Annotated in this window: 54 protein-coding genes (2 of these 54 running past the window's edge); 28 read left to right on the top strand and 26 right to left on the bottom strand. The window is 66.4% G+C overall.

Features of this window, described 5'->3' with window-relative positions:
- Both RW112_RS08025 and RW112_RS08020 read right to left on the bottom strand, forming a co-directional pair.
- Window positions 1–843, bottom strand: partial view of a quercetin 2,3-dioxygenase gene (locus tag RW112_RS08025; protein ID WP_317781241.1) — the 5' portion only. 228 nt of this gene lie to the left of the window's left edge; only the first 843 of its 1,071 coding nucleotides appear in the window; it begins with the start codon at window positions 841–843; its stop codon lies off the left edge, out of view.
- Between the two features lie 131 nt (window positions 844–974).
- Window positions 975–1,445, bottom strand: a complete 471-nt coding sequence (locus tag RW112_RS08020; RefSeq protein ID WP_317781240.1) for a DUF1772 domain-containing protein — start codon at window positions 1,443–1,445, stop codon at window positions 975–977.
- A gap of 127 nt (window positions 1,446–1,572) precedes the next feature.
- On the opposite strand from RW112_RS08020, the gene RW112_RS08015 reads away from it, so the two are divergent.
- Entirely contained in the window at window positions 1,573–2,550 is a 978-nt protein-coding gene (locus RW112_RS08015; RefSeq protein WP_317781239.1) for an AraC family transcriptional regulator, read from the top strand.
- A gap of 48 nt (window positions 2,551–2,598) precedes the next feature.
- On the opposite strand, the gene RW112_RS08010 is transcribed toward RW112_RS08015, so the two are convergent.
- Together RW112_RS08010 and RW112_RS08005 are read right to left on the bottom strand one after the other, a co-directional pair.
- Window positions 2,599–4,314 carry an HNH endonuclease signature motif containing protein gene (locus RW112_RS08010; protein WP_317781238.1) on the bottom strand — a complete coding sequence of 572 codons (1,716 nt, stop codon included), beginning with the start codon at window positions 4,312–4,314 and terminating at the stop codon, window positions 2,599–2,601.
- 65 nt (window positions 4,315–4,379) lie between these two features.
- A complete protein-coding gene (locus RW112_RS08005; protein WP_317781237.1) occupies window positions 4,380–4,784 on the bottom strand; it encodes a cupin domain-containing protein in 405 nt (134 codons plus the stop codon).
- Window positions 4,785–5,080: 296 nt separating this feature from the next.
- Between RW112_RS08005 and RW112_RS08000 the strand changes: the two genes are divergently transcribed.
- Window positions 5,081–6,112 (top strand): zinc-binding dehydrogenase, encoded by a 1,032-nt coding sequence (locus RW112_RS08000; protein ID WP_317781236.1) that lies wholly within the window; start codon window positions 5,081–5,083, stop codon window positions 6,110–6,112.
- A 72-nt stretch (window positions 6,113–6,184) separates the two neighbouring features.
- Complete coding sequence (locus RW112_RS07995) at window positions 6,185–7,228, top strand: NAD(P)-dependent alcohol dehydrogenase (protein ID WP_317781235.1); 1,044 nt, start codon at window positions 6,185–6,187, stop codon at window positions 7,226–7,228.
- A gap of 91 nt (window positions 7,229–7,319) precedes the next feature.
- On the opposite strand, the gene RW112_RS07990 is transcribed toward RW112_RS07995, so the two are convergent.
- Window positions 7,320–10,418 carry an alpha-amylase family glycosyl hydrolase gene (locus RW112_RS07990; RefSeq protein WP_411709880.1) on the bottom strand — a complete coding sequence of 1,033 codons (3,099 nt, stop codon included), beginning with the start codon at window positions 10,416–10,418 and terminating at the stop codon, window positions 7,320–7,322.
- Window positions 10,419–10,604: 186 nt separating this feature from the next.
- Here RW112_RS07990 and RW112_RS07985 point away from each other — a divergent pair, with 186 nt between their 5' ends.
- Window positions 10,605–11,444 carry a putative protein N(5)-glutamine methyltransferase gene (locus RW112_RS07985; protein ID WP_317781234.1) on the top strand — a complete coding sequence of 280 codons (840 nt, stop codon included), beginning with the start codon at window positions 10,605–10,607 and terminating at the stop codon, window positions 11,442–11,444.
- Here the strand turns inward: RW112_RS07985 and RW112_RS07980 are convergent.
- From RW112_RS07980 to RW112_RS07950, 7 genes are all read right to left on the bottom strand, one after another.
- Window positions 11,441–12,496 (bottom strand): glycosyltransferase family 4 protein, encoded by a 1,056-nt coding sequence (locus RW112_RS07980; RefSeq protein ID WP_317781233.1) that lies wholly within the window; start codon window positions 12,494–12,496, stop codon window positions 11,441–11,443. The two genes, RW112_RS07985 and RW112_RS07980, sit on opposite strands and share 4 nt — an antisense overlap.
- A gap of 13 nt (window positions 12,497–12,509) precedes the next feature.
- Window positions 12,510–14,669 (bottom strand): glycogen debranching N-terminal domain-containing protein, encoded by a 2,160-nt coding sequence (locus RW112_RS07975; protein ID WP_317781232.1) that lies wholly within the window; start codon window positions 14,667–14,669, stop codon window positions 12,510–12,512.
- Window positions 14,670–14,933: 264 nt separating this feature from the next.
- Window positions 14,934–15,449: a hypothetical protein gene (locus RW112_RS07970; protein ID WP_317781231.1), complete on the bottom strand. Its 516-nt coding sequence runs from the start codon at window positions 15,447–15,449 to the stop codon at window positions 14,934–14,936.
- A 115-nt stretch (window positions 15,450–15,564) separates the two neighbouring features.
- Entirely contained in the window at window positions 15,565–15,828 is a 264-nt protein-coding gene (locus RW112_RS07965; RefSeq protein WP_011690132.1) for a GlsB/YeaQ/YmgE family stress response membrane protein, read from the bottom strand.
- Window positions 15,829–15,961: 133 nt separating this feature from the next.
- Window positions 15,962–16,792 (bottom strand): aldo/keto reductase, encoded by an 831-nt coding sequence (locus RW112_RS07960; RefSeq protein ID WP_317781230.1) that lies wholly within the window; start codon window positions 16,790–16,792, stop codon window positions 15,962–15,964.
- Window positions 16,793–16,916: 124 nt separating this feature from the next.
- A complete protein-coding gene (locus tag RW112_RS07955) occupies window positions 16,917–17,888 on the bottom strand; it encodes an aldo/keto reductase (RefSeq protein WP_317781229.1) in 972 nt (323 codons plus the stop codon).
- Window positions 17,889–17,906: 18 nt separating this feature from the next.
- Window positions 17,907–18,752 carry an aldo/keto reductase gene (locus tag RW112_RS07950; protein ID WP_317781228.1) on the bottom strand — a complete coding sequence of 282 codons (846 nt, stop codon included), beginning with the start codon at window positions 18,750–18,752 and terminating at the stop codon, window positions 17,907–17,909.
- Between the two features lie 213 nt (window positions 18,753–18,965).
- Here RW112_RS07950 and RW112_RS07945 point away from each other — a divergent pair, with 213 nt between their 5' ends.
- Together RW112_RS07945 and RW112_RS07940 are read left to right on the top strand one after the other, a co-directional pair.
- The gene (locus RW112_RS07945) at window positions 18,966–19,862 is read left to right on the top strand and encodes a helix-turn-helix transcriptional regulator (protein ID WP_317781227.1); all 897 of its coding nucleotides are present in this window, start codon (window positions 18,966–18,968) and stop codon (window positions 19,860–19,862) included.
- An 86-nt stretch (window positions 19,863–19,948) separates the two neighbouring features.
- The gene (locus RW112_RS07940) at window positions 19,949–20,146 is read left to right on the top strand and encodes a hypothetical protein (protein WP_317781226.1); all 198 of its coding nucleotides are present in this window, start codon (window positions 19,949–19,951) and stop codon (window positions 20,144–20,146) included.
- 11 nt (window positions 20,147–20,157) lie between these two features.
- Here RW112_RS07940 and RW112_RS07935 read toward each other — a convergent pair whose 3' ends face one another.
- Window positions 20,158–20,367 (bottom strand): dodecin, encoded by a 210-nt coding sequence (locus tag RW112_RS07935; protein ID WP_011690139.1) that lies wholly within the window; start codon window positions 20,365–20,367, stop codon window positions 20,158–20,160.
- A gap of 77 nt (window positions 20,368–20,444) precedes the next feature.
- Window positions 20,445–21,341, bottom strand: coding sequence for an SGNH/GDSL hydrolase family protein (locus RW112_RS07930; RefSeq protein WP_317781590.1), 897 nt, complete (start codon window positions 21,339–21,341; stop codon window positions 20,445–20,447).
- Window positions 21,342–21,518: 177 nt separating this feature from the next.
- On the opposite strand from RW112_RS07930, the gene RW112_RS07925 reads away from it, so the two are divergent.
- Window positions 21,519–21,776 (top strand): metal-sensitive transcriptional regulator, encoded by a 258-nt coding sequence (locus RW112_RS07925; RefSeq protein ID WP_055801628.1) that lies wholly within the window; start codon window positions 21,519–21,521, stop codon window positions 21,774–21,776.
- A gap of 62 nt (window positions 21,777–21,838) precedes the next feature.
- Here RW112_RS07925 and RW112_RS07920 read toward each other — a convergent pair whose 3' ends face one another.
- Window positions 21,839–22,549 (bottom strand): FadR/GntR family transcriptional regulator, encoded by a 711-nt coding sequence (locus RW112_RS07920; RefSeq protein WP_305943202.1) that lies wholly within the window; start codon window positions 22,547–22,549, stop codon window positions 21,839–21,841.
- A gap of 152 nt (window positions 22,550–22,701) precedes the next feature.
- Here RW112_RS07920 and RW112_RS07915 point away from each other — a divergent pair, with 152 nt between their 5' ends.
- The 7 genes from RW112_RS07915 to RW112_RS07885 all read left to right on the top strand — a co-directional run bounded on the left by RW112_RS07915 (window position 22,702) and on the right by RW112_RS07885 (window position 29,876).
- Complete coding sequence (locus tag RW112_RS07915) at window positions 22,702–24,198, top strand: four-carbon acid sugar kinase family protein (protein ID WP_317781225.1); 1,497 nt, start codon at window positions 22,702–22,704, stop codon at window positions 24,196–24,198.
- 38 nt (window positions 24,199–24,236) lie between these two features.
- Window positions 24,237–25,136, top strand: a complete 900-nt coding sequence (locus tag RW112_RS07910) for an NAD(P)-dependent oxidoreductase (RefSeq protein ID WP_317781224.1) — start codon at window positions 24,237–24,239, stop codon at window positions 25,134–25,136.
- Between the two features lie 176 nt (window positions 25,137–25,312).
- Complete coding sequence (locus RW112_RS07905) at window positions 25,313–26,731, top strand: GntP family transporter (protein ID WP_317781222.1); 1,419 nt, start codon at window positions 25,313–25,315, stop codon at window positions 26,729–26,731.
- Window positions 26,731–27,633 carry a class II fructose-bisphosphate aldolase gene (locus tag RW112_RS07900; protein WP_317781221.1) on the top strand — a complete coding sequence of 301 codons (903 nt, stop codon included), beginning with the start codon at window positions 26,731–26,733 and terminating at the stop codon, window positions 27,631–27,633. The genes RW112_RS07905 and RW112_RS07900 overlap by 1 nt, the downstream gene beginning before the upstream one ends.
- An 89-nt stretch (window positions 27,634–27,722) precedes the next feature.
- Window positions 27,723–28,115 carry a DUF1304 domain-containing protein gene (locus RW112_RS07895; RefSeq protein WP_317781220.1) on the top strand — a complete coding sequence of 131 codons (393 nt, stop codon included), beginning with the start codon at window positions 27,723–27,725 and terminating at the stop codon, window positions 28,113–28,115.
- 85 nt (window positions 28,116–28,200) lie between these two features.
- Window positions 28,201–29,523 carry an acyltransferase gene (locus RW112_RS07890; RefSeq protein ID WP_317781219.1) on the top strand — a complete coding sequence of 441 codons (1,323 nt, stop codon included), beginning with the start codon at window positions 28,201–28,203 and terminating at the stop codon, window positions 29,521–29,523.
- Window positions 29,520–29,876, top strand: coding sequence for a GNAT family N-acetyltransferase (locus tag RW112_RS07885; RefSeq protein WP_317781218.1), 357 nt, complete (start codon window positions 29,520–29,522; stop codon window positions 29,874–29,876). The genes RW112_RS07890 and RW112_RS07885 overlap by 4 nt, the downstream gene beginning before the upstream one ends.
- Window positions 29,877–29,925: 49 nt before the next feature.
- Here the strand turns inward: RW112_RS07885 and RW112_RS07880 are convergent, their stop codons facing one another.
- Window positions 29,926–30,663 carry a GAF and ANTAR domain-containing protein gene (locus RW112_RS07880; protein ID WP_317781217.1) on the bottom strand — a complete coding sequence of 246 codons (738 nt, stop codon included), beginning with the start codon at window positions 30,661–30,663 and terminating at the stop codon, window positions 29,926–29,928.
- 130 nt (window positions 30,664–30,793) lie between these two features.
- On the opposite strand from RW112_RS07880, the gene RW112_RS07875 reads away from it, so the two are divergent.
- The 9 genes from RW112_RS07875 to RW112_RS07835 all read left to right on the top strand — a co-directional run bounded on the left by RW112_RS07875 (window position 30,794) and on the right by RW112_RS07835 (window position 40,943).
- Window positions 30,794–31,477 carry a hypothetical protein gene (locus RW112_RS07875; protein ID WP_317781216.1) on the top strand — a complete coding sequence of 228 codons (684 nt, stop codon included), beginning with the start codon at window positions 30,794–30,796 and terminating at the stop codon, window positions 31,475–31,477.
- 182 nt (window positions 31,478–31,659) lie between these two features.
- Window positions 31,660–33,645 carry a glycosyltransferase gene (locus RW112_RS07870; protein WP_317781215.1) on the top strand — a complete coding sequence of 662 codons (1,986 nt, stop codon included), beginning with the start codon at window positions 31,660–31,662 and terminating at the stop codon, window positions 33,643–33,645.
- A complete protein-coding gene (locus tag RW112_RS07865) occupies window positions 33,642–33,971 on the top strand; it encodes an STAS domain-containing protein (protein WP_317781214.1) in 330 nt (109 codons plus the stop codon). The genes RW112_RS07870 and RW112_RS07865 overlap by 4 nt, the downstream gene beginning before the upstream one ends.
- Window positions 33,971–34,402, top strand: coding sequence for an ATP-binding protein (locus RW112_RS07860; protein WP_317781213.1), 432 nt, complete (start codon window positions 33,971–33,973; stop codon window positions 34,400–34,402). The genes RW112_RS07865 and RW112_RS07860 overlap by 1 nt, the downstream gene beginning before the upstream one ends.
- A gap of 195 nt (window positions 34,403–34,597) precedes the next feature.
- On the top strand, window positions 34,598–36,187 hold the full coding sequence (locus RW112_RS07855; protein ID WP_411709879.1) for a pyridoxal phosphate-dependent decarboxylase family protein: 1,590 nt from the start codon (window positions 34,598–34,600) through the stop codon (window positions 36,185–36,187).
- On the top strand, window positions 36,184–37,533 hold the full coding sequence (locus RW112_RS07850; protein ID WP_317781212.1) for a lysine N(6)-hydroxylase/L-ornithine N(5)-oxygenase family protein: 1,350 nt from the start codon (window positions 36,184–36,186) through the stop codon (window positions 37,531–37,533). The genes RW112_RS07855 and RW112_RS07850 overlap by 4 nt, the downstream gene beginning before the upstream one ends.
- Window positions 37,530–38,138, top strand: a complete 609-nt coding sequence (locus RW112_RS07845) for a GNAT family N-acetyltransferase (RefSeq protein WP_317781211.1) — start codon at window positions 37,530–37,532, stop codon at window positions 38,136–38,138. Before RW112_RS07850 ends, RW112_RS07845 begins: the two co-directional genes overlap by 4 nt.
- Window positions 38,135–40,018, top strand: a complete 1,884-nt coding sequence (locus RW112_RS07840) for an IucA/IucC family siderophore biosynthesis protein (protein WP_317781210.1) — start codon at window positions 38,135–38,137, stop codon at window positions 40,016–40,018. Before RW112_RS07845 ends, RW112_RS07840 begins: the two co-directional genes overlap by 4 nt.
- 118 nt (window positions 40,019–40,136) lie before the next feature.
- Window positions 40,137–40,943, top strand: a complete 807-nt coding sequence (locus tag RW112_RS07835; protein WP_317781209.1) for an SDR family oxidoreductase — start codon at window positions 40,137–40,139, stop codon at window positions 40,941–40,943.
- Here RW112_RS07835 and RW112_RS07830 read toward each other — a convergent pair.
- Window positions 40,879–41,961 carry an FUSC family protein gene (locus tag RW112_RS07830; RefSeq protein ID WP_317781208.1) on the bottom strand — a complete coding sequence of 361 codons (1,083 nt, stop codon included), beginning with the start codon at window positions 41,959–41,961 and terminating at the stop codon, window positions 40,879–40,881. The genes RW112_RS07835 and RW112_RS07830 overlap by 65 nt on opposite strands.
- A gap of 160 nt (window positions 41,962–42,121) precedes the next feature.
- Window positions 42,122–43,714: an MFS transporter gene (locus tag RW112_RS07825; RefSeq protein WP_317781207.1), complete on the bottom strand. Its 1,593-nt coding sequence runs from the start codon at window positions 43,712–43,714 to the stop codon at window positions 42,122–42,124.
- A gap of 578 nt (window positions 43,715–44,292) precedes the next feature.
- Between RW112_RS07825 and RW112_RS07820 the strand changes: the two genes are divergently transcribed.
- Together RW112_RS07820 and RW112_RS07815 are read left to right on the top strand one after the other, a co-directional pair.
- Window positions 44,293–44,514 (top strand): hypothetical protein, encoded by a 222-nt coding sequence (locus RW112_RS07820; protein WP_317781206.1) that lies wholly within the window; start codon window positions 44,293–44,295, stop codon window positions 44,512–44,514.
- A gap of 74 nt (window positions 44,515–44,588) precedes the next feature.
- Window positions 44,589–44,843, top strand: a complete 255-nt coding sequence (locus RW112_RS07815; RefSeq protein ID WP_317781205.1) for a hypothetical protein — start codon at window positions 44,589–44,591, stop codon at window positions 44,841–44,843.
- Between the two features lie 122 nt (window positions 44,844–44,965).
- Here RW112_RS07815 and RW112_RS07810 read toward each other — a convergent pair whose 3' ends face one another.
- Entirely contained in the window at window positions 44,966–47,560 is a 2,595-nt protein-coding gene (locus RW112_RS07810) for an ATP-dependent DNA ligase (RefSeq protein ID WP_317781204.1), read from the bottom strand.
- Window positions 47,561–47,600: 40 nt separating this feature from the next.
- Here RW112_RS07810 and RW112_RS07805 point away from each other — a divergent pair, with 40 nt between their 5' ends.
- Complete coding sequence (locus tag RW112_RS07805; protein ID WP_317781203.1) at window positions 47,601–48,680, top strand: Ku protein; 1,080 nt, start codon at window positions 47,601–47,603, stop codon at window positions 48,678–48,680.
- A 26-nt stretch (window positions 48,681–48,706) separates the two neighbouring features.
- Here RW112_RS07805 and RW112_RS07800 read toward each other — a convergent pair whose 3' ends face one another.
- Both RW112_RS07800 and RW112_RS07795 read right to left on the bottom strand, forming a co-directional pair.
- A complete protein-coding gene (locus tag RW112_RS07800; RefSeq protein ID WP_317781202.1) occupies window positions 48,707–48,973 on the bottom strand; it encodes a Rho termination factor N-terminal domain-containing protein in 267 nt (88 codons plus the stop codon).
- Between the two features lie 2 nt (window positions 48,974–48,975).
- Complete coding sequence (locus RW112_RS07795; RefSeq protein ID WP_317781201.1) at window positions 48,976–49,608, bottom strand: SRPBCC family protein; 633 nt, start codon at window positions 49,606–49,608, stop codon at window positions 48,976–48,978.
- A gap of 389 nt (window positions 49,609–49,997) precedes the next feature.
- On the opposite strand from RW112_RS07795, the gene RW112_RS07790 reads away from it, so the two are divergent.
- Window positions 49,998–50,990: an IS481 family transposase gene (locus tag RW112_RS07790; protein ID WP_317781200.1), complete on the top strand. Its 993-nt coding sequence runs from the start codon at window positions 49,998–50,000 to the stop codon at window positions 50,988–50,990.
- Window positions 50,991–51,002: 12 nt separating this feature from the next.
- On the opposite strand, the gene RW112_RS07785 is transcribed toward RW112_RS07790, so the two are convergent.
- From RW112_RS07785 to RW112_RS07765, 5 genes are all read right to left on the bottom strand, one after another.
- A complete protein-coding gene (locus RW112_RS07785) occupies window positions 51,003–51,281 on the bottom strand; it encodes an HPr family phosphocarrier protein (RefSeq protein ID WP_028270626.1) in 279 nt (92 codons plus the stop codon).
- 56 nt (window positions 51,282–51,337) lie between these two features.
- Window positions 51,338–53,398 (bottom strand): fructose-specific PTS transporter subunit EIIC, encoded by a 2,061-nt coding sequence (locus RW112_RS07780; RefSeq protein ID WP_317781198.1) that lies wholly within the window; start codon window positions 53,396–53,398, stop codon window positions 51,338–51,340.
- A gap of 2 nt (window positions 53,399–53,400) precedes the next feature.
- A complete protein-coding gene (locus tag RW112_RS07775) occupies window positions 53,401–54,384 on the bottom strand; it encodes a hexose kinase (protein ID WP_317781197.1) in 984 nt (327 codons plus the stop codon).
- Window positions 54,381–55,190, bottom strand: coding sequence for a DeoR/GlpR family DNA-binding transcription regulator (locus RW112_RS07770; RefSeq protein ID WP_317781195.1), 810 nt, complete (start codon window positions 55,188–55,190; stop codon window positions 54,381–54,383). The genes RW112_RS07775 and RW112_RS07770 overlap by 4 nt, the downstream gene beginning before the upstream one ends.
- A 328-nt stretch (window positions 55,191–55,518) precedes the next feature.
- Window positions 55,519–55,776 (bottom strand): DUF6458 family protein, encoded by a 258-nt coding sequence (locus RW112_RS07765; protein WP_305943231.1) that lies wholly within the window; start codon window positions 55,774–55,776, stop codon window positions 55,519–55,521.
- 259 nt (window positions 55,777–56,035) lie between these two features.
- On the opposite strand from RW112_RS07765, the gene RW112_RS07760 reads away from it, so the two are divergent.
- A protein-coding gene (locus tag RW112_RS07760) for a beta-ketoacyl-[acyl-carrier-protein] synthase family protein (protein WP_317781194.1) crosses the window boundary here: on the top strand, window positions 56,036–56,887 show its 5' portion. It continues 369 nt past the right edge of the window; only the first 852 of its 1,221 coding nucleotides appear in the window; its start codon is at window positions 56,036–56,038; the stop codon falls past the right edge of the window.

Below are 56,887 nucleotides of genomic sequence, written 5' to 3'. Positions count from 1 at the left end.
GATGGTGCCGGCCGGGGCATGCAGGAAGTCACCCTTGGTAAGCAGGACCTCGCGGCCGTTGGCGTAGAGCCACATCCGGCCTTCCGTGCACAGGAAGTTTTCGGTGTGCTGTTCGTGGAAATGCAGCGGGATGTACGGGGATTTGGCCCCCTTGGTGTGCACTGCGAAGTAGTTGGAGCCGGTGTTCGCCGGGCGGGAGAGGTAGGTGAACATGGTCTGGTAGCTGACCATCCGCTCACCTTCGCCGGCACTGAGGAAGTACGGGCTCTGGGCCGCAGGAAGTCCCGCGTCCTGCTGGAAGGAGGGCGCCACCCGTTCCACGTCCGGGAAAGTGATGCCGAATTCGGCGCCGACTTCCGCCTGCTCCTGGGCGCTGCGCTTGTGGCCGGGGCGAACGGGCGGCACGTGTGAATCGATGGGGGTGCCGACGCGTTCGTAGTAGGCCTCGGCGCCGCCGGGGGTCATCCAGTTCAGGAAGCGGGTGTAGTGGCTGGCCATGCGGTAGGCGTGCGGGGTTCCGGGCGGGATGACCACGGAATCGCCAGGGGTGAGGATGCGGCTTTCACCAGGCAGCCAGACGTGCAGGATGCCGTCGAAAACGTACAGGGTCTTGTGCTCCACCTTGTGGCTCACGAACGGTGATTCGGCCCCCATGCCGCCGGAGATGTAGGCGGCGCTGAAGATGCCCCCGGTGTCCGCCGCGCGGGCAATGACGGTGACCAGCTGCCCGTTGATTTCATACCGGGCGCCCTCGCCGGAAGCCATGTAGTAGGGGACAGCCTCGCCGGGCAGCGCGTTCGCCACCGGGAGTTGCGTGTTCATTTCCTCAACGCTGAGGGACATTGGTTCCTTCTTTCCAGTCCGGAGCTTCGCCGTGGCGTGGACACCAGCATGCCCTCAAAGCTGTCCGCCCGGCGTCGTGCTTTCCAATGAGTGAAATACATTCCGTGTCACGGGACTGCTGCCCGGTCCGTTCAGTGCACGGGGTCAACCAACACCGGCACCATCAGTCCGAGTGCGCCGGCGACGGACAGGGCGGCGCGGACATGGTTTGCCCGGGTCCATGGCTGTTCAAACACGCCCCACATGGCCTCCATCCCCCGGGGCTCCGTGCCGGCAAGCCTGTTGTTGAGGGGGACGTTCACTGCCATGGTCAAGGCCCAGCCGGTCAGGTATGCCACGGATCCGGCCACCCTCAGGGGCGTGGAATGCTGGGGATCGGCTGCCGCGGCGATGATGTTGGCCCCGCAGGCAGCCGCCGTTCCGAAGAAGAGGATCATGAAGGGCGGCGTGACCGCCCGCTCGTTGATCGCAGCCATCGCGGCCGCTGCCTCAGCTGCGGGCCGCTGACGCAGCGCCGGCATCACCACGGCCGAAAAGGCAAAGTAGAAACCGCCCGCCACAGCGGAACCCGTGCCGGCAACCACCGGAAGCCACGCGTTCACGGGCAGGCCCTGGGCGTGGGCTTGGAAAATGAATTCATGATCGTCATAACCTCAGCCTTCCGGCTTGGGGCTGGACGATGAATAGCTAAGCGTCCACTGAGCATCTTTGATCGTCTAGGCTCAGGGCATGGATCCTATGACGGAGTTCCTTGCCGGTCCCCAGGCGCGGCAGGCTTTCGCCCTTCGGGTCGCGCTGAATCCGCCGTTTGCCATCGACGTCCGTGACGGGGCCGCGCTGACGGTGATAGTCCCTGTGCGGGGGACAGCCTGGGTTGCAGCCGGCGGCGAAACGCAGTCTGTGAATCCCGGCGAGGCCGCCACGGTCAGGGGACCGGACCGCTACCTCGTGGCCGATTCGCCCGACCGTTCACCCACTGTTGTGATCGGTCCGGACCAATCCTGCCAAACGCCGTCCGGTGACCATGTGGAGGTCACCATGCGGCACGGTGTCCGGACCTGGGGCGATCGGGAAGACGCTGAGACGGTGATGCTGATTGGTACCTACCAGAGCGATGCCGCGGTAGGCCGGCTCGTCACCGCGGCGCTGCCCCGGCTCGTCGCGTTCACTGCGGAGGAGGTGGATCCGGCGCTGCTGGAAATGCTGCACCGGGAACTCACGCTTCAGGGCCTCGGCCAGCAGACCGCCCTGGACAGGGTTCTGGACCTGCTGCTCCTCCACCTGGTGCGCGCCTGGGCCGCACGCCCCGGGACCGCAGTGCCCGGCTGGGTATCCGGCAACCGCGACCCGATCGTCGCCGAGGCGCTTTCCCTGCTGCACCGGGAGCCCGCGGCCCCATGGACTGTTGCTGAACTGGGCAGGCGAGTCCACGTTTCCCGGGCCACGCTGGCCGCGCGGTTCCGCAGCACTGTGGGACAGCCACCCATGACGTACCTTGCGGCGTGGCGCCTGGCTTTGGCTGCCGACCGCCTCTCGACGAGCGCTGACACACTGGCGGTGATTGCTGCCCGGGTGGGGTACAGCAACGCCTTCACCTTCAGCACTGCTTTCACCCGCGCGTACGGCAGCAGTCCCTCGGCATACCGGGCTTCACAACGGGGTGGCGTCAAGCCCGGTCTCCACCGCCCGGCCGGTCAAGTTGGCTAGTGGTGGCCGGCCGGTTTGTGCTCAACAGAGCCTGGAAAGAGCCGCCATTCAGCACCGGAAGTAGTGGTTCCGTCTGGGTACTTGGTGTGGGTCGATGTGGGGTGGCGGGATGAACCACGGGATCCCGGTTTGGATGCGGATCTGCCATTGTTCTTTGTGGATCAGGTGGTGGTGATGGCTGCAGAGCAGGGTGCCGTTGTCTGTGCTGGTGGTTCCGCCGTGTGACCAGTAGGTGATGTGGTGGGCTTCGCACCAGGGGGCCGGGATGGTGCAGCCCGGGAACGCGCAGCCGTGGTCGCGGGCGGTGATGGCTTTGCGGATGTGGGGCGGGAAGATCCGGGTGGTGCGGCCGATGTCCAGGACGCGGCCCTGACTGCCGAGGAGGACGGGGATGATGTCGGCGTCGCAGGCGATCTTCCGGACGGTGGAGGCGGTGACGGGGCCGGTGAACGTGAACGAGCCCGTGCCGGGGATGCCGGTGTTCGTGGCAGTGGCGGAGGTTCCGGTGCCTGACGACGCCAACCGGTCCAACCCGTCCAACCGTTCCAACAGGTCGCGGTAGTCGATGGTGACCATGACCTGCGGCCGCAGTCCGCCGGCAGCGGGCAGGGCTCCGGTGCTGAGGCCTGCTTTGGAGGCGCCGACGAGGCCGTCGAGGAGCCGCTGCGGCCTGGTCCGCAGGTCCAGGGCATCGGCTGCAGTGGTGTCCGCGTCGCCAATGCCAGTGCCAGTGCGGGTGCGGGGGTTGGCGGCGGTGTTCATCGCGGTCAGGAGGGGCTCGAACTGGTCCGGGGTGGCGAAGACTTCAAAGTGCTGGAGCCCGCGGCGGGGCTGCCGGAGGAAGACGCCCTGGCGGCGGCGGAGTTCTTCCTCGGACGGTTCGGAGCCGTCCTGGTCGAGCCCGTCGACCCAGCGCCGGGCGACCCGGGCCAGTAGATCGGCATCACTCTCGGCCGCCTGGCGGGTCAGCATGTGTTCCATCCGGGCCACGGTGCCTTCGGGGGCATGGTGGCGGACCCGGTCCAGGGCAAGGGTGATGATGGTCGCGGCGCGGGACGCAACTGTCCCCGCTGCCACGGCGGCGGCGAGTTCGGGACGTTCCGGCGGTTCGGTGTGGCCGGTGATCCCGGTCCTCGGGAGCAGAGAGTCCGCGAGGGCGAGCCGGCGGCGTGCTTCTGCGGCGCCGATCCGGAGCCGGGCGCGGAGGAACTCGGCGGAGTTCCGGCACCCGTCGTCCGCCGGGTCCGGGGCCCGGGTTTCTTGAGTTTCAGTTCCCGCGGGCGTCTCGGTAGCCGGATCACACCCGGTGCCAGCAGTTTGGCTGGAGGCCCAGCCGATGGGCCCGTGGACGGCTGTTGCTTCGCCCCACCCGGTGGCCCAGCCAACCGCGGCACCGGAGCCCGAGCCGGCCCGCGCAGCCGCCTGGGCCTGGCGCCTGGTCCGGTCTACGGCCCCGGCCGCAACCACCTGCAGATAGTCCATTTGCCGGCTGATCTCCTCGACGTTTGCCGCGAAGTCAGCCGCCTCTCGGAAGCCCATCACCGCGGTGTCGTCGACCGCCGTCGAACTCAAAGCTCCCGTCAGCGCAAGGATCCGGGCGAGATCAAGGGACCCGCCGCCGTCGGACGCCAACGACTGAGAAGCCCCCGGCCCGGCGGGGACACTGCGGAGACCCGGGCCGGAAGCGGGCCGAACGGCAGAAGCGGCGGGCAGTCCGGCCCATCGCAACGCCCCTCCTGCTGCAAGTTCCCCCATAACTTCCATGGGATAAGTGTGCCGCGAGGGTCAGACAATAATGCCGGCCCGCGCACAGGCCGTGCACAGGCCGCCTACTTCGCGCCGTATTCCTCGTCGGAAACGTGTTCGCCCCACGCAGTTTCCGGGCCCTCCTGGTCTTCGCCCAGGCCTTCCCACATGGCGAGGTGGCACATGAAGTGGTCAGCGGCGGCGCCGTGCCAGTGCTCTTCACCTGGCGGCGTGTAGATGGTGTCGCCGGGACGGAGCTCGATCACCTCGCCGCCGCGGGACTGGACCAGGCCGCGGCCCTCGGTCACATGTAGGGTCTGGCCGTTCACGTGCGAGTGCCAGGCAGTGTGCGCGCCCGGGGCGAAGCGGACCATGTTCACGCGCAGTTGCGAGGGTGCCTCGCCCTTGGCGATGACGTCGAACCAGACGTCGCCGGTGAACATTTCCGCCGGTCCCTTGTTGCTTGGCGTCTTGGGCTGGATTTCCAACAGTTCTCCTCAATCGCTGGTTACCCGCCCCTGTGGGGGGGCGGCATTCCACCCCTTCAACACTAGGAGCCGTCCCCGGCTGTAGGGAGGCCCTGCCAGTACCTGTACCAACAGGACCTTCCCCGCGCGAAGGGAACGCGGTTTGCTGGATAGGCAGCGAAAACTTCCTAAGGAGCACCCCATGGGCGAACGGCAGTCCTGACAGAACAGCCCGCTGAACAGCCGACGACGGCGCACGGCGGCTAAGCAGTCCGGCCGCGCCTGCCGCCCCACTCCAAAACCCGAAAAGGATCCTCATGCGAGCAACAGTCATGTACGGTGCCGGCGACGTGCGCGTGGAAAACGTGCCCGACGCGGCCATCAAGGAAGCCACGGACGCTGTGGTGCGGGTTGTCCTGTCCTGCGTGTGCGGCAGCGACCTGTGGCCCTACGCCTCCCTCCCGGCGTTGGACCAGGGCCGGCGCATGGGGCACGAATTCCTCGGCGTCATAGAAGACCTCGGCTCCGAGGTCCAGGGCTTCAAACGGGGCGACCTCGTGGTGGCGCCGTTCGTCTGGTCGGACAACACCTGCGATTTCTGCCGGGAGGGCCTGCAGACGTCCTGCCGCCACGGCGGCGGGTGGGGCCACAACCTCGACGGCGGCCAGGGCGAAGCAGTCCGCGTCCCGCAGGCGCAGGGCACGCTGGTAAAGCTGCCCGTGGGGGAGGACTCGCCGCTGCTGCCCTCCCTCCTGACGCTCTCCGACGTCCTGTGCACCGGACACCACGCCGCCATCACGGCGCGGGTGAACCCGCGCACCACTGTGACGGTGATTGGCGACGGCGCGGTGGGCTTGTCGGCCGTGATCGCAGCCAAGCGCCTCGGCGCTGAACGGATCCTGCTCATGGGCCGGCACAAGGACCGGACCGATCTGGGCCGTGAATTCGGCGCCACGGATATCATCGCCGAACGCGGTGAGGAGGGGATCGCCCGGATCCGTGAACTCACCGGGGGCGATGGGACGCATGCCGTGCTGGAGTGCGTCGGGACCCAGGACGCCATCAACACAGCGATCGCCGCCGTGCGCGACGGCGGTGCCATTGGTAGGGTGGGAGCTGCCCAGTACACCGATGTGCCCATGAATTTCGGCACCGTGATGCGCAATATCACCCTGACGGGCGGCGTGGCCCCGGCCCGGGCCTACATCGAAGAACTTATGCCGGACATCCTCTCGGGAACAATTCAGCCCGGCAAGGTGTTTGACCAGACTGTGGCCCTCGATGATGTCCCCGCCGGCTACCGCGCCATGGCGGACCGTACAGCGCTCAAAGTGCTCATCCGCCCCTGAAACTGTCGTTCAACCACCCACCGAACCTCATCACCCAACGAATCCAGCGAACACCCAACATTGGAGACAACATTGTTTACCGCTAACGCTTACGCCGCCCCGTCCGCTGATGGAGACCTGGTCCCCACCACCATCGAACGCCGCGACGTCGGCCCCCACGATGTGCTGATCGAGATCAAGTTCGCCGGCATCTGCCACTCGGACATCCACACCGTCCGCGGCGACTGGGGACCGCAGCACTACCCGCTGGCGCCTGGACACGAAATCGCCGGCATCGTCACCGAGGTGGGCGCCGCAGTCACCAAGCACGCCGTCGGCGACCGCGTCGGCGTCGGCTGCATGGTCAATTCCTGCCGTGAGTGCGTCAACTGCCAGAAGGGCGAGGAGCAGTACTGCCTCAAGGGCAACACCGGCACCTATGGCGCCACTGACCGCGACGGCACCATCACCCAGGGCGGCTACTCCACCCACGTCGTGGTGACCGAAGACTTCGTGGTCCGGATTCCCGAAGGCATCGAGCTGGACGTCGCCGCCCCGCTGCTGTGCGCCGGCATCACCACCTACTCGCCGCTGCGCCATTGGGGTGCAGGCCCGGGCAAGAAGGTGGCCGTCGTCGGCTTGGGCGGGCTCGGCCACATGGCCGTCAAGATCGCCCACGCCATGGGCGCCGAGGTCACTGTGCTGTCCCAGTCGCTCAAGAAGCAGGAAGACGGACTGAAACTGGGTGCCGACCACTACTACGCCACCAGCGACGAAAACACGTTCGCCGATCTGGCCGGCAGTTTCGACCTGATCATCAACACCGTCAGCGCCTCGATCGACATCAGCTCCTACCTGCAGCTGCTGACCCTTGACGGCACGCTCGTGAACGTCGGTGCTCCGGCGGAACCGCTCCCGGTGAACGCGTTCGCACTCATCGGCGGCCGCCGCTCCTTCGCCGGTTCCATGATCGGCGGCATCCGCCAGACCCAGGAAATGCTCGACTTCTGCGCCGAGCACAACCTGGGTGCCGAGATCGAAGTCATTCCGGCGGCGAAGATCAACGAGGCCTACGAACGCGTCCTGGCCTCCGACGTCCGCTACCGCTTTGTGATCGACACCGCGACGCTCAGCTAGCCAGGCCGCGTCAGCGACCCGGAGCAGTAAAGAACAAAGCAGTGCCGCCCTCAGGTGAGGGCGGCACTGCTTTTGTGCCCAACGGAGGTAGCTACCCCGCAGTCATCACGTGAGTGAAGTGGTCGTACCGGATGGTGAGCGGGCCGCCGTCGTGCACCAGGCCGATGTTGGCGCCGTTCGGAGAGCCGCCGGCACCGTAGCTCACGGTCCACGACCGGTCCAGGGCTGCCTTGAACTCATACGTGCCCGCCGGAAGGCCCTCCACGGACAGCTTCCACACGAGATCCTCCGGGTCCAGTTTCAGCTGGGCCTGGTCGCAGGCGGGCATCCAGTTCTCCGGGCACCCCTGCTCAAGGTTCATGCTCCCCGCGGCCGCGACAGCGCCGGGCTGCTGGGATGCGTAGACCGGGCTCAGCACATGCGTGGTGTGGTCGTAGCGGAACGTCACGGCCCCGCCCGGGTGCTCCAGCACGATGTTCGCGCCGTCCAGGGCGCCGCCTGCTCCATAGTTCTCATCCCAGCCGCCGTTGAGTGCGGCCTTGAACTCATACGTGCCCGCCGGCAGTTTAGGCACTGTGAGGCGCCAGACCTTGTCCGCCGGGTCCAGCGTCATCAAGGCCGCCGCGCAGGCCGGATCCCATTCCCCGCATCCCATCTCGGCATTCAGGCTGCCCGCCACGGTGACGGAGTCCGGCTGCGGGATTTCACCGGCCACCACGGTCCGGATATCGCTCACCACGTTCTCGGCGCCGGGAACTGACATGGTGGCCCGGTAGCGGACTTCGGTGCCGTCTGCGAGGCCAAGGGCCGCAAGATCGTCAAACACCGTGTAGGCGGGGGATGAACTGTCCGAACCGATCGGTGCCCACGCGCCGCCGTCCACGCTGCGGTCGAAGCTGACGGTGTAGTCAGCTTTTTCAGGGCTGGCCATGGCACTGACTTCCACCGTGCCGTCCACGCTGCTTCCTTCGGCCGGTTTCTGCATGGCCAGGACCGGGGCGGGAACGGTGCCGGCCCGGGCGGCGCTGGCGGAGGTGTGTCCGCCGTTGTCCAGGACGACTGCTCGGTATTCCACGGCGGTGCCCGGGTTCAGCTCCGTGACATCGTGGAACACCTGGTACGGGGCGGTGTCGTCCGTGCCGATCGGCGCCCAGTCTCCGCCCGCTGTCCGCGCCTGGAAGGTGACCTCGTAGAACGAGGAACCGTCGACGTCGGCCGCCACCCGGATCCTGCCGTTGTCGCCTTCCGCCGTGGCGGGCTCCTGAAGGGCGACGGCGGGAGCCGCCTTGGAGTGCGGAATCCGCCCGGACGATTCGTAGACCACCGCGGAAAGCGGCGGGACGGAAACGGTGAGCTTGCCGTCGTCGGCCGTCTTGACTTCGGCGGCGGAACCGCCGGAGTCACCTGTGCCGCCGTAGATTCGGGTGTAGGTGCGCTTGGCAATGTACGTGGGCACCGCGGCCGTCTGCTCGGTCCCGCTGTTGTTGACTGCCACGACGTACTCGCGCTGATCCGTCGCGTCGGTCCGGGAAAACGCGTAGATCCCCTTGCCCTCGGCGGCATACCGGCTTTGGTGGGCGCCGTTGCGGAGGGCCGGGTGCTCGGCGGTCAGCGCGGCGAGCTCGCTGATCTTGCTGTAGAGCGGGTGGCCGGTGTCGAAGTTGTCCGCGGCATGGGTGGCATCCGTACCCAGCAGGTCATCGTCAAGGTATTCCGGCACCTTGCTGGCGAAGAGCGTCTGGCGGGCATCCTGGTCCCCGCCGGGACCCGTGAAGCCCTGCTCGTCGCCGTAGTACACCACCGGGTTGCCGCGGGAGAAATACATCAGCTCATGGGCAAGCCGGTCGCGGGCAACACGTTCGGCGTCATCCGCGCCGGGGTTGTCCGCGGCAATGAAGCTGCCGATCCGGCCCATGTCATGGTTGCCCAGGAAGGTGGGCAGTTGGTAGACGTTGGAGTCGGCGTCCGTGTACCAGTCGTCGCCGGCGAAGAAGGCCTCGAGCTGGCCGGCGTCCTGGCTGCGGGAGGCGAAGTTGCGGGCGGCATCCTGGAACGGGAAGTCCAGCACAGCCTGCATCTTGTTGCGGGTGGTGAACTGCGAGGTGAAGCTCTTGGAGGTGTCAAAGACCTCGCCGAACATAAAGAATTCGTCCTTGCCGTGGGCCTTGGCGTAGTCCAGCACCCGGGGGCCGAACTCCTGCCAGAACTCGTCGTTCACGTGCTTCATGGTGTCGATCCGGAAGCCGTCCACACCGAAGTCGCCAATCCATGTTTCATACACGTCCGCCATGCCGTCCACCACGCGGGGGTGCTCGGTGAAGAGGTCGTCCAGGCCGAAGAAGTCCCCGTAGAAGGAGTCCTCGCCCTGGAAGGTGGTGTCGCCACGGTTGTGGTACAGCGTGGGGTCGTTCAGCCACTCAGGCACCTTGAGGTCCTTTTCGGCCTCATCCAGGACCGGCGTGTAGGGGAAGGACTTCTCAGGATCCAGCTCCGGGAACTCGTCCGTTCCGGCGTAGTCGCGGTCGTCAAACACGTCGCCGGCCGCCGTTTTGTAGGGTACGGCATCCTTGGAGACGTACGGCTTGCGGGCATCCTTGGGGTCTTCCCCGTAGCCGATCACGTCCGCGGTGTGGTTGGTGATGATGTCGAAGTAGACCTTCATCCCGCGGGAATGCGCTTCGTCGATCAGTGCCTTCAGCTCGGCGTTGGTGCCCAGGTGCGGGTCGATCTGCGTGAAATCGGTGACCCAGTAGCCGTGGTAGCCGGCTGACTTGTCTTCCGGCTGGACTGCTTTGTTCTTGAAGCTGGGCGTCAACCAGATGGACGTGGTGCCCATGCCCTGGATGTAGTCGATCTTGTCCAGCAGGCCTTTCAGGTCGCCGCCGTTGTAGAAGCCCTTTTTGGTGGGATCGAAGCCGGAGACCATGGGGCCCCCGCCCAGCCCGCCGTCGTCGTTCGCGCTGCTTCCGTTGTTGAAACGGTCCGCCATGACGAAGTAGAAGTTCTCGTCCGTCACCGGTGCACGGAGCGAATGGGAGGCCGACGGCGCTCCTGGGCTTTTTGGCTCCGGGGCCGCGTAGGCCGGGCCGGCCAGGGCGGCCGCGGCCACCAGCGCCGCAACCGCCGCCGCGACGCCCCTGGCCGGCTGGCTGCAGGGTGGATTCTTGGGGTGTGAACTGCGGAAAAACACGATAGGAAGACCTTCCGGAAAGCGACGTTGCTGCTGTGAAGGATGATGCGGGAGACCGGCTATTGAGAGCCAAGTCACAACTGTAAGCGCTTGCACCGACTTTTTCCAGCGAATCCCAAGGTTGCTTGCTATCGGTCCGGATTCGGTAGCATGAAACCCACCGACCGCAGCTGAGGGAGCCTGCTCTTGCCGCCAGAACCCCGCATTTCCGCCAGCCCGGAAGAGGCAGTCCGCCGTCTCCGGGCCGCCGGCTGCGTGTTCGCCGAGGAGGAAGCAGGGCTGCTGGCTGGCGCTGCCGGCTCCGCCACCGAGCTGGACGCAATGATCGAGCGGCGCGCCGCCGGGCTGCCTCTGGAACACATCCTTGGCTGGGCCGACTTCTGCGGGCTTCGCATCGGTGTGGTCACGGGAGTATTCGTGCCCCGCCGCCGCACCGAGTTCCTCGTCCGGCAGGCGGAGCTGTTACTCGGCGGGACCGCCCGCGACGCCGGGCGGCGGGACGCCCCCGCTCCCGCCGTCGTGGATCTGTGCTGCGGTTCCGGTGCCGTGGGCACGGCACTGTTGGCGCGCGTAGGCGGCATTGAGCTGCATGCCTCGGACCTGGACCCCGCCGCAGTGCTGTGCGCCAGAAGCAACATCGAACCGGCCGGCGGGCACGTCCATGAGGGCGATCTCTTCGAGCCGCTGCCGGCGAGGCTGCGGAGCCGCATCACCGTCCTGGTCGCCAATGCCCCCTATGTCCCCACGGCCGCAATCGGGACCATGCCGCCGGAGGCCCGCCTGCACGAGCCGCGGATGTCCCTGGACGGCGGCGCGGACGGGCTGGACATCCAGCGGAGGGTCATTGCGGCGGCGCCGGCCTGGCTCGCACGGGGCGGGCATGTGCTGATCGAGACAAGCCGCGGCCAGGCGCGGAGGACCATCGGGCTGATGCGGGAGGCAGGACTATCCGCCCGGCTGGCGCAGGACCCGGAGCTGGACGCCACAGTAGCTATAGGAGCGGTGGTGATAGGTACGGCAGCTTAGAAGCCCGCAGCTGCTGTCTCCTCCGCGGCCCGGGGTGATCCGGACAGGAGTTCCGTATAGAACCGGAGGTACTCCCGGACCATCCGCTGGGAACTGAAGCGCTGCTCGGCCGCCCGCCGGCAGTCGCTGCGGCGCAACCAGCTGCAGCCCTGCAGCGCCTCTGCCAGACCCTGCAGGCTGTCCGCCAGGAACCCGGTTTCGCCGTCGCTGATGATTTCCGGGGCGGAACCGCGGCGCGTGGCCACTACGGGGGTGCCGGACGCCAGGGCCTCGATCATCACCATCCCGAACGGTTCCGGCCACTGGATGGGGTTCAGCAGTGCCACGGACTCGCCCAGCAGCCGGTACTTCTCCGCTGACTCCAGCTCGCCGAGGTATTCAACGTCCGGGCCAAGCAGCGGTTCGATCACGTCATGGAAGTAGTCCAGCTCAAACGGTTCGCGCATCTTGGCACCGATCCGCAGCGGAATGCCCGCCTGACGCGCCACCATGATGGCCTGCAGAAGGCCCTTGTTGGGGTGCATACGTCCCAGGAAGCATGCTCCGCCGTTGTGCGTCGGGCTGTACCGGACGCTGCGGACGTCCAGGCCGTGGTGGATGACCGCGTCCACCTTCACGCCGCGGGCGGTGGAAGCCTGATGGTGCGAGATGGCCACGAGCGCCGTCTCCCGGTTCATGGCGCGGTAGATCAGCGTGAGTTCGTCGTCGAAAGGCCCGTGCAGCGTGGTGACGCGAGGGATGTCCTGCATGCTCCGCCGGCACAGGGGACCGAGCAGTGTGTGGTCGTGGACGATGTCAACGTCCCCCATGGCGTCGTAGGAACGGAGCACGTGCAGGATCTCCTGCCGTCCCGAGTCCATGCTGAGCTCGGAGGATTCCGAGAGCCCGGGAACCCGCGGAACGGGACAGGTGCTGTCACTCGAAGCGGCCAGCACAACATCGTGCCCTGCCTCCGCGAGGCCCGCGGCAAGCGTGTGGACCACCGATTCCGTCCCGCCGTAGCTTGGTGGGGGAACGGGAATCCATGGTGGTGCCAGGATGCCAATACGCATTGCGCCTCCTACATCAGCCGGCCTTCCGGCCGGGGTCGTGGTGGACCCGGATCAGGTCCGCCAGGGGTTCCTGCGTCCCCAGATGCAGTTCAATCGACGGCGGCAGCCCCGTCACGTGTGCGGCATTGCCCGACACCTCGATGGTGAGGCGGGAACCGGCCAGCGGCACCTGCTCCTTCTTCAGGTAGCCGAATCCGTCCGGGAAGGCGGGGCTCAGCCACAGCCGGCCGTTGTCGGCGGAAGGATAAAAGCGAAGGAGGACGCGAATGAGGTGGATGGGCGTAGCCGAGGCCCAGGCCTGCGGAGAGCACGACGACGGATAGGACACCGGGGGCAGGCCCGCCTCGCGCGGGAAACCGCAGAACAGTTCCGGGAGCCGGCCGCCGAAAGCCTCCGCGGCGTCGAAGATGGCCATGGCCACCCGCTGCGATTCCTCGATCAGGCCGTACCGCATCAGGCCGGCGGCAATCAGGGCGTTGTCATGGGGCCACACGGAGCCGTTGTGGTAGCTCACGGGGTTGAACGCGCCCATGGTCGAAGCCAGTGTGCGGACTCCCCAGCCCGAGAACATGTCCGGTTCCATCAGGCGCTGCGCCACGAGGGGCGCCTTGTCATCGTCCACGATTCCTGACCACAGGCAATGTCCCATGTTGGAGGCGCAGGCGTCCACGGGCCGTTTGTCCTTGTCCAGGGCCACCGCGAAATACCCGCGTTTCGGCAGCCAGAACCTGCGGTTGAAATTCTCCTTCAGCGCGGCCGCGCGGTCACCCCAGCTGCGGGCAAGTGTGTTGTCGCCGGCGTGCAGGGCCAGCAGCGCCCGGGCTACGTAGGCGCTGTAGACATATCCCTGGACCTCGCAGAGGGCGATGGGGGGCTCGGCGAGCGTGCCGTCGGCGAAGTTGATCCCGTCATAGGAGTCCTTCCAGCCCTGGTTGATGAGGCCGTGCCTCGTGGCGCGCTCATATTCCACGAAGCCGTCGCCGTCACGGTCCCCGTAGTTGGTAACCCACTCCAGGGCCCGGTCCGCATTGGGGAGGAGTTCCTGCACCGCGTGGTGCTCCAGCCCCCAGCGGCTGATTTCGCCCAGGAGCGTGACGAACAGCGGTGTGGCATCAGCCGTACCGTAATAGGTCTTGTCGCCGCCCAGCGACAGGGCGGCACCAGAACCCAGGCGCACCTCGTGGAGGATCCGTCCAGGCTCCTCCTCGGTGATTTTGTTGACCTTCTGGCCCTGGTGCTCGGCGAGCGTCTGCAACGTGCCCAGCGCGATGGCGGGGTCCACCGGAAGCGCCATGAAGGAGGTCAGCAGGGAGTCGCGGCCGAACAGCGCCATGAACCAGGGGGCGCCGGCGGCGATCACGGTGCGGTCCGGATGGGCAGGGTCCGCGATCCGCAGCGAACCCAGATCGTGCTGGCTCTGGCGCATGGTCCTTTCGAGCGCTGGATTGTCCATGCTGATCTGGGGTGCGGCGGCGCGCCACGTCCGGTGACGGCGGGCAGGAACCGATTCGTGTTGCGGAATGCTGGCCGAGAACTTGCCAGCCGGTTCGCTGCCGTCGGAACTGGGTGTGACCACAATCGTGGCGGTCCACGATCCCTTGGCCGGAACTGTCACTTTGAACATCACCCCGTGGCGGTTCACCACAGCCCCCGGGGCGCGGACTGTCACAGCCAGCAGCCTGCCGTTGTGGCGGCCGCTGATGATCAGCCGGTCGCCTTCGGGCCGGTGGGAGGGGCGCAGTTGCCGGGTCTTGCGGCCGGCTTTGACTTCGAAGAGGTCCGCGAAGTCGGCCTCCACGGCCAGTTTGATGCTGCAGGGCGCCGGGGTGTTGGAGTAGTTGCGCACGGTCAGGGTTTCGCGGACGCCGTCGCCCACCTGCCGGTCCCGCTCGATCACCATGGGCCGGTCGGCGGCCCCGTCCGGCTGGGGCGCCCGCCCGGTGAAGACGGCCCGGTAGGGTTCCGGGTTCACCGCCATGAGCCCTTCCACCACGTGGTCGTTTACCAGCAGGTTCCACCGGGACACGATCCGGGTGTCCTGATAGAAGACACCCTGGGCCAGGCCGGCGTCCAGGTCCCCGTTGCCGGCAGAGATGAAGAATGACGAACCTTCAACGATGGTCACGGCATTGTGGCCGGTGGACCCGGCCGTATCCAAGTTCCAGCCGCTCATGCGTGGCGCCATGGAAGGGATCGCGCCGCGGATCGCGGGGGAACGCAGGCCGCACGTCGAAAGCTCATGAATCACTCCGGACCGGGGATCAAAGGCTGACTGCTTAGCCACCCACATTCTAGAATTCCGCGCTGGCTCGGACAAGGTGCTTTGGACCCTTGTGGGGGCCGGCCCGGACCCGTGTGGGGGCCGGACTGCGGCACAAAAAGGCCGCCCCGCCCGGAACCAATGGTCCGGGCGGGGCGGCGCGACTCCTGCGGGGTTTTAGGTCCGCTCGGGGTTGGTGTTTGTGGCGGCGCCGGCAGGCGTGGCGCCGCCCTCGTCGGACCAGTCCTGGCCCGTGGAGTCACCGAGCGCAGGATCGCTGGTGACGTCCGGGGCGGCGCCCTTGGCGGCGCTGCTGTCCGAGGTGCCTAGGTTGACCGTCTCCGGGTGCGTGCTGTGGGACGGAACGTAGTCACCGGCCGGCAGGTCGCCCTCCGTGGCGGGAACGCCGGTTGTGGCAGTACTTGCTTTGCTGCCGTCCGTTGACTTGTCCCGGTGGACCGCGGAACTGATGACTGTGCCTGCGCGGCGGGCAGCCTCAGTTAGCTGGTCGGAGACTTCGGGCGCCTTTTCCTTGACCGCTTCTGCTGCAGCGGTGACTTTGTCCTGGACGGGTTTGCTGTCCCAGAGAGCAGCTGCCCTCGCCTTGATTTTTTCATAGGCGGCGCGACCGGACCTGGATCCCAGGACGAAGCCCGCTGCCATTCCAGTACCGAAGAGAAGTTTGGATTTCATGTTGTACTCCTGCTCTGTGAGAAGGTTCCGTACTCGGGCTGGCCCGCTGGGGCCTTGAATGAAAAAACGGCCCCAGGAAAAATCCCGGGGCCGTTTTCTCAGGCCGGACTCCGCTTTAGCGGGCCGTGCGCTTGGTGATCATGCCGTAAACAAGCAGGACGATGATCGCACCGCCAATGGCCAGGAGCCACGTGGACAGCGAGAAGAACTCGTTGATGCCGACACCGAAGAGCAGGCTGCCAATCCAGCCGCCGAGGAAAGCACCTACGACGCCCAGGAGCAGGGTGATGAAAATGCCACCGCCCTGACGGCCGGGGAGGATTGCCTTAGCGATTGCTCCGGCGATAAGACCCAGAATCAGAAATGCGAAAAAACCCATTTTATCGTTCCTTCTTCTTCATTGAGGAGGTGCCCGGATCCCGAGCACGCTACATCCTTCTACCCCAATACTAATCATGCTTAGTATTAATCTGCCAGTCGGCGTACCTGTGAATTCCTTGAAGCGCCGATTTTCAGTGGCCCTGAACGTCGGAATTAACCCCGGACTCGTCACCTCCATCCAGCGTGGCGATAGCTGCTGTGTCGTCCGCATCCAAGGCAAAGCTGAAGATGTCCAGGTTCTCTTTCATGCGTTGCGGATGAGCCGACTTGGGAATGACAACGAAGCCCTGTTCTACGTGCCAGCGGAGCACGATCTGGGCGGGGGTCCGGCCATGCTTTTGGGCGATCCTTCCCAGTACTGGCGCGTTCAGGAGGTCATTGCCCGCACCCAGCGGGCTGTATGACTCGGTGGCAACTCCATGCCGCCGGTTGTAGGCGGCATCCACGATCCGGGTCACGGCGGGACTGAGCTGGATCTGGTTCACGGCGGGCACAACATCGCTGGCGGACATCAGCCGTTCCAGGTGCGCAGGCTTGAAGTTGGAGACGCCGATTGACCGCGCTTTGCCGGCAGCCTGAAGCCGCTCAAAAGTTTTCCAGGTGGAGACGAATTCGTCCCGGCGGGGGAGCGGCCAATGGATCAAAAGCAGGTCCACGTAGTCCAGTCCGAGGCGCTTTAGTGACCCGTCCAGCCCCGCCACGGCCCTGTCCTGACCTTGGAATTCGCCGTCGAGTTTGGTGGTGATGAACAGCTCCGACCGGTCCAGGCCGCTGGAGCGGATGCCGTTTCCCACGCCCGTTTCGTTGCCGTATTTCACCGCAGTGTCGATGTGCCGGTATCCGGCCTCAACTGCTTCGGCGACGGCGGCGGCCACCTGCTGGTCGTCCAACGGCCAGGTCCCCAGTCCGATCTGGGGAATCCGGTGTCCGTCATTGAGCTCAATCACTGGTGAAAGTGCCATTTCAAAAGTCTTTCCTATCGGAGTCGGTTTGCACAGTGGCCGAATGGCACGGTATTTCAGCATTTCAACGCTTTCGCGGTGACTCATCCCGACCGTTTCAGGAAGGCAGCCGTTGCAGGAAGGCTTACCAGGCGTAGTCTTCCGGGGCGGTGCGGTGGCCGGGGAAGATGTCATCGAGGCGCTTCAGGGCATCCGCGTCGAGTTTGACCTCAAGGGCCCGGATGGCAGCGTCGAGTTGCTCCTGCGTGCGGGGACCGACGATCGGTGCGGTGACCGCAGGCTGGTGCAGCAGCCAGGCGAGGGCAACATCCCCGGGTTCGTGGCCGAGGTCGTCGGCCAGGTCCTCGTACTGGCGGATCTGGTCCTGGTGCTTCTTCAGTGTTTCGGCCGCCCGCCCTTCGGTGCGCCGGACGCCGTCGCGCTCCTTCTTCAGCACGCCGCCCAGCAGGCCGCCGTGCAGCGGCGACCACGGGATCAGCCCCAGCCCGTACTGCTGCGCGGCCGGGATGACTTCCAGCTCCAGGTTGCGGGTGAGGAGGTTGTAGATGGACTGCTCGCTGACCAGGCCGGTGAAGTTGCGCCGGGCTGCGGATTCCTGCGCCTGGGCGATGTGCCAGCCGGCAAAGTTGCTGCTGCCCGCGTAAAGGATCTTGCCCTGCTGGACAGCCACGTCCATGGCCTGCCAGATCTCGTCCCAGGGTGTGTCCCGGTCTACGTGGTGGAACTGGTAGATGTCGATGTAGTCCGTCTGCAGGCGCTTGAGGCTCGCGTCCAGCGCCCGCCTGATGTTCAGGGCGGACAGCTTGGACTCGTTGGGCCGGTCCGTCATGGTGCCGTAAAGCTTGGTGGCCAGCACCGTGCGTTCGCGGCGCTCGCCGCCCTGGGCGAACCAGCGGCCGATGATTTCCTCGGTCCAGCCGCGGTGGCCCGTGCCGCCGTAGACATTGGCAGTGTCGAAGAAGTTGATGCCGGATTCCAGGGCGGCGTCCATGATGGAGTGCGCGGCCGTTTCTTCGGTCTGGGGCCCGAAGTTCATGGTGCCCAGGCACAGGCGGGAAACTTTAAGGCCGGAGCGGCCAAGGTGGGTGTACTGCATGAGGAAGGGTCCTTTCGGTTAGAGCTGGCTGAAGGCGGCGACGGCGGGGTCGGCGCCCGCGCGGGCGCCCGACTCCAGGGCGGTGATTTCGCTGAGTTCGGCGGGGGAGAGTTCGACGTCGACGGCACCCAGGTTCTCCCGCATGCGCGCCGAATCGGCTGACTTGGGGATGACGATGGTGCCTTGCGCGAGGTGCCACGCCAGGACGATCTGGGCGGGAGTGGCGCCGTATTTGCCGGCAAGGTCCTTGACGGCCGCTGCATTCAGGTCCGCGCCCTGGCCCAGGGGGCTGTAGGCCTCCACCGCAATGCCGAGTTCCCGGCAGGTGGCGGCCAGTTCCTCCTGCTGGAACGTGGGGTGGATTTCGAACTGGTTCACGGCCGGGACCACGTCCGCCGCAGGGAGGAGCGCCTCAAGGTGTTCCGCGAGGAAGTTGGACACGCCGATGGCGCGGATCTGGCTGTTGGCGTAGAGCTTCTCCATCGCTTTCCAGGCCTCGGTGAAGAGACCCTGGGACGGGACGGGCCAGTGGATCAGGTACAGGTCCACGAACTCGACGCCGAGTGCCTTGCGGCTGTTCTGGAAGGCCTCGTGGGCGTTGCCCTGTTCGCCGTTGCGGAGCTTGGTGGTGATGAAGATGTCCTCGCGCGGAATGCCGGAGGCGGCGATGGCGGCGCCCACGCCAGCTTCGTTGCGGTAGGCAGCGGCGGTATCGATGTGGCGGTAACCGGCTTCGAGCGCGTCTTCGACGATGCGTTGCGTTTCTTCCGGCGGCACCTGGAAGACGCCGAAGCCGAACTGCGGGATCTGGACTCCGTTGTTGAGGGTTAGCTGCGGGATGGTGACTTGGTTCATCTGTGACATCGTCAGTACTTCCGGTCGTAGGGCTCGGTGGGGCAGTCGCGTGCGGGACGCGCCGGCGGGGCTGGCGGAAACCGCTTTCAGGCGGCTTATGCATCGAGCCTATGCACTTTGCCGGTCCCTGTCAGCAGGGATTCCTGTTCCTGTTTTTCCTAGGACCGGCAGTCCTACGTTCGTTGTAGAACGGAGCCGCCGGAGCCGTGCACAATGGAAGGCATGGGTCAGAGCGCCGAGTTTGGAAAATTCCTGAAGGCCATGAGGTCACGGTTGAAGCCGGAGGATGCCGGGCTGCCCGGAACCTCCGGCGCCCGGCGGGTACCCGGGCTGCGCCGCGAGGAAATAGCCCGGCTGGCGGACGTGAGCACGGACTACTACACGCGCCTTGAGCAGGGCCGGAACATCCACCCGTCCAGGGCGGTCCTTGATTCCGTGGCACGGGCCCTGCGCCTGGATTCCAGCGAGCAGGCGCACATGATGGACCTGCTCGAAAACTGCGCGGAATCCCAGCGGCCGCCGCTTCAGGCGCAGGCCGTCCGCCCGGGGCTGCGCCAGCTCCTCGGCGCCGTGGGCGATGTTCCCGCGCTGGTCCTGGGCCGCCGGAGCGACGTCCTGGCAGGGAACCGGCTGGCCTTCCTGCTGTTTGCCGATTTCCCGGCCATGCCGGCAGGGGAGCGGAACCTGACCCGCTGGCTCATGCTTGAACCGTCCGCCCGCGAGCTGTTCCGCGACTGGAAATCCGTGGCCGCGGAGGCCGTGGGCGCCCTCCGTGTGGATGTCGGCAGGCACCCCAACGATGCCCAGGCCAATCAACTTGTGGGCGAACTGGCGGTGCATAGCGAACATTTCCGGCAATGGTGGGCCGGGCACCGCGTGGCGGCGCCCTCCGCGGGCACCCTCAGGCTCCGTCATCCGGTGGTGGGCGACCTGGAACTGAACTTTGAGAACCTGGTGCTGCCGGACGACCCCGACCAGGTCCTGCGGGTGTTTTCCGCAAAGCCGGGATCGCCGTCGGCCGATTCCCTCAGCCTGCTGGGCAGCTTCGGGGCCGGGGTGCAAGGCGATGACAGGGAAACAGCGGCCGCAGCTGTGCAGCTGCCACATGAACAGGCCTGATTCTGGGCAAACGCCCATTGGGGGAGTGGGGGAGCTTTCCTAGCCTTGGGGTAGACCTTTTTCACTACCAAGGATGGGATTCAACGATGAAGCGCATCGCACTGCTCCGCGAACGGGTGGCCACAGCCGGCGCCACAGGAACCCACTGCCCGGCTTCCGGACTGTGGGCTCCCGTGGACGCACCGCATGACGGTCAAACCATATTTGAGGGCCACATTTTCCCGGCGTACAACGGCTCGCCCACCCTCTGGCGCCGCAACACGTCGGGCGACACCGCCCGCTAACAGTCCGGGCTCTAACGCTCCAGCCGGAACCCCAGTTTGATGGTCACCTGCCAGTCGGCCACCTGCCCGTTTTCCAGGTGCCCGCGGATTTCCTTGACCTCGAACCAGTCCAGGTTGCGGAGGGTCTTCGCGGCCTCGGCGATACCGTTGCGGACGGCAGCATCCACGCCTTCGTTTGAAGTTCCGACAATTTCAGAAATGCTGTAGGTGTGATTCGACAACTTCGCTCCTCATAATCTCCATTGACACCCGGAACTGCGGGCCGTCCCTGCAGAGTAGCGGACCGGGGGCGGCGCGACTAGGGCTTTACGGCGGTCACTGGACCTGTGGGGAACGGACCTCCGCCTTCCGAACCTGCAGCTAAAGGCCCGTGCGCCAGGCCGGGTCCGAACACCGGGCCCGGTTCCGGTCGTTTGGCTTTCAGGCCCAGATTCGCGGGGCGTTGCCGGACCTGGCGAACCACCCAGGGGAACAGGTAGTCCTTGGCCCACACCAGATCGCTGCTTCTGGCCTGCCGCCAGCTGCTGGTCGGCAGGATCTTTGGTTCCAGCGGCTTCAGGGTGTGGGGCACGTTGAGGGCTTCCAGCACCAAGGCTGCGATGGTGTGGTGGCCCAGCGGAGAGAAGTGGAGGCGGTCGGGATCCCACATGTGCGGAGCCGCCAACTGGCGCAGGGTCCAAAGGTCGGCCACCACGCCGTCGTGCCGGGCCGCTATGCTGCGCAGGTTTTCGTTGAAGATGGCCACCTTGCCGCGGATACGGCCGAATACCGGAGTCCCTCCCCAATCCGGGCCAGTGAAGAGCACCACTGTTGCTCCGGTGGCGCTGAGGAGCCCGATGACCGGGTCCAGCTTCTCTGCCAGCTTGTCGGGATCACTGCCGCGGAAGACGATGTCATTGCCGCCCGCCGAAAGCGTGACCAGGTCCGGTTTGAGTTCAAGGGCCGGCCCCAGCTGGTCATCCACGATCTGCTGGAGCAGGCGGCCCCTGACCGCCAGGTTGGCGTAGGCGAAGTCCTGGTGGCCCAGGCTCAGTTCTTCCGCAACCCGGTCTGCCCAGCCGCGGACGCCGCCGGGGCTTCGCGGTTCCGGATCGCCGTACCCCTCGGTGAAGGAATCTCCCAGTGCCACGTATCGGTTCCAGGGGTGCGGAGCCGGAGTGCTCGCCGCGGAGGGTGTCCGCGCCGGTCCAGGAATACTGAACGTACTCACCTTCCCATGGTGACCCCCGTCCCAAGGCCGAAAACAGGGCCGAAGGGCGCAATTTACCGCGTCCGGCGGCGGCGGCCCGATGCTGTGATTCTTACGACAGCGGCGGGTGTAAATACCAAGGGGGGTATAAGATGGGGGAAGCCCTAAAGCCAGGAGGAAGCAATGGAACTCGATCCCGCCGACATGAAGCCGGTCATCAACCGCCTGCGCCGCGCGCAGGGGCAGCTCGCCGCCGTTACCCGGATGATCGAAGAGGGGCGCGACTGCAAGAGCGTGGTCACGCAACTGGCTGCTGTTTCCAGCGCACTGGACCGGGCCGGATTCTCCATCATCGCCACGGGCCTGCAGCAGTGCATGCAGCAGGAAGACCCGAGCCTGGACAAGGCTGAGCTGGAGAAGCTCTTCCTCTCCCTCGCCTAGCGGCTGACGCGCCGCAGGAAGCTAGGATCCCGGGCGGCTAAGCCCCCGGGTTGTTAGCCCGCTCAGGCCGTCTTGGCCTCGAGCACGTACGTCTTCAGGTCATCCAGCGTCTGCTGCATGTGGGCGTCCATGGCGCTGCGCGAGCGTGCGGCGTCCCGCGATTCCAGCGCCTCGGCAATTGCCTGGTGGTGCCCGATTGCATGTTCCTGGATCTCGCGGAACTTGGACGTCTGGGTCCGGCGCTTCTCCAGGACGCGGTGCAGCGGCTCAAACAGGACGGCCACAAACACGTTTTCCGAGGCGCGGAGGATGACGTCGTGGAACGCGAGGTCGGCTTCCACAAAGGCGGGCAGGTTGTCCGAGTCATGGGCCTTGCGCATGGCGGCAACATACCCGTGCAGGACCCTGATTTCGTCTTCGCTGATCCGGCCGGCCGCCAGTTCACAGGCGCCCGTTTCCAGCATCCGGCGGAGTTCAATCAGCTGGATGGCGGCAGAGGCATCATTCACGCCTTCTGATGCCGCGCGGAGGACGGCTTCAAGGGACGCCCAGCGGTTGAGCGGGTTGACGAACGTGCCACGGCCCCGCTCCACGCTCAGGATGCGCTGCGCTTCGAGTGTTTTCATGGCTTCCCGCACGGTCATGCGGCTGACTTCGTGCTTCGCGCTCAGTTCCAGTTCGCCGGGGACGCTGGACCCGGGAGGGAACTCGCCGGCAATGATCCGGTCCAGGAGTTCATCGGCCACCACGCCGACCAGTGATTTACGTGCCAATTTTCCCCCGTTCAGCGGTGAGCGACGATTTGTCCGACAAGTCTACTTGCGCGTCCCTGTGCCTTGTGCCACACTAGCATTCAAATGTTAGATGTCTGACATCTTACAAATACCTACCCGCAACAGAGATTTCATACACAACGGAGTGCAAAGTGCCCCTTGAAGCAGACGTACTGGCAGCCTTTCCGGCAGAGGTCCAGATTCCCGCTGAGCTGGTTGCCAACGCTGTAGCGGCGTCCTCGGCAGCTTCCCCCCGAGTGCTGGTAGTGCTCGACGACGACCCCACCGGAACGCAGTCCGTGGCCGACCTGCCGGTCCTCACCCGCTGGGACGTAGCCGATTTCACCTGGGCGTTCACCCATATTCGGGAGAACCAGACCAAGCCCGCCGTCTACGTGCTGACCAACACCCGCAGCCTGGACCCCGCCGAAGCCGCTGCGCGGAACGAAGAAATCGTCCGGAATGCGCTCACCGCGGCAAGGGCCACCGAAGGAGGCGTGCTCCGGCTCGGGTTCGTCAGCCGCAGCGACTCCACCCTCCGCGGGCACTACCCGCTCGAACCCGACGTCATCGCCGGCACCGTGGCCGCGGTCAGCGGCGAGGTGACTGACGGCGTCGTCATTGTCCCGGCATTTCCCGACGCCGGCCGCGTCACCATTGGGGGCGTCCACTACATGCGCGGGGACGCCGGAACGCTGATCCCCGTGGCCGAGACGGAGTTCGCCAAGGACGCCACCTTCGGCTACGCCAACTCCGAAATGGCCAAGTATGTGGAGGAGAAGTCCCAGGGCCGTTTTGCCGCGGATTCGGTGATCGTCCTGGACCTGAACATCATTCGCGCCGCCGGGCCGGACGGCGACCCCATGGTCTCCGCGAAGGCAATCGCCGACGCCATCGAACCCGCCGCTGACTCCACGCCCATTGTTGCCGACATCGTCACGGAGAACGACTTCCGTGCCCTGGCGCTGGGCCTTGAGGAAGCGGAACGCCGCGGCAAGAAACTGCTGTACCGCGTGGGTCCTCCGTTCGTCCGCGGCCGCATCGGCCAGGACATCCGCCCCGCCCTCAGCGGCGAGGAGGCCTACGCGGGCAACACTCCCTCCACGGCCGGCGGCCTGATCGTCGTGGGCTCCCACGTCGGCGTCACCACGCGCCAGCTCAATGACCTCACCAAGCAGCACAGCGCAGCGCGGATCGTCGAGATCGACGTCGAGAAGCTGCTTGCCGCTGAAGACGTGGCGGAGGCTTATATCGGAACGGTGGTATCCGACGTCGTCACCGCGCTGCAGAGTGGCGACGTCATTGTCCACACCAGCCGCCTGCTGATCAAAACCGGCGATGCCGCCGAGAGCCTGCGGATCGCGCGCACGGTGTCTGCCGCCGTCGTCGCCGTCGTGAACCGAACGCTCAAGACGTTCCCGCCGCGTTTCGTCATCGCCAAGGGCGGCATTACGTCCTCGGACGTGGCAGCACACGGCCTGGAAATCCGGCACGCGATTGTCCGCGGGCCCATGCTCCCGGGCATTGTCTCCCTCTGGGAGCCGGTGGACGGTCCCGCCAAGGGCATCCCGTACATCGTCTTCGCCGGCAACGTGGGCGACGACGAATCCCTCACCCAGGTGACGCGCAAACTCAGCAACACTTTCTAAACCTCCCCACCGGCACCACCCATTCAATGGAGAACACCATGACCAGCAACTACACCATCACCGTCCTGGGCCTCGGCGCCATGGGCCTGCCCATGGCCACCCGCCTGGCCAGCCAGCTCACCGTCCACGGCTTCGACATCGCCGAACCACGGCTGAAGCTCGCCGAAGAAGCCGGGATCCGCACCTTCGCCTCCGCACGCAAGGCCTCCGAAGGCGCCGACGCCCTGCTCCTGGCAGTACGCAACGGCGAGCAGCTCAACGACGTCCTGTTCGGCGAGAACGGTGTGGCCTCCGTGCTCAAGCCGGGCGCCGTCGTGATCCTCGGCAGCACCGTGGGCACCGAGGCCATCCCGGCCACCGTGGACCGGCTGGCCGCATACGGCGTCGATCTGGTGGACGCACCCCTGTCCGGCGGCCCCAAGCGCGCCGGTGAAGGCGACCTGCTGATCGTCGTGGGCGCATCGCCGGAGGCACGGGAAAAGGCCCGCCCCGCGCTGGAGCTGCTGGCCTCCACCCTCACCGTCGTGGGCGACAAGCCCGGCGACGGCCAGGCCCTCAAAACTGTCAACCAGCTTCTCTGCGGCGTGCACATCGCCGCTGCCGCCGAGGCGCTGGCCCTGGCCGACGCCCTCGGCCTGGACCAGGAGAAGACCCTCAAGGCGCTCGAAGCCGGTGCCGCCGGTTCGTTCATGCTCTCCAACCGCGGCCCGCGCATCCTCGAGGCCTACACGGAGGACGGCGCCGAGGTGCTGAGCCGCCTGGACATCTTCGTCAAGGACATGGGCATCGTGGGCAAGGCCACCCGGGCGGCCGGCCTCGCCGCCCCCGTCGCCGCAGCAGCTGAGCAGCTCTACCTGCTGGGCCAGGCCCAGGGCCTCGCCGCGGCAGACGACTCCGCCGTCATCAAGGTTGTCGCCCCCACCAAGCGCACCGCCTGACCACCCGCCCCCTCCTCCGGAGTTTTTGTCCAGATATCGCGACTTCGGACGCCATTTGGCGCCATTATCTGGACAAAAACTCCGAACAACTCAAGCCCGACGACGGCGGTCCCCCCTCCGCCGTCGTCGTACCACCCGTCCGGCCAGCCGTCCTGGCCTGTCAAAGGAGACACCCAATGAGCGCTCTCGCTCTTCTGGCCATAGCAGTCGCAGGCGTGGCCCTGCTGCTTGTGGCAGTGATCAAGTTCAAGATTCCCGCTTTCCTGGCCCTGCTTGTCGTCAGCGTCGGCGTAGCCCTCGTCGCCGGAATCCCCCTTCCGGACATCATCAAAACGGTCACGGAAGGCATGGGCGGGACGCTTGGTTCCGTGGCCATCCTGGTAGGCCTCGGCGCCATGCTCGGAAAGATGATCGAAATCTCCGGCGGGGCGCAGGCGCTTGCCGGAAAGTTCACCCAGCTGCTGGGCCCGCGCCGGGTCATCGCGGCACTCACGGCAGCAGCATTCCTGCTCGCCATCCCGGTGTTCTTCGACGTCGGATTCATCATCCTGATCCCCATCATCTACGGCTTCTCCAAGGCTGCAGGCGTGAACCCGATCAAGATCGGCCTCCCTGTTGGCGCCATCATGCTGGCAATCCACGTAGTGGTTCCGCCGCACCCCGGCGTCGTCGGCGGTGCTGGCATCCTTAAGGCCGATATCGGGTGGACCACGATCTTTGGCCTCCTCATCTGCATCCCCGTCGGTTTCCTCGGCTACTTTGTGGCCAAGAAACTGAACCGCCGCGAATACAGCATGCTGTCCACCACGGCCGAGCAGTTCCGGCTCTTCGGTAGCGGCAAGTCCGAGGTCGAGCAGGACTCACCCCAGGGCACCTCCGCCGTATCGGTCAAAACCGCCGTCAAGACGGCCCCCAGCCCCGCCATGATCATCACGCTGATTGTCCTGCCCATCCTCATGATCATGGTGGGCACGGTGGGTGCGGTCATCCTGCCCAAGGACTCTTTCGGCTCCCAGCTCGCCGCTTTTGTTGGCGCACCCCTCATCGCCTTGCTGACGGCCCTGGGCCTCGCCTACTACTTCCTCGGCATCCGCCGAGGCTGGTCCTCGCAGCACACGGGTGAAGTCATGGACTCCGCGCTCGCTCCCACCGCGATCGTGATCCTGGTGACCGGCGCCGGCGGCGTATTCGGCAAGGTCCTGACAGTTTCCGGCATCGGCAAAGCGCTGGCCGAAGGACTGCAGTCCGCAGGTCTCCCCGTCATCCTGATGGCCTTCATCCTCGCCGCCATCCTGCGCGCTTCGCAGGGCTCCGCCACCGTGGCCATTATTACGACGGCGGGCCTGCTCGCCGCCTCAGTGGCCGACGGTGGCTACTCGCCGGTGCAGACGGCGCTCATCCTTGTTGCCATCGGCTTCGGCGCATTCGGACTCAGCCACGTCAATGACTCGGGCTTCTGGATCGTGACCCGCTACCTCGGCTTGTCCGTCGCCGACGGCCTCCGCACCTGGACCGTCCTCACCACCATCCTGGGCCTGGCCGGCTTCGCCCTGACCTTCGTTGCCTGGATCCTGGTGGGAGGCCTGAGCGCCTGATGCGTGCCCGACTCGACCACCTGGTGGTGTCCGCCCTCCAGCAGGGCGCAGCCGTTCCGGCCTTCACCTGCTACGACTTCACCACGGCGCTGGCCGTGGTGGAGGCGGCCGAAGAGGCCGGACGCGGCGCCATCCTGCTGGTGGCCCCCAAAACCGCGGCCACACCGAACGGGCTGCGGCTCATTACCGCCCTCCGCGGGCTGGCCGACTCCGCCGGCGTTCCCATCGCCGTGCAGCTGGACCACGCTTCCGATCTCCGGGTGATTGCCGACGCCGTCGCGGCGGGGGCGGATTCGGTCCTCGCCGACGGTTCCTCCTTGCCCTACGAGGACAACATCGCGCTGGTCCGCGAAGCGCGCGCCGCGCTGGCAGCGCAAGGCCATGCCGACGTCGTGATTGAAGCGGAACTGGGCGGCCTGGCCGGCGACGAGGACCGCGCCTTCGGTGCGGACGCGTCAGGTCCGTTGACGGACGGCACCGCCACGGGCGCACACGCAGGATCCGGCACCGCCGGGCTGACCGATTCCGCCCAGGTGGAGGACTTCGTGGCCCGCACCGGCGCGCAGCTGCTGGCCGTGGCCGTGGGCAACGTGCACGGCAAGTACAAGGGGGAGCCGCAGCTGCGGTGGGACGTGCTGCAGGACATCGCGGTGCGAACCCACATCCCGCTGGTGCTGCACGGCGCTTCCGGCATCCCTGCGGAGGAACTGGTTAAGGCCGCCGCCATGAACGTGGGCAAGGTCAACTTCAACACTGAACTCCGCACCGGCGTCCTGGCCACGCTGGAAGCCGAAACCGGCCCGCACCGCGCCGACGGCGAGAACCTCCAGGGACTTCTCGGGAAGTGGAACGCCTCGGCCAGGGACTTCGCCGCCGGAGCCCTGTCCACCCTCACCAAGTAGGAGTTTTTGTCCAGATAACGGGAGTTGGAGGGCCATTAGCTCGCGATAAGTGGACAAAAACTCCCGGCGAGGGGGGCTAGGATCAAGCCATGATCCCGGCCTCCCTCGTTTTTGCGTTCATCGCCGGCCTGCTGCACGTCTACATCTTCACCCTGGAGTCCGTCACGTGGACGCGGCCGGCCACCTGGAAGCGCTTCGGCGTCGCCTCGCAGGCCGACGCCGAGACCACCCGTCCGCTGGCCTACAACCAGGGCTTTTACAACCTGTTCCTGGCCGTCGGCGCGCTGGCCGGGATCGGTGCGGTCCTCCTCGGTCAGCCGGTCATCGGCTGGACCCTCATCTTCGCGTCCTGCGGATCCATGCTGCTCGCCGCCGCCGTCCTGGCGCTGAGCGGGCGGAAGTACCTCCGCGCCGCCGCAACGCAAGGCACGACGCCGTTGCTCGCCGTCGTGCTCGGCCTCCTGGGGCTGCTCACCGCCTGAGCCGGCACGGTTTCTGGTCCTTGACGGACGCCCGGCGGACAATGGACAGTACGCAGAGTATCGTTCGGTGTCCGTAGGGAGCGCAATGGGTGTTCCGCAGCCGCAGCAGCCGGCACGCGATGTCGTGATCGACCTTGCCCGCTTCTTCTGCCTGGCGCTGGTGGTGGTGGGGCACACCATGATGGTCAGTCCCGTGCTCCACCCCGACGGAACCGTGACCACCGAGAACACCCTGGCCCTGCAGGACTGGTTCGAACCGATCATCTGGATTTTCATGGTGATGCCGCTCTTCTTCGTGGCCGGCGGCATCACCGGGCTGCAGTCCTGGCGGCGGCTCAAGGCCCGTGGCGGGACCGGCCTCGAATTCGCCCAGGCGCGGCTGCTGCGCCTCATCCGCCCGGCCGCTGCACTGTTGGCCGTGATGTTCGCCGGGCTGTGGGCCGCCCGCCTGTCCGGCGTGGAACCGCAGGTGGTGGAGCTGATCGTCACCGGCGCCGGAATGCCGCTCTGGTTCCTTGCTGCGTACCTGGCTGCCCAGCTGAACATTCCCCTGCTCACAACGCTTCACGAGCGTTCCCCCTGGCTTGCCCTGGCCGGCCTCACCGCGCTGGTGGTGGCCGTGGACTGCCTCCGCGGCGCCCTGCCGCTGCTGGCCTACGCCAACATCCTCTTCCTGTGGTGTGCCGTCCAGCAGTTGGGATTCATCCTCGCCGACGCTCCGGCGGGAAAGCCGCGCGCCTCCACACTGGTAGCTGTCATCGTGGCGAGCAACCTCCTCCTGGGCCTGGTGACGGGCCTGGGGCTGTACCGCGGCAACATGCTGGTGAACCTGAACCCGCCCAACTTCTGCCTGCTGCTCCTTGGCGCGGCGCAGGCGGCCGCGCTCCAGCTCTCCCGGCCGGCGCTCACCGGTGCGGCCTCGGCGCGGTGGGTGCGGGCCGTGGTGGGCCTGGCCGGACGGCGGGCCATGACCGTTTACCTGTGGCACCTGCCGCTCCTGGCTGCAATGTCCGGGCTGTTGCTGCTCACAGACTTTCCAAAGCCATCAGCCGGGACCGCCGAATGGTGGTGGTCGCGGCCGCTGGTCCTGCTCGGCATCATCGCCCTCCTGCTGCCCGTGCTCGCCGTATTCGGGCGGCTGGAGGAACGGCCGACGGCGTCGGCCCGCTCCCGCCGCCGCCCCGCCGCCGCAGTGGTGACCGCCGTTGTGGTGGTGTTCATCCCGGTGGCCGACGCGGCGGTCAACGGACTGACGCTCGCCCTGCTGGGCGGGGGAGCGGTGTGCTTTACCTTGGCCGTGCTCCTGCTGGGCCGGATTCCCGCCAGGGCCGCCGCGCCGAACGGCACGCCGGGCGCCCCCGGCGGGCCATTGCCACAGGCGCCTTTAAGTGCCAATGTCGAACCATGACGGAGAACACGGTATCCACGGAAGACACCTTCAGTCCGGACGTCACCACCATCCGGAACGATGACCTCCACCGCTACGAACTGCGGGTGGGCGGGAAGCTGGCAGTGGAGTCGCGTTTCGTGGACAGACCGGGGCATGTGGACTTCATCCACACCGACACGGCGAAGGAATTCGCCGGGCAGGGGCTGGCAAAGGTGCTGGCGCATTTTGCCCTCGACGACGTTGTCTCCTCGGGGAAGCGGATCATCCCGCATTGCCCGTTCATCTACGGCTACCTGAAAAAGCACGACGCGTACGGCCAGTTCATCGACTGGCCCGAGCAGCCGCCCACGGACGAGGTGACCGCCTCCTAGCGGAATGCCTAGGCGTCGAACTACCTAGGCGTCGAACTGGCGGAGCGGCCTAGCTATCGAAGTGCGTGGATGGCGTTTCCGGGGCGAATGATTCCACAACCTTTTCCGCCACGACCCGGAGCTTCTGGTTCCGGCTGCTGGACGCCCTGGTGAGGATGGCCATCGCTTCCGCCTGCGAGCAGCGGTTCTGGCCCATGATGATGCCTGCTGCGAGATCGATGACGGTGCGGGATTCCATGGCGGACCGCAGGTCCGCAGCCAGTTGCTGCTGGACGCCGATCCTGACCGCAAGGCGAAGCGCCCTCTCCGCCTGCGAAGCGAACAGTTCAGCCTTCAGGATCGACGCGGCGTCGAAAACGTCCGCGGCCGGGGCGAACACGTTCAGTGCAGCGGCGGCGCCTGTGTCCAGGGTGAGCGGGACGCCCAGTACGCTCAGGCGCCCCAGCGAGGCAATGGCACGGCCGTATTCCGGCCAGCGAGGGTCGGTGCGTGTATCCGGGACCAGCACCGTGGTGCCCGTGGACATCGCGTGGAGGCAGGGACCCTCGCCGTAGTTGTGCTGGATCTCGTCGAAGAGGCGGGCCTCCGGGTCGCTCCAGGCAGCCGTTGTGGTGCGGTGGTGGCGGCTCAGGGTAACGGCGCACGAGACCTCCTGCCCGAGGCTGCGCGAGAAGGAACTGGCGGACAGCTCGCAGAGTTCCGCGAGGAATGCGTTGACGTCCTGGCTGCTGATGACCAGATCCTGCAGCTGTTCGGCCACGGATGTGCCCAGCGTGATCTCGTCCATCTTTCAAGTCTAGTTGTGGCCGGCGGCGAATGACCCGGTGCCCTGAGGCCGGCTTGTGGCGCAGGCAACTAAATCGTATGGTTTAGGTGAGTTATGCAGCTGGCTCTTGGATGTCTCATTGGGAGAAGCTTTGAACCATAAGTTGCGTGTGCTGGTCCGTGTGGATATCGACCCCGGACGTGTGACCCTAGAGGTCGCCGGCTGCCTGACCCAAGCCAATTACCCCGTGCTGCTGCACATCATGCGCCGCGGACGCCGGCTCGCACCGGAGCAGGACATCACTGTGGACCTCCAGGGCGCGTCCCATCTTGACCCGGAAGTCCTGATGTACCTGCGCCACATCGCCGAACGCGAGGCCGAGGGCGGGCAGGGCGCCGAATCCAGCGAGAGCGCCGTCGAAGCTTTCCGGCTCACACTCGCCGAACCTGCGGAACTGCCGATCTGCCTTGAGCATGCCGGACTGGCGGGCGGCGAAGAAGCAACCCTGGACGGAAAGATCAACGCCCTCCTGGACGCTGACGCCGCCTCCGGTTTCGACATTGATGCAGTTCCGGCAGCTGCCGGGGAGCAGCGCACCATTGACGGCCTGGAGCTGTCCGAGTACCTCGAGGGGAACCTGGATCCCGCCTCGACGGTCCGGGCGTTGTCGGACGATGCCCTCGGCAAATTGGCCGATGCCCTTTACCGGCACCTTGACACCCGCAGCCCTTCCTTCGGGGCGCACACCTGGTACGAACTGGCGGCTGAGGAACTCCACCAGCGGCACCTGACGGAGCCCGAGGGTCCGTCCCAGGAGGAGATCGCCGCCAGTTGAGGCCGGCGCGGAAGGTCCAGGCCACGTCACCAGCGGCGTCGTGGTCCAACTGCCGTGTGTGCGGATAGTGTTGGACTGACTCAGGTCAGCCAGCCGGTCCTGCTCCATTGGTCTCACTTCGGAGCCGGAACCTCAACGGGCGGCTGACTGCACCGACGAGGACCCAGGGGGACATCCGGGCCATGACACCACGGCAGCTGACTATCAGGCTGATCGTTCTGGCCACCGCCATACTGGGCCTGAACTACATCATTTGGCGCTGGATGGTTTCCATCAACTGGGAAGCCTGGTGGATCGCGGTCCCGCTGGTCCTGGCGGAAACCTACTCCCTGGTGGACTCCTTGTTGTTCGGAGTCACCATGTGGCGCTACCGGCAGCGGGGCACGCCGCCCCCGCCGCCGGCCGGCCTGATGGTGGACGTGTTCATCACCACCTACAACGAGCCGCTGGACCTGGTCATGGGGACGGCGCGGGCCGCCAAAAACATTGAATATCCGCACAAGACCTGGATCCTCGACGACGGCAACCGGGCCGAACTGCGTGCCATCGCCGAAGCGGAAGGCATCGGCTGGATCACCCGTTCCGAGGACTGGGCCAACCGTCCCCACCACGCCAAGGCAGGCAACCTCAACAACGCGCTGCTCGCCACCGATGGCGAGTTCATGCTCATCCTGGATGCCGACCAGATCCCGGACCCGAGGATCCTTGACCATACGCTGGGTTATTTCAACGATCGCAGGATGGCCCTGGTCCAGACACCACAGGTGTTCGTCAACGTCCCGCCCAATGATCCGCTCGGCAGCCAGGCGCCGCTGTTCTACGGCCCCATCCAGCAGGGCAAGGACGGCTGGAACGCTGCGTTCTTCTGCGGTTCCAACGCGATTATCCGCCGGGAAGCGCTGATGCAGCTGGGTGTCATGCGGTACGTCTCGGAAACGGAGCTGGCACTGAACAAGGCGCTTCGGACGGCGGACAAGGTGGTGGCCAAGGCCCGACGCCAGCTTGGCCCCGGCCAGGAGCGCCTGGCGGCCGCGCTGTCCACCGTGGCCACCGACCTGCAGCAGGTCCGGCGTGAGCTGAGCGACGGGCAGGCCATTGCCGATGTCACGTACCGGTTCCAGGAGCGTGTGGACGCCGTGGCCAGGAACCTGGTGGCGGAAGACTTCGCGGCGCTGCATGCGGAGCTGAATTCCATTGAGGGGCTGTCCCGGACCATCGACGTCGACGGTTCGCTCGCCGTCGTCGACGACGTTGCGCTGGACAGGCTCTCGCAACGCGACTGGTCCCCGCTGGGAGCGGTGGAAACCGTCCGCGTGCTGATCGAGTCGGTCAACGCCGAGAAGGCCGGCGAGGCGCAGGCACTCATGCCGCTGGCCACCATTTCGGTCACCGAAGACATGGCCACGTGCATGCGGCTGCATTCCCTCGGCTGGGAATCCGCCTACCATCACGAAAAGCTGGCCGACGGACTGGCCCCCGAGGACCTCGACTCGATGCTGACGCAGCGGCTCCGGTGGGCGCAGGGCACCATGCAGGTCATGTTCCGGGAGAACCCGCTCCTGCAGAAGGGGCTAAGCCTGGCCCAGCGGCTGATGTACCTGGCCACCATGTGGAGCTACCTCGCCGGATTCGCCGCAGTGGTCTACATCGCTGCCCCGGTCATCTACCTCACCCTGGGAATCCTGCCGGTGCAGTCCTTGAGCAACGAGTTCTTCCTCCGGCTCATCCCCTTCCTGGTGGTCAACCAGATCCTGTTCTGGGTGGTGGGGCGCGGCGTGAAGACGTGGCGCGGCCAGCAGTACTCCCTGGCCCTTTTCCCCACCTGGATCACGTCCGTCACCTCCGCGTTCGGGAACGTGTTCCTGGGCCGGGACCTGGACTTCCGCGTGACACCCAAGACGCTGCAGGCACGCAACCGGCTGCCGTGGCACCTGGTCCGGCCGCAGCTGATCGCCATGGCCGTCCTGGTCCTGGCGGCACTGGTGGGCGTCATCCGGCTGCTGCTGGGCCAGGGGGACCTCCTGGGCAGCTCGGTGAACTTTGTGTGGATTGCCTTTGACCTGCTGATCTTCAGTGTGGTCGTCGAGGCCGTCCGCTACCCCGGCTACGATGCATGGCTGGACGGCAACAAGTCGCTGGACAACAAAAAGAAAGAGGAACTTCCGTGATCGAATTCAACAATGAAACCCTGGCCAACGGCGTGGGCGTGATCCGTCCCGTAGGCCGGCTCAATATGGTGTCCGCCCCGCACCTGGGGGCCAACATCGATGCGCTCATCGGCGACGGGACGGTGCGTCTGGTGGTTGACCTGGCCGGCACTGATTTCATCGACTCGTCCGGACTGGGCGCCTTGATTACCGGGCTGAAGAAGACGCGGCAGGCCGGCGGCGACCTCCGGCTGGCCAACCCCACGGCGCAGATCACGGCGGTCCTGGAAATGACAAACCTGAACAAGGTGCTGCAGCCGGTCGCTTCGGTGGACGGGGCCTATTGATGAGCCGCCAGTTCGGCCTGCGCGCCGCCGCCGTTCCCGAAAGCCTGGAGCTGATCCATGGGCTGCTGGAGGACGTCTGGGCCGGTGAACCCGGGATTGAATCCATGGACCGTATCCGGTTCGAGACGGCGCTCATCGAGGTGGCGTCCAACATCATTGAGCACTCCCAGCCTGCCGGGAGCGACCCAGTACGGTTCGTCCTGGCGGTGGAATGCGAACCGGAACGGCTCTATGCAGAATTCACGGACAACGCCAAGCCGGCCGGAATCGACCTCGCAGCCGCTGAACTGCCGGATGACATGTCCGGAAGCGGGCGCGGGCTTGCCCTTGCCAAGGTGGCGCTGGACCAGTTTTCCTACGCCAAGGAGGACGCCGGAAACCGGTGGACCCTGCTCTGCCGGCGCAGGTCGACAGCCACCGCCGCGCCCTAAGCCCCGCACTAAGGGGCGAATTCTGCCGCAACGCCGCTTCCAGCGACAGTCAATGACGCTCCGTTGAGCTTCGAAAACCCCGAAAATCCGCCAATTCAGTAATTAGCTCACAAAAGTTTGACTAAAAGGTTCACCTAAGTAAGGCTTGCCTTGCTACGTTAGCGCGCCTCCAAACGCCTACCAAAGGAAAACCTTGTGACGCTGTTGCCCCGTGTGGACGAGAAACCCCTGGACCTGCCTGCCCCGACCGGCGGGCACGATTTCGGCTCCCGGGTGGAGCTCGCCCTCGCCGCCACCAACCACCTCTTCAACTCCCGAAATGCGCCCCGCTACGTGGCGCAGGTGCTCCAGGGGGTCAATGCCGTGGCTACCAAACTGGAGCGGACCACCCGGCCCTTTACCGGCGTCGGGCCCCAGGAACTCAAGGCGCGCGTCGGCGCCGTCGACCTGGATTCCCCGCTGCCGGACACCGCCGCCGCGCTGGCGGAACTTGAAGAGGTGTACCTGCAGGACGCCGTGTACTTCCACGATGCCAAGTACGCCGCCCACCTGAACTGCCCCGTAGTCATCCCGGCGCTGGTGGGGGAGAGCATCCTCTCCGCCGTGAATTCCTCCATGGACACCTGGGACCAGAGCGCGGGCGCCACCATGATCGAGCGCCGGCTGATCGACTGGACCGCGGGGCGGCTGTCCCTGGGCGCCGGCGCGGACGGCGTGTTCACCTCCGGCGGGAGCCAGTCCAACTTCCAGGCCCTGCTCATCGCCCGCAACCATGCCGTGGCCGGACTGCGGACGCTGCCGGGAAACGCATCCCTCCGGCTGCCGGGCCTGCTGGACAAGCTGCGGGTCTTTACATCCGAGGACAGCCACTTCAGCATCCGGAAGTCAGCATCGATGCTGGGACTCGGGTACGACGCCGTCGTACCGGTGGCGTACGGGGCGGACCACCGCATGGACCCCGCCGCACTGGCGAGCGCCCTGGCGCAGGCGGCCGATGCCGGGCTGGTACCGATGGCCGTGGTGGGAACCGCCGGGACCACGGACTTCGGAGCGGTGGATCCGCTCCCGGAACTGGCGGCCCTGGCAAAGGCCTACGGCGCATGGTTCCACGTGGATGCTGCCTACGGCGGCGGCCTGATGCTGTCCGGCCGCTACGGACACCGGCTGGACGGAATCGGCCTGGCTGACTCGGTCACCGTGGATTTCCACAAAACGTTTTTCCAGCCCGTCAGCTCCAGCGCCCTGCTGGTACGGGACCGGGCCATGCTGCGGCACGTGACCTACTACGCGGACTACCTCAACCCGGAAAGCGCGGCCCTGGCGGACATCCCCAACCAGGTGGACAAGAGCATCCAGACCACGCGCCGCTTCGACGCCCTGAAGCTCTGGCTCACGCTCCGGATCATGGGGGCGGACGCCGTGGGCGCCCTGCTGGACGAGGCGATCGACCTTGCCGCCCGCACCGGACGGGCCCTGGACGCGGACCCCGACTTCGAGCTGGCCGCCGCGCCGCAGCTGAGCACGCTCGTGTTCCGCTACCGCCCGGTCCAGCCTGACGGCACCCGCCTGGCAGAAGACGATGCGGACACCCTCAACCCGGCAATCCGGGCTGCGGTATTTGCCTCGGGCGAGGCGGTGGTGGCGGGAACCAGGGTGGCTGGCAGGCATTACCTCAAGTTCACGCTGCTCAACGCTGAAGCCACTCCGGAAGACATCAACGCGATCATCGGGCTGCTCCGCAGTACCGGCGAAGCGCTGCTTGCCGGGCAGGAGGCGGCGGCGTGAGCGGCGCACACATCTTTGACGTCGCCGGTATCGGCGTCGGGCCTTTCAACCTGGGGCTCGCCGCGCTCGCGGAGCCCGTGGACGGACTGGATGCGGTGTTCCTGGAACGCCGCGACTCGTTCGACTGGCACCCGGGCATGATGCTGGAACCGGCCCACCTGCAGGTCCCGTTCATGGCGGACCTGGTGACGCTCGCCGACCCCACGTCGCCGTACTCGTTCCTGAACTTCCTCAAGCAAACGGGCCGGCTGTACCGCTTCTACATCCGGGAAAACTTCTACCCGCTGCGCGCCGAATACAACCAGTACTGCCAGTGGGTGGCCGGCCAGCTCAGTTCCGTGCGGTTCGGCACGGACGTCCGCGAGGTCACGTACGACGACGGCGTGTACACGCTCTCCGTGGACGGCCCCGCGGGGCCGGAGGTGCTGCGCGCACGGCGGCTGGTGCTGGGCACCGGCACGTCACCGTACGTGCCGGCAGCCTGTGGCCGCATAGTGGACGCGGCGGCCAACGGCAGCGGGGGGCTGGTCCTCCACAACGCCGAGTACCTGTCGAGGAAGAGTGAACTGCAGCGGCAGCGGAGCATCACCATCGTGGGCAGCGGCCAGAGTGCGGCGGAAATCTACTACGAGCTGCTGCAGGAGATCGACGTCCACGGGTACCAGCTCAACTGGGTCACCCGGTCCGGCCGGTTCTTCCCGCTGGAGTACACCAAGCTGACCTTGGAGATGACCTCGCCCGAGTACGTGGACTACTTCCACGGGCTCCCGCAGGAGCAGCGGGACGGCCTCATCAAGAGCCAGAAGAACCTGTACAAGGGCATCAACTCCGAGCTCATCGACGCCATTTACGACCTCCTGTACACCAAGAGCCTCTCCGGGCTGGTGGACACGCGGCTGCTGACGCACTCGGCGCTGACCGGCGCATCGTGGGACCCGGCCGCCGGTTCGCACACCCTCCGGTTGCGGCACGGGGAGCAGGGGGCGGACTACTCGCTGGACACCGAAGCGGTGGTCCTTGCCACCGGCTACGGCTACCGCGAGCCGGAGTTCCTGGCCGGGGTGCAGGGCCGGATTGCCAGGGACACCAGCGGCAGGTTCGCCGTGGAGCGCAACTACAGCACCGGCGTCGAACCCGGCGAAATCTTTGTCCAGAACGCCGAACTCCACACCCACGGCTTCGTCACGCCGGACCTGGGCATGGCGGCCTACCGCAACTCCTGCATCCTGCGCGAGATCTGCGGCCGCGAGGTCTATCCCGTGGAACGAAGCATCGCCTTCCAGCAGTTCGGGGCGCCGGCGATGGCAGAGCCGGTCATGGCCGGGGCCGCAGGAGTACGCGCATGAGCTTCACCTTCCGCTGCTTCGACCCCGACGCCGACGCCCGACTCCTCCACAGCTGGGTCACCCGGCCCTATGCCTCCTTCTGGGGGATGCAGTCCGCCACCGTGGCGGACGTTGTGGCGGAATACTCGAAGATCCAGTCCAGCGGGCACCATCATGCCCTGTTGGGGCTCGACGACGGCGTCCCCGCCTTCCTGATGGAGGAGTACCTCCCGGTCCGCTCGCCGCTGGCGGGCCTGTACGCCGTGCAGCCGGGCGACATCGGCATGCACCTGCTGGTGGCCCCGCCCGCCGGCCCGCCGCGCACCGGCTACACCGCAGCGGTGATGGAAGCGGTCCTGGACCGGCTCTTCGCCAAGGACAGGGTGGAGCGCGTTGTGGTGGAACCGGACGCCCGGAACCATAAAATCCACGTCCTCAACGAGCGGCTGGGCTTCCGGCCTGCCGGAGAGGTGGCCCTGCCGGACAAGCAGGCCCTCCTCAGCTTCTGCACGCGGGAGGCCTTCCACACGGCCCGCGCAGCCCTCCATTCACCCCCGGGGCACCAGTCCCCGATCCGCCAGTCCCCGATCCGCCAGTCCCCGATCCGCCAGGGAGTATCACGATGACCACCGCTGACCTTGAATCCGTCCTCGCCGCAGGTAACGCCGCAACCCACCTCACTCCGGAGCGCTGGGACGCGGCCAACCGGCACCTCGTCCGCAAAGCGCTCGCCGAGTTCGCCCACGAGCGCATCCTCAGCCCGGAGCGGACCAGCGCCGGCGACAACGCCGGGCCCGGTGACGGGGACGGCGCCGGGTCCGCGTCACAGCTCCACGCCTACCGGGTGCTGAGTGACGACGCATCCGTCGAATACCGGTTCTCCGCCAGGATCCTGCACCTTGAGCACTGGTCGGTCGACGCCGCCTCCATCACCTGCAGCCGCGACGGGCAGGACGCACCCCTGGACGCGCTCCGGTTCATCACTGAATTCCACAACACCCTGGGGATCCGGCAGGAGATGCTCCCGGTCTACCTGGAGGAGGTCAGCAGCACCCTTTCGAGCCATGCCTACAAGCAGTGGGCCGGGCAGCCGTCGTCCGCCGAACTGGCGGCCGGTGTGACCCGCGGGGCAGACGCCGCCACGGACTTCCAGGCCATTGAACGGAGCATGACCGAGGGCCACCCCTGCTTCGTGGCCAACAACGGCCGGCTGGGCTTCGGCATCAGCGACTACCGTGCCTTTGCCCCGGAAGCCGGCGCCCCCGTGCAGCTGGAGTGGATTGCGGTGCGCCGGAGCAAGGCAGTGTTCACGTCCAGCGCCGGACTGGACTATGCCGCCCACCTTGAGGCCGAACTCGGGGCCGGCGCCCTGGCCTTCTTCGACGCCGAGCTCGGCGCCCTTGGCCTGGACCCCGCGGGGTATTTCTTCATGCCCGTGCACCCGTGGCAGTGGGAAAACAAACTGACTGTGACCTTCGCGGCCGACATCGCCCGGCAGCACATCGTCCACCTCGGGATCGGCGCAGACAGCTACCAGGCCCAGCAGTCCATCCGGACCTTCTTCAACACCACCGCGCCGGAAAAAACGTACGTCAAAACGGCCATGTCGGTCCTGAACATGGGCTTTATGCGGGGGCTGTCGCCGCAGTACATGAAGGCCACGCCGGCCATCAATGACTGGCTCCAGGAGCTGATCCGCAGCGACGCGGCCCTCCAGGACCGCGGGCTGGCATTGATCCGGGAGGTGGCCGCCATCGGATACCACAACGAATACTACGAAGCGGCCGCGGCCAAGGAATCGCCCTACCGGAAGATGCTGTCCGCACTGTGGCGGGAAAGCCCCCTGCCGCTGCTGGCAGACGGACAGCAGCTGGCCACCATGGCCTCGCTCCTGCACGTCGATGCGGCCGGCAAGCCCATGGTGTCCGCGCTGATCGAACAGTCCGGACTGGAGCCCGGGGAATGGCTCCGGCGATACTTCGAGGCGTACCTTGTTCCGCTGGTCCACTGCCTGTACCGCTACGAACTGGCCTTCATGCCGCACGGCGAGAACGTGATCCTGGTGCTCCAGGACGGTGTGCCGGTGCGGGCCGTCATGAAGGACATCGCCGAGGAAATCGTGGTGATGGGAGACCGGCTCGAGCTGCCGGAAGCCGTGTCCCGGATCAAGGTGGACATTCCCGACGGCGAGAAGGTCCTTGCCATCTTCACCGATGTGTTCGACTGCATCTTCCGGTTCCTCGGCGCCCTCCTCGAGGAAGACGGCGTCCTCAGCGGCGGGGAGTTCTGGCGCACCGCGGCCGAAGCCATCCGCGATTACCAGGCCGGGCACCCGGAACTCGCGGACCAGTTTGCCCGCCACGACCTCTTCGCGGCGGATTTCCAGTTCTCCTGCCTCAACCGGCTGCAGCTGCGCAACAACCAGCAGATGCTGGACCTCACGGATCCGTCCGGAGGCCTGCAGATGGCGGGCAGGCTGGCGAACCCGCTGGCGGCGTTCGCCTAGGGTGGCTCCGGCCGGGCGGCCGGCGAGTCCCGTCGTCGAGGTGGCATGTCACGGCAGTCCCAGGCTTCACCACTGCCGCGACCTGCCATCTCGGCGCGCGCGCCACTAGGCTTCTGCCATGACCGCACAAGTTCCCGGAACCACCGCCCTGATCACCGGCGCCACGGCGGGCATCGGCGCCGAGTTCGCCCGCCAGCTCGCAGAGCAGGGCCACCACGTGGTGCTGGTGGCCCGGGACGCGGAGCGGCTGCGGGCCGCCGCGCACGAGCTGGAGAACAACTACAGCATCACGGCCGAGGTGCTTAGCGCGGACCTGACGGACGACGCCGGCGTGGCCGCCGTCGTCGAACGCCTTTCCGATCCGTCCCGGCCGGTGGAAATCCTGGTCAACAACGCGGGGACCGGGTTGCTGAAGCCCTTCGACCAGAACAGCCTGGACGAGGAACGCAGGCACCTGCGGCTGCATGTCCAGGCGCCGCTGGAACTGTGCCACGCCGCCCTGCAGGGGATGCTGGCGCGCGGTTCGGGCCGGATCATCAACGTGGCCAGCGTTGCGGCGTTTGCCAACCGGGGGAGTTACTCGGCAGCGAAGGCCTGGCAGGTGACGTTCAGCCGGTGGGCCAACCTGGCCTACGCCGGCAACGGGGTGAAGGTGACGGCGGTGTGCCCCGGCTTTACCCAGACCGAGTTCCACGACCGCATGGGCATGGATAAGACCGTGGCCCCGCGATGGCTGTGGCTGCACGCCGACCGGGTGGTCCGGGAAGGCCTGGCGGACAACGAACGCGGCCGCGCGGTGTCCATCCCCACCAAGCGGTACAAGCTGGTTGCGGCGGTGTCCCGCGCATTGCCGGCACGGTTCACGTCGGGCCCGCCGCGGCGGCCTGTGCACGAGGGCTCCGCCGGCGCCGGATCAGCACAATAACCGCAATTCCGATGACCGCGCCCACCACGGTTTCCACGGCACGTTCCGTGATGAGGATACGGGGGTCAGCCGGGGCGGCGAGCTGCGTCATCAGCAGGATCACGGGGGTGAAGGACACCATGGCCAGGCCGTAGTGGCGGGTCATGAAAAGCTCGGTGGTGAACTGGAACACGATGACCAGCAGCGCCAGCACGGCGGCTTCCGCTCCGGGAAACAACCGCAGCGGGGCCCAGGGGCCCGGGAGAAGCACGACGGCGACCAGCCCCAGCCCGAGGAAGGTCCCCATCATGCGGTGGAGACCGCGGTGCACGCTGCTGGGCAGGTCGGCTCCGGCGAGCGGAACGGCTGCAGCGGCCATGGCCCAGTGCGGGTGGCCGCTGCCGCTGAGGACGCCTATGGTGCCTGCGGAACCTACCGCCATGACGTACCGGGCCGCATGGATCAGTGCAGCCTGCCTGCGCGGTCCGCTGAGGGGTTCTGCCGTCCGGGCGGCGCCGGGCTGCCACGTCCGGCCGCGGACCCAGCCGCCAAAGCCGATCATGATGGAAAAGGCCGCGGACGCGGCGGCGATGAGAACGGCTGCGAACCAGGGCACCGTGGTGGGGACGGAAGCGCACGCACCCAGCGCAAGGATGCCGAAGAACGGGCCGTTGGGCTTCAGGTTTACCCGGTCGGAGAACATCGAGCCGACGCCGGCCAGAACGGCTTCCACGCCCACCAGCCACCACGAGTGCAAGTGGTTGACGGAGAGGAAGACGCCCACGCCCACGCCACCGAGCAGGACCAGGGCGGCCTGGGCCTGGTGCGTGAGGCGGAGCTGGTGGGGCTCGGAACGTCCGTACATCCCGGTCAGGGCCCCGAACACGGCATAGATGATCAGGTCCGGGCGGCCGAGGAAGAGGAGGGCCAGCGAGGGGACGGCCACGCTGACCGCCACGCGCAAGGCGGACAAATGATCATTGTTGGCCGGGCCGAGGCTGTGCAGGGTGCGCAGGTGCCGGAGGAGGGCTTCGTTCACAGGTCCCTCCGATCTTCCGTGCTGTGGTTCGTCAGAGCTGTCGTCTGTGCGTTCTTCCGCCAAAAAGTCTGCCAGACGCGCGGGAGGCCTGCTTTGCACGCTGTCACAAACGAACATCGTGCAAAGCAGGCCTCATCGGGCGGGGCTCCGGACTACAAGGTCAGGCCTTCGCAGGAACCTTTTCGGTTTCCCGCAGTTCGTCTTCAAACGGCATTTCGTCGAGGTTGATCAACGGGTTCTCGTCCTGGGTGGCCACGAGTTCCTGGGCCTCAGCCTTGGTGTCCACGCTGGGCATGGAACCCGGCAGGGGCCGGTTGGCCGATTCCTTCAGGAAGTAGATGGCCACCGCACCGATGGCCGAGGTGGCCATCAGGTAGTACGCGGGCATCATGTCGTTGCCGGTTGCGGTGATCATCGCCGCGACAATGAACGGCGTGGTGCCACCGAAGATCGCCACGGAGAAGTTGTACGCGATGCCCATGGCGCTGTAACGGCTGGACGTGGGGAACTGGGCAGGCAGGGCCGATGCCAGGTTGGCCACGTAGAACGTGACCGGGAAGGCGATCAGTGCAAGGCCGGCCAGAGTCGACCAGATTTCGCCGACGCCGATCAGCAGGAAGGCAGGTGCTGCCAGCACGATGGTGCTTACGGCGCCGATCCACAGGACAGGGCGGCGTCCGATGCGGTCGGAAAGCTTGCCGGTCAGCGGAATGCACAGGCTCATGACCACCAGCACGGGGATGGTCAGCAACGTGCCGTGAACGGGATCGTAGCCCTTGGACTCCGTGAGGTAGGTGGGCATGTAGGACGTGAGCGCGTAGCCTGCGGTGTTCGCGGCGGCCACCAGGATCATGGCCACGATAATGGGCCGCCAGTTCGCCTTCACAACACCCACCGGGCCCTTGGCGGCAACATCCGAGGACTTGGCCGCTTCCTTGCCGAGCTCTTCCTGCGCGTCCAGGGTTGCCTGGAACTGCGGGGATTCCTCAATCTTGCTCCGGAAGTACACCGCGATGAGGCCCAGCGGACCTGCGAGGAGGAACGGAATACGCCAGCCCCACTCCTCCATGGCAGCCTGGCCCATGGTCAGCTGGAGGGCTGACACGAGGGCGGCACCCATGGCAAAGCCGAGGTAGCTTCCGAGGTCAAGGAAGCTGGCGAAGAAGCCGCGGCGCTTGTCCGGGGCGTACTCGCTCACGAAGGTGGTTGCTCCGGCGTACTCGCCGCCGGTGGAGAAGCCCTGCACGATCTTGAGCAGCACCAGCAGGGCAGCCGCCCACAGTCCGATCTGCGCGTAGCCGGGGAGGAGGCCGATGGCGAACGTACTTGCCGCCATCAGCATCAGGGTTGCTGCCAGGACCTTCTGGCGCCCCACCTTGTCACCGAACCAGCCGAAGATCACTCCGCCAAGCGGGCGGGCGATAAAGGTGGCGGCAAACGTGCCCAGCAGGAACAGCGTCTGCGTGGACGGATCGGATTCCGGCAGGAACACCGGACCCATGGTGGTAATCAGGTAGCCGAACACTCCGACGTCGTACCATTCCATGGTGTTGCCCACGATGGTTCCGCCGAGTGCTTTCTTGAGCATCGGCTTGTTGACGACGTTGACGTCGGAGACTTTGAGTCTGCGGCGAGGCAACAGCCTCGGCTTCTTGGCGCTTTGGGGCGCCGCGCCCGGGGGCACAATATTGTCGGTTCCGCGGGCGTTGTTCGCGCCTGCTGAAGAGTCGGTCATGCTTCGGTCTGTGGGCATTTGGGCTTCTCCTGTGGAGGTCATTTGCTTGCGACTTGTAGCTGCCCCGCTCCGGGCAGGCTTTCAATTTTACGCGATTCCCATGGTGTTTCCGAGTTCGGTGGCGTATGATCCGGGCTTTCCGGCACCTGCCAGGGCCGGAAGCGGAAATTCTTTTGCGCTGTTTCACCGCGCCGTTACTGGAAATCCGGCGGCTTGGCGCATCGTTACCAAACCTTTTTCTCCGACCGGCCCAAAAAGCGCCCCAAAGCGCCGAAAAACTGCCTTTGCGGGCGCAGGCAGCACGCGTTCGCCCGGCGCCGGAATCCATCCCAAACGGGGGGTTCCAACGGGCCGGATCACTGTCTAAGGTTGAGCCATGGGAACACTGATCTTTGGATAGGCCCGCGGCCGTCAGCGGTTGTACCTGCTGGCCTGTCCCGCCTGCCGCATCCACCGGCCCACGCTAGCTGAGGCGAACCTCCGCATTGATCCCCTCCGGCGACCCCCGCCGTCGTCGATTCTCCATGGCGATCTTCCAGCGTGCGCGTCCGAACCTCATCACCGCCACCCGATTCCGTCCCACAAGGAGAGCTTCCGTGACCGACAAAACCAACAGCAAGAACGCCGAGCCCGCATCAGACCCGAAGACACGGGCGCCGGAGGCCGAGGGGGTCAAGTCCAGGCTGACGGACGCCCAGCGGGAAATGCTCGCCAGCAAGTCCCGTGGGGGCGCCGGATCGAAGAGCGTTTCGCACGGCCACAAGCCCACGCATGCAAGCGGCAAGCAAGGCCCTGTCCAGAAAAAAGTCCGCTGGTAGGTCCTGCAGACAAGCAGTTTCTGCAGACCTAGTATTGGTGGACACTTCATTTCAACGCGGAAAGGAAGAGCACAATGGCTGAGAAAAATCCTGGGGGACAGCTCGAGCCGGAACTGGCCAGCCACCTGGCCGAGTCCATGGACGAGGCGCCGGCGCCGGAGTTCACGGCCCCCGCCGGCCCGGTTAACGGCGGCAAGCAGTGGCCGGACGGCAACGGCAAACGCCGTCATCCCAAAGAGCGCGGCACCGCTCACGGACGGATGGGCCATGAGGCAGCGGTCACCGCGGTCCACCGGACCGGCCGGCCACAAATGCCGCACTCCTCGTAAACGCGCAGCCGGGCGACACCTGTTCCAGGTGTTGCCCGGCTTTTTCGTGTGTCTTCCGGTGCCCGCGGGCGTGCCCGAATGTCCGGGCGGGCCGGGACACCCGGGCGGGCCGGGACACGGCGTCAGCCGGACTCTGCCACGACCTCGTTAGCGTTTTTGTCCAGGCGCCAGCCGCGCCACACCGGGTGCCGGAGCTTCCCGCCGCCGGTCCACTCCCCGAAGGTCACCTCGCCCACCAGTTCAGGGGTTACCCAGTGCGCGTCGGAGGCATCCGCGTCAGGTACCTCCGTGAACGGAGAGGTCTTCCTCGCCAAGGTGTCCATCTGCAGCCGCAGTTCCTGTAGCTCCCGGTCGCTGAAGCCGCTGCCCACGCGTCCCACATACCGCAGGGTGGCGCCGTCGGGGATGCCCACCAGGAGCGACCCCACGGAGTTTTGCCTTGACCCCTTGCCGGGGCGCCAGCCGCCCACCACCACTTCCTGGGTGCGTTCGAACTTTAGCTTCAGCCACGACCTGCTGCGTTCGCCGCTGACGTAGCGGCCGTCAATGCGTTTGGCCATGATCCCCTCAAGGCCCAGTTCCCTGGCGCTTTCCAGGAGGTCCTCCACCTCGTGGTCCAGGACCTCCGACAGGTGCACCGGACGGCCTTGCGGCCAGTCCAGCTGCTCCAGGCGGGCCCGCCGTTTCCTGAGCGGCGTCAGGCGGAGGTCTTCACCTGCGACGGACAGCAGGTCGAACACCATCAGCTGCACCGGCGTGGCGGCCCGGGCCCTGGCGACGTCGGCCGCTTTGGTCAGTTTCATCCGCGTCTGCAGCAGCCCGAAATCGGGCCGCCCGGAAGGCCCGACGGCGACGATCTCGCCGTCGGCGATGAAGCTTTGCTCCGGCCAGCAGGTGCGGTCCGTCAGTTCCGGGTAGCTTGCGGACACGTCGTTGCCGTTGCGGCTGATGAGCCGGATCCTGGTGGCGTCGGCAACAACGAGCGCCCGCACGCCGTCCCACTTCAGCTCGAACTGCCAGTCCATGCCGCGAAGATCCGCGGTGGTCCCGGCACCAGCCAGCATTGGCGAGATGTCAGGTGAAAAGGTCAATGAGGAGTCGGGCGTGGCATCAGGTGAGGGATCCGACCGGGCATCAGCCGCTCCGTCCTGGTTCTTTGATGCTGACGGTTTCTTTGTTGCTGACGGGGCACGGGGTGCCGGCGGAGCTGCGTGCGGCTTGCGGTCCATCAGATGGATGAGCCACTGCGATTGTTCTGCCCCGTGCTGCTGATCGCTGTCGCGGCTGGTCCTGATCAGCGCAAATTTCTTCGTTCCTCCCAGGCCGCCGCCGTCGGCCCCCGTGAGGGTGGCGATGACTTCCTTGCCCGCGATCCACTTGTCGCATTCGTAGTACCCGTGATCCCAGATGCTGACGGTTCCGGCGCCGTACTGGCCTTTGGGGATGGTGCCGGCGAAATCGAGGTAGTCCATGGGGTGGTCCTCGGTCTGGACGGCGAGGTGGTTCTGGGTCCCGCTGGCGGGTACTCCCTTCGGAAGGGCCCAGGACACCAGGACGCCGTCGCGCTCCAGCCGGAAGTCGTAGTGCAGGCGGCTGGCGTGGTGCTCCTGGATGACGAAGCGCTCCCTGATGGTGCCCGCGCCAGGGTCTGCCCTGTGCCGGTCCGCGCTGAACGGTTCCGGTGTCCCTCCCGGATCCCGCATGGAGCGGTACTTTTCCAACCGCGGGTCCCCGCTGCCGCCGTCGGCCGTTCCATGTCCTGCCTCGCCGCCGGACCGGCCGCCCGAACCGGCGGTATCGCTGCCCGGATGGTCCTGCACATGGCCGCCGCCCGCGGAGACCGCCGCGAACGGATCCTTGCCGTCCTTCACGCGCCGCATGACCTCCCGGTAGTCCAGCTGCTTCAGCTTCGGGGAGGCCAGCTCGCGCCAGGTCCGCGGGGCGGCCACCGTGGGGCGGAGCCGGCCGCGAAGGGAGTACGGGACAATCGTGGTCTTCGCTGCATTGTTCTGGCTCCAGTCCACCAGCACTTTTCCTGTCCGGAGCGTCTTCTTCATGTCGCTGACGGCAAGGTTCGGGTGGTCCGCCTCCAAGGCGCGGGCAAGTTCATGGGCGAAGTCGGAGATCTGGTCCGAGCCCTGCGTGCCGTCGAGGCCGGCATAGAGGTGGATGCCCTTGCTGCCGCTGGTCACCGGCACAGGGTCCAGGCCAACGTCCTTCAGGATGGCGCGGGCAAGCCGGGCCACTTCGACGCACTCCGCCAGGCCGGCGCCCTCGCCGGGATCCAGGTCCAGCACCAGCCGGTCCGGGTTCATAGGATTCCCGTGCGGGTCCACGCGCCACTGGGGGACGTGGATTTCCAGCGAACCCATCTGGGCCAGCCAGGTCAGCGTGGCGGCGTCATTGACCAGCGGGTACTGGTTGGTGCGCTCCTTGTGCCGGATGGAGGCGCGCGGAATCCAGCCCGGAGTGGATTCGTCCAGGTTCTTCTGGAAGAACATCTGGCCCGGAGCTTCGGCGGTGCCCACGCCGTTGACCCAGCGCTTCCGGGTGGCCGGCCGGTTTGCCGCGGCGGGGATCAAAACGGGTGCGACGGCGGCGTAGTACGCCAGGACGTCCGCCTTGGTGGTGCCGGTCTCGGGGTACATCACCTTGTCCAGGTTGGTGACCACCAGTTCACGGCCCTGGATCCGGACACGTTCCCTACTGCCGGCCAAAGGTCTTCACCTCCGGGCAACTGTGATGTTCACTTGATCCATGAGAGCCATCTGGAAAGGCGCTATCGCATTTGGGCTGGTCAACGTGCCGGTCAAGGTCTACAGCGCCACCGAGGACCACGACATCGGGCTCCACCAGGTCCACAACGCCGACGGCGGGCGAATCCGCTACCAGCGCCGCTGCGAGGTGTGCGGCGAGATAGTTGACTATTCGGACATCGACAAGGCCTACGAGGAAGACGGCCGCACGGTGGTCCTGACCCGCGACGAGCTCAAGTCCATCCCGGCGGAGAGCAGCCACGAGATCGAAGTGGTGCAGTTTGTCCCCTCCGAACAGCTCGATCCCATGATGTTCGAGAAGAGCTACTACCTGGAACCCGATTCGAAGTCCCCGAAGGCGTACGTCCTCCTCCGACGGGCACTGGAGGACACCGACCGCGTGGCCGTGGTCCAGTTCGCGCTCCGGGAGAAGACCCGGCTCGGGGCTTTGCGGATCAAAGACGACGTCCTGGTGCTGCAGTCGCTGCTGTGGGCGGACGAAGTCAGGGAACCGGCCTTCCCCGCACTGGAGACCACCGTCCGGATCTCCGCCCAGGAACGCGAAATGTCCGCAGCCCTGGTTGACTCCATGGCCGGGGATTTTGAGCCCGGCCAGTTCACGGACGACTACCAGGTGCAGCTCCGTAAGCTCATCGACGCGAAGATCGAGCAGGGGGAGTCCCTGGACACGGAACAGACGTTCGGTGCCGAGGCGGCTGAAACCGGTGCCGGTGAGGTCATCGACTTGATGGAAGCGCTGAAGCGGAGCCTCGAGAAGAAGCGGGGCGGCGCCGCCGCGTCCGGGGACGACGACGCGGCCGACGGCGACGAGGCTCCGGCCAAGGCGACCCGCGCCAAATCCCCGGCCCGGTCCAAGGAAGGCGCCGCCAAGGCTCCTGCCAGAACGGCCGCGTCCAAGACGGCTCCTGCCAAAACGGCCACGTCCAAGACCGCCGCGTCCAAGACGGCTCCTGCCAAAACGGTCACGTCCAAGACGGCTACGGCCAGGACGGCCGGGAAAGCGGAGGATGCTGAACCGGCAGCCAAGGAACCGGCGAAAAGCCGGCGAAAAGGGGCCTGAGTTACAGTCACCCATTGCGGCCGCGGTCAGGAGTTTCTCAGAGCTGAGATGAGCTCACTCTTCTTCTTGGCGGAGTAACCCTTGAGTCCTATTTCCTTGGCTTTGGCTTTGAGCTGGGCGACCGTCCAGTCCTCGTAGTCACCCGACTTGCCGCCCTTGCGCCCCACCGCGGAGCGTCCCTTTTTTGCGGCGGCATTGGAAATGCGGGCCGCCTTCTGCTTCGACGCGCCGTCTTCCCGGAGTTCCTCGTACAGCTCAGGGTCCTTGAGGCTGGGGTTCTTTTTCTCAGGCATGATCAGCTCGGATCCGATGGTTCAGCGTCGTCAATGAAGGGGTCCACCCCTGCCGGACGCTGCGGGGAAGGGGTGGGTGTGTGCGGCGGCTGCGCAGGTGATGCGTGAGCGACGGCATCGTGTGCGTGGTGTGCGGGGGCGTTGGCGGCGAAGCCCGCCTCTTCCTCGGTTTCCTCGACTTCTCCGTGGTCCACGGCAGAACGCCAGGCGCCCGTTTCAATGCCGCGTGATTCGATGAACTGTTTGAACCGCTTGAGGTCGGCGCTGATCTGGTGGCTGTCCGCGTGCACCGCGGAGCCGGCTTTCTCCACCAGGCCTTCGGGCTCCCATTCCAGCGCCACGGTGACCCGGGTGTGATCGGGTCCGAGGGATTCGAAGGAGACCTCGCCGGCGTTGCGGGGCTTGTCCGTGCTCACCCAGGCGATTCGACGGTCCGGCAGTTGTTCGGTGATCTGCGCGTTGTATTCGCGCCTGACGCCGGCGATGTCCGTCCGGAAGTGCAGGGACGTCTCATCGATCTGCTCGACGGACTCCACGCCCCGCATGAACTCCGGGAATGACTCGAACTGGGTCCATTGGTTGTAGGCGGTGGACACGGGAACATCCACCTCGACGGTTTCGTGCAAAGTAGCCACTGTCTCATCCTCTTTCAGCCCGGGACGTGCCCCCGAATGGGTCTGTTGAACGGCGTGTCGCCACGTTGTCCACGCTAACGGGGCCGTCAGGCAAAAACAAGGAATGTACTAAGTTTGCTTAGTTCATCCTCCCCGGAGTAAAAACCGGGAGTTAAAAGCAGCGGCCGGCCCGTGCGCCGCCTGCCCTTGGAAGGGAGGTGGCGCAGCGTGCCGGCCGCTGGCTGCACTTTGCTGCCTGGTACTGCGGGCGGGCTGTCCTAGCTGTACTGCCCAGGGACGTTGGTTGGGTGAATGTGATGACGCGCTGGAGTCGTTGACTCATGGGTGAGGACCTCCGGTTGCACAGTGGAGTTGCTTAGACAACCGCTGAGGCGACCAGGAGGTCCTCAATGTCCCACGCTAATGCCGCTTTGACTCCACGCCAACGTTTACGGGTCGCGCGTCTGGTCATTGACCAGGGATGGCCGGTTTCCCGGGCCGCCGAACAGTTCAATTGCTCCTGGCCCACGGCCAAGCGCTGGGCTGAACGCTACGCTGCGATGGGCCAGGCAGGCATGAGGGACAGGTCCTCGCGCCCGCACCGGGTGGCGAACCGGACCCCACAGCAGCTCGTGCGCAAGGTCGTACACCTGCGCTGGAAGCAACGGCTGGGGCCGGTCGCGATCGGCGCGAAGCTGGCCATGCCGGCCTCGACCGTGCACGCGGTCCTGGTCCGCTGCCGACTGAACCGTCTGCACCACGTCGACAAACGCACTGGGGAAGTCATCCGCCGCTACGAGCACGACAAGCCGGGGGCGATGATCCACGTCGATGTGAAGAAGCTCGGCAACATCCCGGACGGTGGCGGCTGGCGCTACGTTGGCCGGCAGCAAGGCAAACAGAACCGCGCCACGACTCCGGCAAAGCCGCGAAGCAGCCACCACAACCCGCTGATCGGCACCGCCTACGTGCACACGGTCATCGACGACCACTCACGGGTGGCCTACGCCGAAATCCACGGCGATGAAACAGCTGCCACCGCCGTGGGAGTGCTGAAACGGGCCGTGTCCTGGTTCGCTGACCGCGACGTCACCGTCGAGCGGGTCCTCTCCGACAACGGATCAGCCTACAAATCCCACCTCTGGAGGGACACCTGCAGGGAGCTGAACATCAAGGCAAAGAAAACCCGCCCCTACCGCCCGCAAACAAACGGCAAGATCGAACGGTTCCACCGCACCCTCGCCGACGGATGGGCATTCAAACGCTTCTACGCCACAGAATCAGCCCGAAGAAACGCCCTCCCGGCATGGCTGCACCACTACAATCACCACAGGCCCCACACCGCAATCGGAGGCCACCCGCCCATCAGCCGATTAACCAACCTGCCTGGGCAGTACACCTAGCCCGCTGTGCTGCTACTCGGCGTCGTGATCTGTTTCCAGGATCTGGACCAGGTGGTCCAGGGCGGTGTCGGCGCCGTCGCCCTCGGCGCGGAGGACCACAACGTCGCCGTGCGAGGCGCCCAGGCTCATGAGGGACAGGATGCTGGCGGCGTCCATGGCCTCGTCGGCCGGCTCGCCCTGGCGGGCGATGGTGATCTCGTGCGGGTACTCGCCGGCGGCCTCGGCAAAGATGGCGGCGGGACGGGCGTGCAGGCCCACGCGGCTGGCGATGGTGGCGGTGCGTTCGAACATGTGTGCTCCTTGGATATCAGGTCGGGACAGGTGGTTGGTAAGGCTACCGGACCGGGTCAGACAGTTACTGGAACCGGCTCCACGGTATCAACGGACTTGCGGACGGCCCAGCGCTTGAGGGCGATCACTGCCAGGGCGGTGACGACGGTGCCGGCGAGGATCGAGACAACGAACATCAGGAAGTTGTCGATTGCGAAGAAGACGAAGAAACCGCCGTGCGGGGCCTTCGAGCCCACCGCGAACGCCATGGAGAGGGCACCGGTGACCGCGCCGCCGAGCATGCTGGCGGGGATGACGCGGAGCGGGTCGGCTGCGGCGAACGGGATGGCGCCTTCGGAGATGAAGGATGCGCCCAGGAGCCACGCCGCCTTGCCGTTCTCGCGTTCAGCCAGGCTGAAGCGCTTCTTGTCCAGGACGGTGGAGGCGAGGGCCATTGCCAGCGGCGGCACCATGCCTGCGGCCATGACGGCTGCCATGATCTGCCACGGTGCCTGGTTGTCCAGGGTTGCGGCGCCCAGGCCGGCGACGGCGAAGGAGTAGGCAACCTTGTTGACCGGACCGCCGAGGTCGAAGCACATCATGAGTCCCAGGATGACGCCCAGGGCGATGGCGCTGGCACCGGTGAGGCCGGAGAGCCAGTTGTTCAGGCCCACGGTGATGGCGACGATCGGGGCGCCCAGGATCAGGAACATCAGGCCCGAGGCAACGAGGGACGCGACCAGCGGGATGATGACCACTGGCATCAGGCCGCGCAGCCAGCGGGCCACCTGGATCTTGCCGATGGAATGGGCGATGTAGCCGGCCAGGAGGCCGCCCACGATACCGCCGAGGAAGCCTGCGCCCATGAACCCTGCGACGGCGCCGGCAACGAAGCCCGGTGCAATGCCCGGCCGGTCGGCAATGCCGTAGGCGATGTAGCCTGCCAGTGCCGGGACCAGGAAGCCGAGCGACAGGGCGCCGATCTTGAAGAGCACGGCACCAAGGTATGCGCCGAGCGGGCCCCATGCGTTCTCGGGGTATTCGGTGGGCAGGTTGAAGATGCTGTTCTCCACCACGATGGTGTCCGCGAACTGCGTGATCAGGTAGCCGCCCATCAGGAAGCCCAGCGCGATCAGCAGACCGCCGCCGGCCACGAACGGGATCATGTAGCTGACGCCCGTGAGGAGCGCTTTCTTCAGCTTCTGGCCGATGTGCTCGCCCTTTTCGGTGGCTTCGGCCTCGGCCTGCTCTTCTGCACCGAAGTGCGGAACCCGGCGGGCGTTGGGATTGTCAGCCGCGGCCAGTGCTTCCTGGACCATCTTGTCCGGTTCGTCGATGCCGCGCTTGACCGGTGCGTTGATAACCGGCTTGCCGGCAAAGCGCTCCTTGCCGCGGACGTCCACGTCCACCGCGAAGATCACGGCGTCGGCGGCTGCGATCACTGCGGGGTCCAGCGGCTTGGCGCCGGAAGAACCCTGGGTTTCCACCTGGAGGTCCACACCGACTTCCTTGGCGGCTGCGACCAGCGAGTCGGCAGCCATGTAGGTGTGGGCGATGCCGGTGGGGCAGGCGGTCACGGCGACGAGCCGCTTGGGCCCGCCGGAGCGGGCGCCGGTGGCGGCACCGGCGGACGGTGCCGCAGCCGCGGCTGTTGCCCCTGCTGCGGGTGCAGCTGCGGCCGCAGGCTTGTCAGCCAGGGCGCCTTCCACCAGTTCCACGATCTCGGCCTGGGTGCTTGCCGCACGCAGCGCGGCCGTGAAGTCCTTTTTGATCAGGGAGCGGGCCAGCTTGGACAGGAGCTTCAGGTGCTCCTGGTCCGCGCCTTCGGGGGCTGCGATGAAGAAGATCAGGTCCGCCGGGCCGTCTTTGGCACCGAAGTCCACCGGCTGTGAAAGCCGTGCCATGGCCAGGGTGGGCACCGTCACGGCCGTGGAGCGGCAGTGCGGAATGGCGATTCCGCCGGGCACTCCGGTAGCTGTCTTGGACTCACGGGCAAACGCGTCCGTGAAGAGGCCTTCCGCTTCGGTGGCACGTCCGTTGGCGGCAACCCTGCCGGCCAGATGGCGGATCACGTCCTCGGGCGAGTTGCCCAGGTTCTGGTCTAGCTCGACCAGATCAGTAGTAATGAGCTGAGTCACTGTCAGTCCTTCCGGAGGGCCGTGATGGTTACGGCATCAGGGGTGGTTTGGTGGACCGCCGGAACTGTGGAGCCCGGCAGGGAAGCGGCGGCGGCACCGTGTGCCACAGCCTGACGGAGGCAGTCGGCCGGGGCGGCGCCCTGGCTGGAGGCGAGCAGGTAGCCGGCAAGGGAGGAATCCCCCGCACCGACCGTGCTCACGGCTTTGACCGGCGGATGCGTGGCCAGCCACGCGCCGTCGGACGTTACGAGTACTGCACCTTTGGAACCGAGCGTTGCCAGCACGGCACCAACACCGGAGCGCACGACGGCGGCGGCGGCTGCCGCGGCAGCCTCCGGATCCGCTTCCAGTTCGTCAGCGGTGGACGCCGTGGCGAAACCGGCTGCGGCAGCCAGTTCAGCCAGTTCTTCGGCGTTGGGTTTGAGGAGGTCCGGCATGCCTGCCGCGTCGCCTGAGACGGCGGCGGCGAGGGGTGCGCCGGACGAGTCGACGGCGATGCGCGGGGCAGCACCGTCATTAGTGGAGCGAAGCCGCCGGGTAACGGTGGCGTAGAAATCGGCCGGAACCCCGGGTGGGAGCGAGCCGGCCAGGACAACCCAGCTGGCACCGCGGGACCGTTCCAGCAGCAGCCCGATCAAGGCTTCCTGCTGGTCTTCGCTCAGTATCGGGCCGGGTTCGTTGATTTTGGTGGTGGTGCCGTCCGGTTCCGTCAGCGCCACGTTGGTGCGCAGCGGTTCGTGGATGGGGAGGGCGGCAAAAGGTACCCCGCCCTCACGAAGCCCCGCCAGCACGGGATCGGAGTCGCCGCCGGGGAGGACGGCCACTGTTTCCAGTCCGGAGGCCACCAGGGCGCGGGAAACGTTGACCCCTTTCCCGCCGGACTCCTGGCTGACGGAAACGGCGCGCTGCACTTCGCCGCGCAACAGGGGCGAGGGGAGGGCTACGGTGCGGTCGAGGCTCGGGTTCGCGGTGAGGGTGACAATCATGCGATCACCACGTCCACGCCGGCGTCAGCAAGCGCCGCTGCGAGTTCCGGGCTGGGGTCACTGTCTGTAATCAAGGTGTCCAGATCTTTCAACGAGGCGAACTGGACCAGCGTTTCCGCATCCAGCTTGGACGAATCGGCCAGCACCACAATGCGGCGTGCCGATTGGACGAAGGCAGCCTTGACGGCGGCTTCTTCAGGATCGGGCGTGCTCAGCCCGAAGGCCGAGTGGATTCCGTTGGCGCCGATGAAGGCGATGTCCGGACGAATCTTGTGGGCCGCTTCCACGGTGGACTGCCCCACCGCCGCCTGGGTGAGGCCGCGGACCCGGCCGCCCAGGAGGTGGAGGGCGATGCCTGGCTCGCCGGCGAGTTTCGCGGCGATGGGGATTGCATGGGTGATGACCACCAGTTCGTTCTCCGGATTGGACGACGGTGCAGCGGAGGGGTCGGCCAGGCGCAGGGCGATCAGGTCCGCCAGGGCCTCCGTGGTTGAGCCGGCGTCCACCAGGATGCTGCCGGCGGGGTTCTGCGGGATAAAAGCCAGCGCGGCCTCGGCGATCCGCAGTTTCTCCGGCTGCCGCTGGATGGTCCGTTCCAGGATGCTTTCCTCGGTGGTGCTGACCCGGTCCGGTGCGACGGCGCCGCCATGGACCCGGCGCACAGTGCCGGCTGATTCCAGCGCAGCCAGGTCGCGGCGGACGGTTTCGGTGGTGATGTTGAAGCGCTCGGCAAGGGCAGTGACGCTGGCGCGGCCGCTTTCGGCGACCAGTCCCGCGATCAGCTGTTGGCGCTCCTCGGCGAACACTTACCCTCCATTGCGTAAAGACTGCTGGTAATTCAGTAACGGCTTCAGTGACTGCCATCACATGATGTTGAATTGCTTGACTTTATCTTTGTTCTTGTGGGTTTGTCAATGAAAACAACACGAACGCAGATCCCGCCCCTGGAGTTTTTGTCCATATCGAAGGAGTTGGGGGCCTTCGAAGTCGCGATAAGTGGACAAAAACTCGGGTGGGACGACGGAAGCCGGGCCCGACCGTGATGGTCTGGCCCGGCTTCCGGGTGTGATTGAAGGTGGTTCACCGTTGTCCGTGGACGACTTCCCCTGGACAACGGCGGCCGGAGGGCCATGGCTAGATGCCGCCGTCCCGGCTCTCGTTGCGGACGATGCGCTCACCCGTGTTGGGGTCCACTACTGACCGGGTTTCACTCACCCGGCGCGTGCGCCCCGGCGAGGCCAGCACCAGTGAGGCGATCAGCCCGATCACGCCGACGGCCATCAGGATGTACCCGATCAGGGTCTGGTCCACATACGGGATCAGGCCGGGCGTGATGGCCCAGGCCAGGATGGCACCGAGGGCGATAAGGAAAATGGAGGAACCGATTCTCATGACTTGCTCCTAGCTGTCCGGGGGACGTGCGGGCAAAAACTTGATCAGCATGCTGTCTAGCGACAGGCTACAGGCCGCCCCCTGCCGTTTCAATGAACGGGACGGCGCGCGCTGGAGTCGTGTCACAGTCGTTATTTGCCGGCATATTGCCGGCGGTGGCGGAGTAACACCGGCGGCCCGAGGCGTGCCCCGCGTACTGTGGATTGCGTCCGCGGCAATCAGCGCGCAGCGACAACAGATCCCAGGAGCAGTGTTACCAATGTCTGAACAAATCCCCGCGGTAGTCGTCACCGGCCTGGGGGCAGTGACCCCCGTCGGCTCAACCGCCGGAGAAACATGGGATGCACTCCTTGCCGGGCGTTCCGGAATTGCGTCCCTCGACGAGGAATGGGCTGCCGGGCTGCCGGTGCGCATCGCAGGACGCGTCACTGCTGATGTTCCGGCGCTGCTGTCCACCCTGGAATACAAAAGGATGGACCGCTGCGGCCACCTGGCGCTCATCGCCGCCCGCGAGGCCTGGGCACACGCCGGCCGGCCGGAAACCGACCCGGAACGGCTCGCCGTCGTCATCGGGTCCGGCTACGGCGGCCTGGACACCACCCTGGAGCAGGCACGGACACTGGACTCCAAAGGCCCCCGCCGGGTCTCCCCGCACACCCTCACCCGGATCATGGTGAACGGCCCCGCGGCGTGGGTGTCCATCGACGTGGGAGCCCGCGGCGGGGCACGGACCCCCGTCAGTGCCTGCGCCTCCGGGGCCGAAGCGATCTCGCAGGCCGCCGACATGATCCGGAGCGGGGCTGCTGACGTGGTGATCGCCGGCGGCGTGGATTCCTGCATCAACGGCCTCACGATCAGCGGGTTTGCGCAGATCAGGGCGCTGTCCACCCGCAACGACCATCCCCTGGCCGCCTCGCGCCCCTTCGACCGGGACCGGGACGGCTTCGTGATGGGTGAGGGCGCCGGGATCGTGGTGCTGGAACGCGAAGACCACGCCCGCGCCCGCGGGGCCGAGGTGCTCGGGGTCATCGCCGGCAGTGCCGTCACTTCCGACGCCGTGGATATCGTGGCGGCCGATCCCGCCATGCAGCGCCGCGTCCTGCAAAAAGCC

This window comes from Arthrobacter sp. B10-11 (genome assembly GCF_033142195.1).
In the GTDB taxonomy this organism is placed as follows: domain Bacteria; phylum Actinomycetota; class Actinomycetes; order Actinomycetales; family Micrococcaceae; genus Arthrobacter; species Arthrobacter oryzae_C.
The sequence above is the reverse complement of the archived record's forward strand: the minus strand, read 5'-3'. Positions and strand labels throughout refer to the sequence as shown.

Bases quoted from the DNA above. Each gene is read 5' to 3' on its own strand.
- RW112_RS07940 (WP_317781226.1), top strand. From the start codon at position 19,949: ATGAAGCGCATCGCACTGCTCCGCGAACGGGTGGCCACAGCCGGCGCC.
- RW112_RS07860 (WP_317781213.1), top strand. From the start codon at position 33,971: ATGAGCCGCCAGTTCGGCCTGCGCGCCGCCGCCGTTCCCGAAAGCCTG.
- RW112_RS07870 (WP_317781215.1), top strand. From the start codon at position 31,660: ATGACACCACGGCAGCTGACTATCAGGCTGATCGTTCTGGCCACCGCC.
- RW112_RS07910 (WP_317781224.1), top strand. From the start codon at position 24,237: ATGACCAGCAACTACACCATCACCGTCCTGGGCCTCGGCGCCATGGGC.
- RW112_RS07885 (WP_317781218.1), top strand. From the start codon at position 29,520: ATGACGGAGAACACGGTATCCACGGAAGACACCTTCAGTCCGGACGTC.
- RW112_RS07980 (WP_317781233.1), bottom strand. From the start codon at position 12,496: ATGCGTATTGGCATCCTGGCACCACCATGGATTCCCGTTCCCCCACCA.
- RW112_RS08015 (WP_317781239.1), top strand. From the start codon at position 1,573: ATGGATCCTATGACGGAGTTCCTTGCCGGTCCCCAGGCGCGGCAGGCT.
- RW112_RS07880 (WP_317781217.1), bottom strand. From the start codon at position 30,663: ATGGACGAGATCACGCTGGGCACATCCGTGGCCGAACAGCTGCAGGAT.
- RW112_RS07815 (WP_317781205.1), top strand. From the start codon at position 44,589: ATGGCTGAGAAAAATCCTGGGGGACAGCTCGAGCCGGAACTGGCCAGC.
- RW112_RS07975 (WP_317781232.1), bottom strand. From the start codon at position 14,669: ATGAGCGGCTGGAACTTGGATACGGCCGGGTCCACCGGCCACAATGCC.
- RW112_RS07905 (WP_317781222.1), top strand. From the start codon at position 25,313: ATGAGCGCTCTCGCTCTTCTGGCCATAGCAGTCGCAGGCGTGGCCCTG.
- RW112_RS07900 (WP_317781221.1), top strand. From the start codon at position 26,731: ATGCGTGCCCGACTCGACCACCTGGTGGTGTCCGCCCTCCAGCAGGGC.
- RW112_RS07970 (WP_317781231.1), bottom strand. From the start codon at position 15,449: ATGAAATCCAAACTTCTCTTCGGTACTGGAATGGCAGCGGGCTTCGTC.
- RW112_RS07840 (WP_317781210.1), top strand. From the start codon at position 38,135: ATGACCACCGCTGACCTTGAATCCGTCCTCGCCGCAGGTAACGCCGCA.
- RW112_RS07805 (WP_317781203.1), top strand. From the start codon at position 47,601: ATGAGAGCCATCTGGAAAGGCGCTATCGCATTTGGGCTGGTCAACGTG.
- RW112_RS07835 (WP_317781209.1), top strand. From the start codon at position 40,137: ATGACCGCACAAGTTCCCGGAACCACCGCCCTGATCACCGGCGCCACG.
- RW112_RS07845 (WP_317781211.1), top strand. From the start codon at position 37,530: ATGAGCTTCACCTTCCGCTGCTTCGACCCCGACGCCGACGCCCGACTC.
- RW112_RS07945 (WP_317781227.1), top strand. From the start codon at position 18,966: ATGGGTCAGAGCGCCGAGTTTGGAAAATTCCTGAAGGCCATGAGGTCA.
- RW112_RS07960 (WP_317781230.1), bottom strand. From the start codon at position 16,792: ATGGCACTTTCACCAGTGATTGAGCTCAATGACGGACACCGGATTCCC.
- RW112_RS07965 (WP_011690132.1), bottom strand. From the start codon at position 15,828: ATGGGTTTTTTCGCATTTCTGATTCTGGGTCTTATCGCCGGAGCAATC.
- RW112_RS07785 (WP_028270626.1), bottom strand. From the start codon at position 51,281: ATGTTCGAACGCACCGCCACCATCGCCAGCCGCGTGGGCCTGCACGCC.
- RW112_RS07950 (WP_317781228.1), bottom strand. From the start codon at position 18,752: ATGTCACAGATGAACCAAGTCACCATCCCGCAGCTAACCCTCAACAAC.
- RW112_RS07890 (WP_317781219.1), top strand. From the start codon at position 28,201: ATGGGTGTTCCGCAGCCGCAGCAGCCGGCACGCGATGTCGTGATCGAC.
- RW112_RS07765 (WP_305943231.1), bottom strand. From the start codon at position 55,776: ATGAGAATCGGTTCCTCCATTTTCCTTATCGCCCTCGGTGCCATCCTG.
- RW112_RS07775 (WP_317781197.1), bottom strand. From the start codon at position 54,384: ATGATTGTCACCCTCACCGCGAACCCGAGCCTCGACCGCACCGTAGCC.
- RW112_RS07790 (WP_317781200.1), top strand. From the start codon at position 49,998: ATGTCCCACGCTAATGCCGCTTTGACTCCACGCCAACGTTTACGGGTC.
- RW112_RS07825 (WP_317781207.1), bottom strand. From the start codon at position 43,714: ATGCCCACAGACCGAAGCATGACCGACTCTTCAGCAGGCGCGAACAAC.
- RW112_RS08010 (WP_317781238.1), bottom strand. From the start codon at position 4,314: ATGGAAGTTATGGGGGAACTTGCAGCAGGAGGGGCGTTGCGATGGGCC.
- RW112_RS07895 (WP_317781220.1), top strand. From the start codon at position 27,723: ATGATCCCGGCCTCCCTCGTTTTTGCGTTCATCGCCGGCCTGCTGCAC.
- RW112_RS08000 (WP_317781236.1), top strand. From the start codon at position 5,081: ATGCGAGCAACAGTCATGTACGGTGCCGGCGACGTGCGCGTGGAAAAC.
- RW112_RS07955 (WP_317781229.1), bottom strand. From the start codon at position 17,888: ATGCAGTACACCCACCTTGGCCGCTCCGGCCTTAAAGTTTCCCGCCTG.
- RW112_RS07800 (WP_317781202.1), bottom strand. From the start codon at position 48,973: ATGCCTGAGAAAAAGAACCCCAGCCTCAAGGACCCTGAGCTGTACGAG.
- RW112_RS07925 (WP_055801628.1), top strand. From the start codon at position 21,519: ATGGAACTCGATCCCGCCGACATGAAGCCGGTCATCAACCGCCTGCGC.